The sequence below is a fragment of the uncultured Polaribacter sp. genome (assembly GCF_947500975.1).
Lineage (GTDB): Bacteria > Bacteroidota > Bacteroidia > Flavobacteriales > Flavobacteriaceae > Polaribacter.
Genome location: NZ_CANMUE010000011.1, coordinates 1 through 57,671, shown reverse-complemented (window position 1 = coordinate 57,671; position 57,671 = coordinate 1). Strand labels below are relative to the sequence as shown.

General features: G+C 29.1%; 47 protein-coding genes and 1 riboswitch (1 of these 48 running past the window's edge). Of the genes, 23 read left to right on the top strand and 24 right to left on the bottom strand.

Features of this window, described 5'->3' with window-relative positions; all coding sequences use genetic code 11:
- The 10 genes from Q0733_RS12125 to Q0733_RS12080 form a co-directional block, all read right to left on the bottom strand.
- A protein-coding gene (locus Q0733_RS12125) for a HEPN domain-containing protein (RefSeq protein ID WP_298782515.1) crosses the window boundary here: on the bottom strand, positions 1–1,912 show its 5' portion. 194 nt of this gene lie to the left of the window's left edge; only the first 1,912 of its 2,106 coding nucleotides appear in the window; the start codon lies at positions 1,910–1,912; its stop codon lies off the left edge, out of view.
- Between the two features lie 127 nt (positions 1,913–2,039).
- On the bottom strand, positions 2,040–3,287 hold the full coding sequence (locus Q0733_RS12120) for a GTP-binding protein (protein WP_298782514.1): 1,248 nt from the start codon (positions 3,285–3,287) through the stop codon (positions 2,040–2,042).
- Positions 3,288–3,347: 60 nt separating this feature from the next.
- On the bottom strand, positions 3,348–4,253 hold the full coding sequence (gene cysD / locus Q0733_RS12115) for a sulfate adenylyltransferase subunit CysD (protein WP_298782513.1): 906 nt from the start codon (positions 4,251–4,253) through the stop codon (positions 3,348–3,350).
- A gap of 11 nt (positions 4,254–4,264) precedes the next feature.
- Complete coding sequence (locus Q0733_RS12110) at positions 4,265–4,879, bottom strand: phosphoadenosine phosphosulfate reductase family protein (RefSeq protein WP_298782512.1); 615 nt, start codon at positions 4,877–4,879, stop codon at positions 4,265–4,267.
- Positions 4,879–5,142, bottom strand: coding sequence for a DUF2061 domain-containing protein (locus tag Q0733_RS12105; RefSeq protein WP_298782511.1), 264 nt, complete (start codon positions 5,140–5,142; stop codon positions 4,879–4,881). Before Q0733_RS12105 ends, Q0733_RS12110 begins: the two co-directional genes overlap by 1 nt.
- A 159-nt stretch (positions 5,143–5,301) precedes the next feature.
- Entirely contained in the window at positions 5,302–6,525 is a 1,224-nt protein-coding gene (locus Q0733_RS12100) for an acyloxyacyl hydrolase (RefSeq protein WP_298782510.1), read from the bottom strand.
- An 11-nt stretch (positions 6,526–6,536) separates the two neighbouring features.
- Positions 6,537–6,947 carry an Rrf2 family transcriptional regulator gene (locus Q0733_RS12095; RefSeq protein ID WP_298782509.1) on the bottom strand — a complete coding sequence of 137 codons (411 nt, stop codon included), beginning with the start codon at positions 6,945–6,947 and terminating at the stop codon, positions 6,537–6,539.
- Between the two features lie 27 nt (positions 6,948–6,974).
- Positions 6,975–8,144, bottom strand: a complete 1,170-nt coding sequence (locus Q0733_RS12090; protein WP_298782508.1) for an O-succinylhomoserine sulfhydrylase — start codon at positions 8,142–8,144, stop codon at positions 6,975–6,977.
- 53 nt (positions 8,145–8,197) lie between these two features.
- On the bottom strand, positions 8,198–11,599 hold the full coding sequence (gene thrA / locus Q0733_RS12085) for a bifunctional aspartate kinase/homoserine dehydrogenase I (protein ID WP_298782507.1): 3,402 nt from the start codon (positions 11,597–11,599) through the stop codon (positions 8,198–8,200).
- A gap of 39 nt (positions 11,600–11,638) precedes the next feature.
- Positions 11,639–12,913: an O-acetylhomoserine aminocarboxypropyltransferase/cysteine synthase family protein gene (locus Q0733_RS12080; RefSeq protein ID WP_298782506.1), complete on the bottom strand. Its 1,275-nt coding sequence runs from the start codon at positions 12,911–12,913 to the stop codon at positions 11,639–11,641.
- A 123-nt stretch (positions 12,914–13,036) separates the two neighbouring features.
- Positions 13,037–13,146: riboswitch (SAM riboswitch) on the bottom strand.
- A 313-nt stretch (positions 13,147–13,459) separates the two neighbouring features.
- On the opposite strand from Q0733_RS12080, the gene metK reads away from it, so the two are divergent.
- The 4 genes from metK (at position 13,460) to Q0733_RS12060 (ending at position 19,207) form a co-directional block, all read left to right on the top strand.
- Complete coding sequence (gene metK / locus Q0733_RS12075; RefSeq protein ID WP_298782505.1) at positions 13,460–14,716, top strand: methionine adenosyltransferase; 1,257 nt, start codon at positions 13,460–13,462, stop codon at positions 14,714–14,716.
- A 411-nt stretch (positions 14,717–15,127) separates the two neighbouring features.
- Complete coding sequence (locus tag Q0733_RS12070; protein ID WP_298782504.1) at positions 15,128–17,623, top strand: zinc-dependent metalloprotease; 2,496 nt, start codon at positions 15,128–15,130, stop codon at positions 17,621–17,623.
- 34 nt (positions 17,624–17,657) lie between these two features.
- Entirely contained in the window at positions 17,658–18,158 is a 501-nt protein-coding gene (locus Q0733_RS12065) for a hypothetical protein (protein ID WP_298782503.1), read from the top strand.
- An 89-nt stretch (positions 18,159–18,247) separates the two neighbouring features.
- Positions 18,248–19,207 (top strand): tRNA-dihydrouridine synthase family protein, encoded by a 960-nt coding sequence (locus Q0733_RS12060; protein ID WP_298782502.1) that lies wholly within the window; start codon positions 18,248–18,250, stop codon positions 19,205–19,207.
- Here Q0733_RS12060 and Q0733_RS12055 read toward each other — a convergent pair.
- Both Q0733_RS12055 and Q0733_RS12050 read right to left on the bottom strand, forming a co-directional pair.
- Positions 19,194–20,156, bottom strand: coding sequence for an endonuclease/exonuclease/phosphatase family protein (locus tag Q0733_RS12055; RefSeq protein ID WP_298782501.1), 963 nt, complete (start codon positions 20,154–20,156; stop codon positions 19,194–19,196). The genes Q0733_RS12060 and Q0733_RS12055 overlap by 14 nt on opposite strands.
- The gene (locus tag Q0733_RS12050; protein ID WP_298782500.1) at positions 20,153–21,781 is read right to left on the bottom strand and encodes a mechanosensitive ion channel family protein; all 1,629 of its coding nucleotides are present in this window, start codon (positions 21,779–21,781) and stop codon (positions 20,153–20,155) included. The genes Q0733_RS12055 and Q0733_RS12050 overlap by 4 nt, the downstream gene beginning before the upstream one ends.
- A 105-nt stretch (positions 21,782–21,886) precedes the next feature.
- Here Q0733_RS12050 and Q0733_RS12045 point away from each other — a divergent pair, with 105 nt between their 5' ends.
- Positions 21,887–22,345, top strand: coding sequence for a hypothetical protein (locus Q0733_RS12045; protein WP_298782499.1), 459 nt, complete (start codon positions 21,887–21,889; stop codon positions 22,343–22,345).
- 78 nt (positions 22,346–22,423) lie between these two features.
- Here Q0733_RS12045 and Q0733_RS12040 read toward each other — a convergent pair whose 3' ends face one another.
- The 4 genes from Q0733_RS12040 to fabD all read right to left on the bottom strand — a co-directional run bounded on the left by Q0733_RS12040 (position 22,424) and on the right by fabD (position 31,772).
- On the bottom strand, positions 22,424–22,939 hold the full coding sequence (locus Q0733_RS12040; protein ID WP_298782498.1) for a gamma carbonic anhydrase family protein: 516 nt from the start codon (positions 22,937–22,939) through the stop codon (positions 22,424–22,426).
- Positions 22,940–23,048: 109 nt separating this feature from the next.
- On the bottom strand, positions 23,049–26,411 hold the full coding sequence (locus Q0733_RS12035) for a class I tRNA ligase family protein (protein WP_298782497.1): 3,363 nt from the start codon (positions 26,409–26,411) through the stop codon (positions 23,049–23,051).
- A 218-nt stretch (positions 26,412–26,629) separates the two neighbouring features.
- Entirely contained in the window at positions 26,630–30,655 is a 4,026-nt protein-coding gene (locus Q0733_RS12030; protein WP_298782496.1) for an Ig-like domain-containing protein, read from the bottom strand.
- A 232-nt stretch (positions 30,656–30,887) separates the two neighbouring features.
- Entirely contained in the window at positions 30,888–31,772 is an 885-nt protein-coding gene (gene fabD, locus Q0733_RS12025; RefSeq protein ID WP_298782495.1) for an ACP S-malonyltransferase, read from the bottom strand.
- Between the two features lie 376 nt (positions 31,773–32,148).
- On the opposite strand from fabD, the gene Q0733_RS12020 reads away from it, so the two are divergent.
- From Q0733_RS12020 to Q0733_RS11985, 8 genes are all read left to right on the top strand, one after another.
- The gene (locus Q0733_RS12020) at positions 32,149–32,859 is read left to right on the top strand and encodes a DUF547 domain-containing protein (protein ID WP_298782494.1); all 711 of its coding nucleotides are present in this window, start codon (positions 32,149–32,151) and stop codon (positions 32,857–32,859) included.
- A gap of 39 nt (positions 32,860–32,898) precedes the next feature.
- The gene (locus Q0733_RS12015) at positions 32,899–33,234 is read left to right on the top strand and encodes an arsenosugar biosynthesis-associated peroxidase-like protein (protein ID WP_298782493.1); all 336 of its coding nucleotides are present in this window, start codon (positions 32,899–32,901) and stop codon (positions 33,232–33,234) included.
- 82 nt (positions 33,235–33,316) lie between these two features.
- On the top strand, positions 33,317–34,372 hold the full coding sequence (arsS, locus tag Q0733_RS12010) for an arsenosugar biosynthesis radical SAM (seleno)protein ArsS (RefSeq protein ID WP_298782492.1): 1,056 nt from the start codon (positions 33,317–33,319) through the stop codon (positions 34,370–34,372).
- Between the two features lie 22 nt (positions 34,373–34,394).
- Positions 34,395–35,363 (top strand): arsenosugar biosynthesis arsenite methyltransferase ArsM, encoded by a 969-nt coding sequence (gene arsM, locus Q0733_RS12005; protein WP_298782491.1) that lies wholly within the window; start codon positions 34,395–34,397, stop codon positions 35,361–35,363.
- Positions 35,364–35,456: 93 nt separating this feature from the next.
- The gene (locus tag Q0733_RS12000) at positions 35,457–35,945 is read left to right on the top strand and encodes a rhodanese-like domain-containing protein (RefSeq protein ID WP_298782490.1); all 489 of its coding nucleotides are present in this window, start codon (positions 35,457–35,459) and stop codon (positions 35,943–35,945) included.
- A complete protein-coding gene (locus Q0733_RS11995) occupies positions 35,938–36,540 on the top strand; it encodes a TIGR04282 family arsenosugar biosynthesis glycosyltransferase (protein WP_298782489.1) in 603 nt (200 codons plus the stop codon). Before Q0733_RS12000 ends, Q0733_RS11995 begins: the two co-directional genes overlap by 8 nt.
- Before the next feature lie 5 nt (positions 36,541–36,545).
- The gene (locus tag Q0733_RS11990) at positions 36,546–37,364 is read left to right on the top strand and encodes a purine-nucleoside phosphorylase (protein WP_298782488.1); all 819 of its coding nucleotides are present in this window, start codon (positions 36,546–36,548) and stop codon (positions 37,362–37,364) included.
- Positions 37,365–37,377: 13 nt separating this feature from the next.
- Entirely contained in the window at positions 37,378–38,265 is an 888-nt protein-coding gene (locus tag Q0733_RS11985) for a sterol desaturase family protein (protein WP_298782487.1), read from the top strand.
- Position 38,266: 1 nt separating this feature from the next.
- Here Q0733_RS11985 and Q0733_RS11980 read toward each other — a convergent pair whose 3' ends face one another.
- From Q0733_RS11980 to Q0733_RS11970, 3 genes are read right to left on the bottom strand one after another with little or no spacing between them, the layout of a single operon-like run.
- Entirely contained in the window at positions 38,267–39,001 is a 735-nt protein-coding gene (locus Q0733_RS11980; RefSeq protein ID WP_298782486.1) for a LytTR family DNA-binding domain-containing protein, read from the bottom strand.
- On the bottom strand, positions 39,001–41,154 hold the full coding sequence (locus tag Q0733_RS11975; protein WP_298782485.1) for a histidine kinase: 2,154 nt from the start codon (positions 41,152–41,154) through the stop codon (positions 39,001–39,003). The genes Q0733_RS11980 and Q0733_RS11975 overlap by 1 nt, the downstream gene beginning before the upstream one ends.
- Before the next feature lie 38 nt (positions 41,155–41,192).
- Entirely contained in the window at positions 41,193–41,909 is a 717-nt protein-coding gene (locus Q0733_RS11970; RefSeq protein ID WP_298782484.1) for a carboxypeptidase-like regulatory domain-containing protein, read from the bottom strand.
- A 238-nt stretch (positions 41,910–42,147) separates the two neighbouring features.
- On the opposite strand from Q0733_RS11970, the gene Q0733_RS11965 reads away from it, so the two are divergent.
- A complete protein-coding gene (locus Q0733_RS11965) occupies positions 42,148–43,272 on the top strand; it encodes a vWA domain-containing protein (RefSeq protein ID WP_298782483.1) in 1,125 nt (374 codons plus the stop codon).
- A 50-nt stretch (positions 43,273–43,322) separates the two neighbouring features.
- Here Q0733_RS11965 and Q0733_RS11960 read toward each other — a convergent pair whose 3' ends face one another.
- The 4 genes from Q0733_RS11960 to Q0733_RS11945 all read right to left on the bottom strand — a co-directional run bounded on the left by Q0733_RS11960 (position 43,323) and on the right by Q0733_RS11945 (position 47,144).
- Positions 43,323–44,147 (bottom strand): glucosaminidase domain-containing protein, encoded by an 825-nt coding sequence (locus tag Q0733_RS11960; RefSeq protein WP_367276316.1) that lies wholly within the window; start codon positions 44,145–44,147, stop codon positions 43,323–43,325.
- Between the two features lie 95 nt (positions 44,148–44,242).
- A complete protein-coding gene (locus tag Q0733_RS11955) occupies positions 44,243–45,202 on the bottom strand; it encodes a 1-aminocyclopropane-1-carboxylate deaminase/D-cysteine desulfhydrase (protein WP_298782481.1) in 960 nt (319 codons plus the stop codon).
- A 462-nt stretch (positions 45,203–45,664) separates the two neighbouring features.
- A complete protein-coding gene (locus Q0733_RS11950) occupies positions 45,665–46,429 on the bottom strand; it encodes an alpha/beta fold hydrolase (RefSeq protein WP_298782480.1) in 765 nt (254 codons plus the stop codon).
- Between the two features lies 1 nt (position 46,430).
- The gene (locus tag Q0733_RS11945) at positions 46,431–47,144 is read right to left on the bottom strand and encodes a pyridoxine 5'-phosphate synthase (RefSeq protein ID WP_298782479.1); all 714 of its coding nucleotides are present in this window, start codon (positions 47,142–47,144) and stop codon (positions 46,431–46,433) included.
- A gap of 60 nt (positions 47,145–47,204) precedes the next feature.
- On the opposite strand from Q0733_RS11945, the gene Q0733_RS11940 reads away from it, so the two are divergent.
- The 8 genes from Q0733_RS11940 to murI all read left to right on the top strand — a co-directional run bounded on the left by Q0733_RS11940 (position 47,205) and on the right by murI (position 55,202).
- The gene (locus tag Q0733_RS11940) at positions 47,205–47,864 is read left to right on the top strand and encodes a CBS domain-containing protein (protein WP_298782478.1); all 660 of its coding nucleotides are present in this window, start codon (positions 47,205–47,207) and stop codon (positions 47,862–47,864) included.
- Positions 47,865–47,928: 64 nt separating this feature from the next.
- Positions 47,929–48,828 carry an NAD kinase gene (locus Q0733_RS11935; protein ID WP_298782477.1) on the top strand — a complete coding sequence of 300 codons (900 nt, stop codon included), beginning with the start codon at positions 47,929–47,931 and terminating at the stop codon, positions 48,826–48,828.
- Between the two features lie 105 nt (positions 48,829–48,933).
- The gene (locus Q0733_RS11930) at positions 48,934–49,611 is read left to right on the top strand and encodes a DUF6089 family protein (RefSeq protein WP_298782476.1); all 678 of its coding nucleotides are present in this window, start codon (positions 48,934–48,936) and stop codon (positions 49,609–49,611) included.
- Positions 49,612–49,614: 3 nt separating this feature from the next.
- On the top strand, positions 49,615–50,358 hold the full coding sequence (locus tag Q0733_RS11925; protein ID WP_298782475.1) for an isoprenyl transferase: 744 nt from the start codon (positions 49,615–49,617) through the stop codon (positions 50,356–50,358).
- A complete protein-coding gene (bamA, locus tag Q0733_RS11920; protein WP_298782474.1) occupies positions 50,327–52,897 on the top strand; it encodes an outer membrane protein assembly factor BamA in 2,571 nt (856 codons plus the stop codon). Before Q0733_RS11925 ends, bamA begins: the two co-directional genes overlap by 32 nt.
- A 64-nt stretch (positions 52,898–52,961) precedes the next feature.
- Complete coding sequence (locus Q0733_RS11915) at positions 52,962–53,822, top strand: OmpH family outer membrane protein (protein WP_298782473.1); 861 nt, start codon at positions 52,962–52,964, stop codon at positions 53,820–53,822.
- 12 nt (positions 53,823–53,834) lie between these two features.
- Positions 53,835–54,341 carry an OmpH family outer membrane protein gene (locus Q0733_RS11910; protein WP_298782472.1) on the top strand — a complete coding sequence of 169 codons (507 nt, stop codon included), beginning with the start codon at positions 53,835–53,837 and terminating at the stop codon, positions 54,339–54,341.
- Between the two features lie 66 nt (positions 54,342–54,407).
- Positions 54,408–55,202 (top strand): glutamate racemase, encoded by a 795-nt coding sequence (murI, locus tag Q0733_RS11905; RefSeq protein WP_298782471.1) that lies wholly within the window; start codon positions 54,408–54,410, stop codon positions 55,200–55,202.
- On the opposite strand, the gene Q0733_RS11900 is transcribed toward murI, so the two are convergent.
- A complete protein-coding gene (locus Q0733_RS11900; protein WP_298782470.1) occupies positions 55,199–56,182 on the bottom strand; it encodes a type IX secretion system membrane protein PorP/SprF in 984 nt (327 codons plus the stop codon). The genes murI and Q0733_RS11900 overlap by 4 nt on opposite strands.
- A gap of 186 nt (positions 56,183–56,368) precedes the next feature.
- Between Q0733_RS11900 and Q0733_RS11895 the strand changes: the two genes are divergently transcribed.
- Entirely contained in the window at positions 56,369–57,484 is a 1,116-nt protein-coding gene (locus Q0733_RS11895) for a tyrosine-type recombinase/integrase (protein ID WP_298782469.1), read from the top strand.
- Positions 57,485–57,671: the final 187 nt, after the last annotated feature.

The following is a 57,671-nucleotide window of genomic DNA, read 5'->3' as shown; positions in this document are numbered from 1 at the left end:
GTTTTATAATACCGGCATGAGTATTTGTCTTTTGATTATCTGCTAATAACAACGCTTTTGCTGAATTTACAATAGATTGATATGCGTAATAAATTGCTCCAGAATATACTTTGTTTTCAAACGCTTCTTTTGCATTTTCTATTTTTTCTTCACTTTCAAAGAATAAAGTAGCAATTAAATCGATAACAACACCTGCACATTCTCCAATTCCGATTTCTTTTACATACTTATTTTCTTCTCCCCAATCGATAAAGTCTTCTTGAGTTAAATTAGTAACATCTTGTAAATCGTTTAAGAAATTATAAAAATACTTTTCTCCTTTTTCTTTATAATACTCAACAAACTGCTTTCCGTTACCATTTGCTTCAAAATCATTTAAGATTCTTCTTAACGCCTCAGGGCCTCTTTTACTTGGTACTTTTACAACTTTATCGGCAAAAACTCCATTTCCATCACCTAAATTACCACCACCTAATAAAACTTGTAATGCTGGCGCAATTAATTTTTCTGGAGTTCTTACGGTCATCCCTTGAAAACCAATATTTGCCATATTGTGTTGCCCACAAGCATTCATACAGCCACTAATTTTAATGATAAGGTCTTCGTTTTGCAAGTACTGAGGATATTCTGCAGAAATTACTCTTTCCAATTCTTCAGCAATACCTGTACTACTTGCAATCCCTAAATTACAAGTATCAGTTCCTGGGCATGCTGTAATATCCACCGCTTTGTTGTAACCTGCTTGTACAAACCCTAATTTCTCTAATTCTTGATAGAAAAAAGGAACTAAATCTTCTTTTACAAAAGGAATTACAATATTTTGACGTAATGTTAAACGAATTTCTCCTGCTGCATATTCATCTACTAAATCTGCTAATAAGCGGGCTTTATCTGTGTAAAAATCACCTAATAAAACTTTAATTCCGATAGCAACATAACCGGCTTGCTTTTGAGGGATAATATTTGTCGTTTTCCAAAGACTGAAAGCCTGCTGGTCTTTAATTACTACATCTGGAATATTATTAACTATTACTGGTTTTGATGGCACATAACTATCTGCATCAATTGCAACAGTTTTAAATTCAATTGCTTTTTGCTCTTGCTCAATTAAACCTCTAAACGCTTCTAAACCAATATCTTTTAATAAGAATTTCATTCTTGCCTTTGCTCTACTCTTACGCTCACCGTATCTATCAAAAACCCTTAAAACCCCCTCCATAACTGGAATAATTTTATCTGATGGTAAAAAATCATATAAAACTTCAGCATGACGTGGTTGAGAACCTAAACCTCCTGCAGCCATTACTTTAAAACCACGAACTCCATTTTCTATTTTGGCAATAAAACCTAAATCGTGTAAATATGATAATCCTGTATCTTCATCCGTTGAAGAAAAAGACACTTTAAATTTACGTCCCATTTCTTGACAAATTGGGTTACGTAAAAAGAATTTATACAAGGCATCTGCATAAGGAGATACATCAAAAGGTTCATCAACATCAATTCCTGCAGTTTCAGAAGCTGTTACGTTTCTAACTACGTTACCACAAGCTTCACGTAATGTAACATCATCACGTTCTAATTCTGCCCATAATTCTGGCGTTCTATTCAAATCTACATAATGAATTTGGATATCTTGACGTGTAGTAATGTGTAATCTTCCTCTTGAATATTCGTCAGAAACTTCAGAAATTCTACGTAACTGATTGCTCATCACTTTACCATAAGGCAATTTAATACGAATCATTTGCACGCCCTCTTGACGCTGACCGTAAACACCTCTTGCTAAACGTAAACTTCTAAATTTTTCTTCATCAATTTGTAGATTATGAAACTGCTGAATTTTATTAGCTAATTCAATAATATCTTTTTCTACAACTGGGTTTTCAATTTCTGTTCTAAAACTTTGCATAAACAAGCCCATCCTAACCTTCTTAAAGAGAAGGCATCCTTACTCGGGCAGTAAGAATCTTGTTATTTATTTTATTATAATATTTTCAATCTCTACAACTTTTCCTTTAGGAAATTAAAAAGAGTTTTTATTTTATAAAACCAACACCCACTGTATTGTTTGTTTTTGGGTTGATTAGAATAAATGATCCGTTTGATTTATTTTTCTTATAAGAATCAAACAATAATGGTTTACTCAATTTTAATTGAATGTCTCCAATTTGATTTAAAACTAATTCTGATGGATTTTCTTCTACCCCAGAAAAATCTGTTTTAATAATACTATTCAATTGTGTAATTTTTGCTTGCGCATCATTTACACCATGCTTTATATAATATTTTTGTGATGCTAACAAAGGCTCTTTATCCATCCAACAAATAGTTGCATCTAATTGTTTTGCAATGGTTGGTTCTTCACTAACTTTTACCAACATATCTCCCCTGCTTACATTTACATTATCTTCTAAAGTAATGGTTACAGAACTTCCACTTTTTGCAATTTCATATTCTTTATCGAAGAAATTAATACTCTTAATTTTCGATTTAGTTTGAGAAGGCAATACAGCAACTTCGTCTCCAATTTCAAAATCTCCACCATAAATTTTACCTGCATAACCTCTAAAATCATGATATTCTTCTGTTTTTGGTCTAATAACAGTTTGAACAGGAAAACGGGTTTGAGAAATTTCTTGAATATCTTCAGTATCTAAGCTCTCTAAATGATGCATTAATGTTTCACCTTTATACCAAGGCATATTTTCAGAGGGAGAAACTACATTATCACCCTGTAAAGCTGATACAGGAATAAAAGTTAAATTCTGATTTTTATACTCGCTCTTACTTGCTAAATATTCTATTTCTCCTTTGATAATATTAAATTTTTCTTCAGAAAAACCTACCAAATCCATTTTATTGATAGCAATTACTACGTCTTTAATTCTCAATAAATTATTGATAAAAAAATGACGGTATGTTTGCTCTACAACTCCGTTTCTTGCATCAATTAAAACAATTGATGCTTGTGCTGTAGATGCACCAGTAACCATATTTCTTGTATATTCTATATGACCTGGAGTATCTGCAATAATGAAACTTTTTGATGGCGTAGAAAAATAAATATGTGCTACATCAATTGTAATTCCTTGTTCGCGCTCTGCAACTAAACCATCAGTTGCCAAAGAAAAATCTAAATAGTCAAAACCACGTTGTCTACTTTTTTCTTCTATTGCTTCTAGTTTATCGTCAGTCAATGATTTTGTATCATATAAAATACGTCCAATTAAGGTACTTTTGCCATCATCTACACTACCTGCTGTTGCTATTTTTAGTACTTTCATTTTTTTAATGCTTTATGCTTTAAGCCATATACTTAACGCTTAAAATTTGTTTTACAAATTTTAAAAATAACCCTGTTGTTTTCTTTTTTCCATTGCTGCTTCAGAGCGCTTATCATCAATTCTTGCACCTCTTTCTGAAATAGATGAATCTCTAATTTCTTCAACAACTTTTGCTATATCTACTGCATCAGATAAAACTGCTGCAGTACAACTCATATCTCCTACGGTTCTAAAACGAACCATTCTTTCTACCACTTCTTCTTCTTTATCTCTATACACAACCTCGTCATCTGCAGACCAAATTAACCCATCTCTAAAAAATGTTTTTCTTTTGTGCGCAAAATAGATTGATGGAATTTCAATTTCTTCTTGTTTTATATAAGACCAAACATCTAATTCTGTCCAGTTAGAAATTGGAAAAACACGTACATTTTGTCCTAAATCAATTTTACCATTTAGCATATCAAATACTTCTGGACGTTGATTTTTTTCATCCCATTGACCAAAATCGTCTCTTACAGAAAATATTCTTTCTTTTGCTCTTGCTTTTTCTTCATCTCTTCTTGCACCACCAATACATGCATCAAAACCAAACTCTTCAATAGCGTCTAGCAATGTTTCTGTTTGCAACATATTTCTACTTGCATATCTACCAGTTTCTTCTTTTACAGTGCCGTTATCAATATTGTCTTGAACGTTTCTTACAATTAATTCAACACCCAATTCTTTTGTTAAACGATCTCTAAATTCTATTGTTTCTGGAAAATTATGTCCGGTATCTATATGCATTAAAGGAAAAGGAATTTTTGCCGGATAAAATGCTTTCTGTGCCAAACGCACTAAAGTTATACTGTCTTTTCCTCCAGAAAAAAGCAACACAGGTTTTTCAAATTGTGCAACTACTTCTCTAAAAATATAAATTGCTTCACTTTCTAAAGCATCTACTTGTATTGTTCTTTGATTCATAATCATGTCTTTTAGATATGCAAACCACATTCTCTATTACTTTCTACTTTTGTTGGATCGAAATACGTAAACTCATTTGGCAAGCCTTTTTCAGCTAAATAGGCATCTAATTCCTCATCTGACAAATGATAAAATGGACTTACTTTTACAATTCCGTCTTTGCTTTGAGAAACAACATCTATACTGTTTCTAAATGCAGTTTGACCTTTTCTTAAGTTTGTAAACCAAACATCTGGTTGATGTTCTTTCATTGCTCTTGCAAAAGGTTCTAATTTTACTTGCTCAGTAAAAATTGCATGTTTTGGATCTTCTATTGAAGGAACACCCATCACTACATTTCTATGAGCAGCTGTTTGCTTTGGCGTATATAAGTGAATGTTTAAATTCAGCTTTTCTATAATTTCTTCTGCATGTTTATAGGTTTGTACCGTATTATAACCTGTATCGCACCAAATAACTTTAATATCTGCCTTAACATCTGTTACTGCTTTTAAAATTGCCACTTCATAAGGTCTGAAGTTAGTTGTAATTACAGGTTTTTTTGCAAATGAAATAGCCCAAGCAATAATTTCTGCCGGACTTTTATCTTTTAAATCGTTGTTTATTTTATCTAAATCTAAACTCATTATTTACCCCATTTTATTTTATTCCACACTCTTTCGTGAAAGAAATACAGTATTAATTTTGTTAAAAAATCTACTGATGCTATTGATGCTGCTAATGCAATTTTACCAGATAAAATATATGAAACCACTAATGTATCTATGGTACCAACAACTCTCCAACTTAATGCTTTAACAACACTTCTTACTGGTTTTTCAGAATTTTTATCTTCTTCAAAACTTTGTTTTGCTATTTTTTTACTAAAAATCATTTGATCTGCAATCATAATAATTGAGTACTTTTATTACCCTATTCATCTAATAGGGAATACAAACATACATCATTTATAGTTATAAAGTCGTAATATTTCTTAAAAATTACTTAAACCCTATAGATTTAATAGATTAATAAAAAAATTACTAAAAATTTATTGATAATTCAATGATTAAAAAGTCTTACCTAAGGTAAACTGAATTGGAACCGCTATACCTGCATTTCTAGTAAAAATGTTTCCATTAGAATAATGCATAATCCTTAATTCAAGATTATATTTTCTTTCATTACCAATGAAAACACCAAACCCCATAATGTCTTGAAAAGTTGTTTTGGGACCAGATTTAATATCATCAATATCACTTTTTGTTAAATAAGCTGGTCCAATAATAGAATAATGTGTATAAAAATCAAATCCTTTTTTTCTTAATATATAAAAACGTAAAACTGGAAAAATTGAAAAAGCAAATACATTTTCTTCTCCTAATTCTGATTGAAAATACGTAACACTTGCACCCCAATCTAAAGAAAATATTTTTTTAGTTCTATAAACCAATCGTTGATAGGTTAAAGAAAGAGAATGTTTCGCTTTTACTTCTCCAACCCAAAAAACAGGAATTCCAAAGCTTTCAAAATTGCCTACTTTTAAACTCATTCCCAAAAAACGATTTAACCCAAAACCAATTGCACTTGTTCCATAACTTAGTTGTAAAATATTATCTGGAAAAAAATAATGGTTACTAGCGTACTCATTAGCTGTTTTATCATCTAATTGTTGCAAATGATATTCAAAACCTAAAGAAACTTGTGAAATTGAAGGCTGATTATGCTTACTAGATTTTGGTAAAAATGTTCCGTTTAAAGACAATCTCCATGTATCATTCAATTTATGTTGCATACCAAAACCATACAATAAACTTGCATAATGCGCATCTTCATAAATTACTTTATCATTAATAGAAAAACCAAATCTAGTTAAGTTAGCAATACCAGCTTCTGTGTAAAAAGATGTATTTTGATTAATGTTAAAATCTTTTTTAAGTGATAAAGACCAGGCGTTTATCCAAACACTTCTCTCATAACCAATATTATTTACATTATCATATTTAAACCAAGAAGCAGGCCTCAAGGTTCCAAATTGTAAAGATAAATTATCGGTAAATTTATGCCCCAACAACAACCTTCCTGAAAATATATTTCTACTAAAAGTTCCTGTTTGATACCCATCAATTAAATTATCATTTGAAAATGGATAAAAAATACCTCCAAAATTGACACTATAATAAGATTTTGATAAAAATTTGGTGAGTTTTGTTCTTGGTTTTACTTCTTCTTGACTAAAAAAGCTAAACGAAATTGAAAAAAATAAAAAAAAGGGGATACTTTTTTTCAACATAAATACTATATCTATTTACTCAAATCTGCTAAAGTTGTATGTCTGAAAATTTGTAATGTATTATCTCTTACCTGAATCATTAATTTATGAACTGCACAAGTATTCTCATCCGGGCAATCATCGCATTTTTCATAAAAATTTAAACTAACACAAGGTACCATTGCTATTGGCCCTTCAAGAACCCTCATAACATCAGTCATTGGAATATCTTGCGGGTTTTTCAATAAATAATAACCACCACCTTTTCCTTTTTTAGATCCTAAAAACCCATTTTTACGAAGCGTTAATAAAATACTCTCTAAAAATTTTAAAGAAATATTTTCGGTTTTAGAAATTGTAGCAATTGCTACAGGGCTTTTATCTTCGAGTCTAGCTAAATAAGTAAGTGCTTTAATGCCGTATTTTGTCTTTTTTGAGAGCATAAAACAAAACTACATAAATAAATGTAATTATTTTGCATTCAAAGCTTGTTGAATATCTTCTATAATATCTTCTACATTTTCTAAACCAACTGAAACACGAACTAAACCATCAGTTATTCCAACTTCTAACCTATCTTCTTCTGATAAACGACCATGAGTTGTAGAAGATGGATGTGTAACAATAGTTCTAGTATCTCCTAAATTTGCTGATAATGAACACATCTTTATGTTATTTAAAAACGTTCTTCCTGCTTCAATTCCTCCTTTAATTTCAAAAGCAACAATGTTTCCTCCTAATTTCATTTGCTTTTTAGCAACTTTATATTGTGGGTGAGATTTTAAAAAAGGATATTTTACCAACTCAACATTTTCATTTTCTTCTAAAAACTGAGCAACTTTTAATGCATTTTCAGAGTGTTTTTCTACTCTTATGGCTAAAGTTTCTAGACTTTTTGATAAAACCCAAGCATTAAATGGAGACATTGCTGGACCTGTATTTCTGGCAAATAAATAAATTTCTCTCATCAACTCTTTTTTACCAACAGTTACCCCTCCTAAAACTCTACCTTGACCATCCATTAATTTTGTTGCAGAATGAATCACTAAATCAGCACCAAATTTTATGGGCTGCTGAATGTATGGTGTTGCAAAACAGTTATCTACAATAAATAATAAATTGTGTTTTTTTGCAATTTTACCAATCAATTCTAAATCTAAAATATCTACCGCAGGATTTGTTGGTGTCTCTATATATAAAATTTTGGTGTTTTCTTGTATTAAATTCTCAACCAAATCCACTTCATCAACTTTAAAATAAGAAGTTTCAATATTCCATTTTGGTAAAAATTTGGTAAACATGCTGTGCGTAGAACCAAACACAGACCTACAAGAAACCACATGATCTCCAGCATTTAATAAGGTAGCAAATGTTGTAAAAATGGCCGACATACCTGTTGCAAAAGCGTAACCACTTTCTGCACCTTCCATTGTAACTACTTTATCTACAAATTCTGTTGTGTTTGGGTTTGTGAATCTGCTGTATAAATTACGTTCTTTTTCTTCTGCAAATGATGAGCGCATATCTTCTGCATCATTAAAAACAAAACTTGATGTTAAATATAATGGTGTAGAATGTTCAGAAAATTGAGATCTTTCAGTTTGACTTCTTATGGCTTGTGTTTCGAAATGTTTACTCATTGTTTTTTTTTATATAAAATTCTAAAAATGTTAGAATGTGACAGAAAAATCTGTTAATTATTATGTTTTGCTAATCGTAAAATATCTCCAAAAACACCTCTAGCAGTTACGCTGGCCCCTGCTCCTGCTCCTTGAATTACAATTGGTTGCTCTCCATAGGATTCCGTGTAAATTTCAAAAATTGCATCAGAACCTTTTAATGAACCTAAAGGTGTACTTTTTGGTGTGGAAACTAATTTTACTTCTAAAGTTCCTTTTTCTTTGGATAAATCTCCACTTAATTCACCAATATAACGTAAAACGTGCCCCGGTTTTTGGTTCTCTTTTAATGCTTGATATTCATCATTTAATAAATCTAATTTACCTAAAAACTCATCCGCAGAACCATTTCTTAAATTTTCTGGAATTAAATTTTTAATTTCAACCTCATTAAACTCGTTTTCCAAATCTAATTCTCTTGCCAAAATTAATAATTTTCTAGCAACATCATTTCCACCTAAATCTTCTCTAGGATCTGGCTCTGTAAAACCTTTGTCAATTGCCTCTTGCAATATTTCTGAAAAAGGAGCATTTCCTTCAGAAAAATTGTTAAATAAATAACTTAAACTTCCAGAAAAAACACCTCTAATTTTAGTAATATTCTCTCCAGACTCATGTAACAATCTAATAGTATCAATCAAAGGTAAACCAGCACCAACGTTTGTTTCATACAAATATTGCTTTTTATATTTCTTTAGCTTTGCTCTAACATCTTTATAAAAATCAAATGATAAAGTATTGGCTATTTTGTTACAAGAAACCAAATCGAAACCAGCTTCTATTAAAGGAATATAATTGCTTACAAAATCTACATTTGCAGTATTATCAACAGCAATTAAGTTTTCAAAATGATGCTCTTTTGCAAATGCGATAATATCATCAACAGTAAGGTTTTCTTTTCCATTTTCTAACAAATCGTCTTTCCAATTTTTAGAAACCCCATCTTTATTTAATACTATTTTTTTAGAATTTGCTACTGAAAACACATTCAACTGAATTTTTCTTCTCTCTAAAACGGACTGTGTATTTGCTATAATTTGATCTATTAAAGTTGCGCCAACTAAACCTTTTCCGAAAATAGCAATATTTACTTTTTTTGAAACTCCAAAAACTTGACCATGAATTACGTTTACCGCCTTGTGTAATTCGTTCTTTTTAACCACCAAACTTACATTTTTACCTGTTACTGTATTGTTAAATAAAACAGGTACAATTTGGTTTTTTATCAGTGCATTATACGGGTGATGAAACTCACTTAAATCTTGCCCAATTATTGATATTACAGCAACATTATCTACAATAGAAATGTGGTTTACATCTTGAGAATAAAAATCGTTTTCAAACTCTTTTTCTAAAGCTTCAACAGCTTCTTTCGCTCTATCTGCATCAATAATTAAACCAATTCCTCTTTCAGAAGATCCTTGAGAAATAATACTTATACTGATATTTCTACTGCTTAAAACTCTAAAAATTCTTGCATCTACTCCAACTTTACCCAACAAGCCTCTACCTTCAAAATTTAATAATGCAACATTATCAATTGTAGAAATAGATTTTATTCCTTTTGTAGAAGATTCTGATGTAATTAAAGTTCCTTTATCTTCCTTATTAAACGTATTTAAAATTCGAAGATTTATATTTTTCTCTAATAATGGAATGATAGTTTTTGCGTGTAAAATAGTTGCTCCAAAATTGGCTAATTCATTTGCTTCAGAAAAAGACAACTGTTCAATTTTTTTAGCGTCTGCTACCAAATCTGGATTTGCAGTAAAAATACCACTAACATGGGTGTAATTTTGTAACTCATCCGCATCTAAAAAATTTGCCAATAAAGCTGCTGTATAGTTACTTCCATTTCTTCCTAAAGTTGTAGTTTCTCCTTTTTTATTTGATGCTATAAAACCACTTACTATATTAATTTTATCTTTGTTTTCTTTAAAATAGGCAATTACATTTTCTTTAGAAACATCTGTTATTGGTTGCGCATTTCCAAAAGTTTCATCAGTAATAATTAACGCTCTTGCATCTGTAGCATTTGCAGAAATATTTTCTTTTTTTAGCAAACTTGCTAATAATTTTACAGACAATAATTCACCTTGTGCTAAAACCTCATCTTTAATTTTTTGACTATAATCACCTAATAATGAAACTCCTTCAAAAATGATTTCTAGTTTTGAAAATTCAGCAGAAAAATCTACAGAATTATCAGGTTCTAATTGATATTCTTTAAATTTTTCAAGCTTAGATTTATAATCTTTTTTGGCTGCAGATAGCTTTAAAATAGCTTCTAACTCGTTGGTAGAGTTTCCTCTTGCAGAAGCAACAATTGCAATTTTCTCGTTATCTTTATATTTAGTTAAAATAATTTCTATAACATTTTCTAAACCTTTACCGTTTGCTAAAGATTTTCCTCCAAATTTTAAAACTTTCATTTTCTTCTTTCTATAATCTTTATTAAAAATAGGCTCAATTATTACTTGTAATTGATCGTATTCCATTAAAAAAGCATCATGACCATGCACAGAATTTATTTCATTATAAGTAACATTTTCTTTGGTTACTGCTAACTTTTTATGCGTTTGTTTATTTTCTTCAGCTGTAAAAAACAAATCTGAATCCACTCCAATAATGTGAATATCTGCTTCTATTTCGTCTAAAACATCTATCTTTTTTTCGTCATTATTAGTAACGTCAATTGATTTTAATAATTGATTCATCAACTTATAAGACGATAATTGATACCGCTCTTGCAACTTTTTTCCATGGTGCAACAACCAACTTTCCACATTAAATATCGTAGAATCTTCATTTTTTGTACGATGAAAACGTTCTTTAAAAGATTCTGGTGTTCTGTAACACAACATTGCATGCATACGTGCATCATGCACTGGATTGCTAGAATTTACTAAAAACTGTTCTTGTATTTGACAATTACCAATTAACCAATCTGTAGATTTCCAATCTGTTGCAACTGGTATAAAATGCTTTGCTAATTTGGTATTCAACACCATCATTTCCCAAGCTATCCCTCCTCCTAAAGAGCCTCCAATCAAAGCAAAAAGTTTTTCAATTTTTAATATTGATAATCCTTTTAAAAATATTTTTGCGATATCTCTAGCAATAAAGCTTTTATAATCTTCAATTAAAAAACCATCAAAACCATTACCAGGAATGTTAAAAGCTAAAATTGTGTAAGTATTTGTATCGATTGTTTTACTGGTACCAATGATATCTTTCCACCATCCATTTTCACCTGCAACATCACTATTTCCTGTCAATGCATGATTGACCAACACAACAGGAGCGGTTCCTAATTCTCGTCCAAACAATTGATAACTTAATTGCAGGTTAGAAAATTGAGTTCCACTTTCTGTTGTAAAATCTTTAATACTTATATGCTGTAATTGGTCTTTCATTTTTTAACAATAGAATTAAACCTATTGATTTTTTTTATATTATATTTTAGTAAAAGCTTCTTTTAAATCAGCCTTTAAATCTTCTATATCTTCAATACCTACAGACAATCTAATTAAATCTTGGCTAACACCTGCACTTGCTTGTTGAGCTTCATCTAATTGTTGGTGAGTTGTACTTGAAGGATGAATTATTAACGATTTAGTATCTCCAATATTAGCCAATAAAGAAAATAATTTAGTTTCATTAGAAATTGTTTTTGCAGCTTCAAACCCTCCTTTTGCACCAAAAGTTACAATTCCACTTTGTCCGTTTGGCAAATATTTATCAGCTAAAGATTTATATTTACTACTTTCTAATCCAGGATAATTTACCCAAGCAACTTCCTCTTGTTGTTCTAACCATTTTGCAATTGCCAAAGCATTCTGAGAATGTTGTTTTATTCTTACAGGTAAAGTTTCTAAACCTTGAATTATATTAAATGCATTGGTTGGGCTAATTGCAGCGCCAAAATCACGTAATCCTTCTAAAATTAATTTAAAAGTAAACGCTGCTGCACCTAAAGCTTCATGATATTTTAAACCATGATAACCTGCAGAAGGTTCAGTAAACTCTGGAAATTTGCCATTAGCCCAATTAAATGTTCCAGCATCAATAATTGCACCTCCTAAAGAATTTCCTTGACCTCCAATATATTTTGTAAGCGAATGAATTACAATATTTGCTCCATATTTTATTGGATTTAATAAAGCTGGTGTTGCAACAGTATTATCAACAATAAAAGGAACTTCCGCAGCCTTAGAATGTACAGAAATAGCTTCTAAATCTAATACATCTAATTTAGGGTTACCTAAAGATTCTACAAAAAATGCTCTTGTATTCTCTTGCACGGCGTCTGCAAAATTATCAGGGTTTGAAGCATCTACAAAAGTGGTTGTAATACCTAATCTTGGTAATGTTACACTCAATAAATTATACGTTCCTCCATACAAACTACTTGATGCTACTATATGATCACCAGCTTTTAAAAGTGTTAATAAACCAGTTGCAATTGCTCCTGTTCCAGATGCAAAAGCTACTGCTCCAATTCCACCTTCAATTGCAGCTAATCTATCTTGTAAAATTTGATTTGTTGGGTTGTTTAAACGTGTATAAATAAACCCTAATTCTTTTAAAGAAAAAAGATTTGCAGCATGATCTGCATCATTAAAAACATACGAAGATGTTTGATAAATAGGAACAGCTCTTGTTCCTCCATTTGCTTTTACATCATGCCCAGCATGTAGTGCGTTTGTTGCTAATTTTTGTGTACTCATTTTTCTACTTTTTTTTGAGTTAATAAATAATTAAACCAAAAGTCAAATGCATCAAACAATTGATGTACTTACTAGAAAAATGTTATAAGAAATATAGAATATCCAGAATTGGAAAATTCTTTATTGTTATCTATCCAACTAAAAATAGTTGAGTAGAATTTAGCACCTTCTTTATTTCTAAAGGGTTGCTAAGGTTTCAACGGGTCTAATCCCTACACCTTTCTTGATAACATTTCAATAAGTTATTGAACTTTGTGAATGCAAATATATGTTCAGAAAAATTTAATATCCTAGAAAAAAATGAATTATTTTTTAAAAAACAGAAATTTATTAGTTTTTGGCTTCATAAATTCGGAAATAAATAATTTTAATTAAAAAACAAGTTATTTCTAGAATATTGATGTAATTTTGCAAACACAAACAAGAGGAAAAATTTGAACTGATTGCAACCTCATTAAAAAAAGCTAAAGCAGTAATTTTCTACTCACTTTAGCGACCAAGCAATCATATTTTTTTTCGATTTTAATTTTTATAAGATATTATAATATGTCATATTTATTTACATCAGAAAGTGTTTCTGAAGGACATCCAGACAAAGTTGCAGATCAAATTTCTGATGCTTTAATAGATAATTTTTTAGCTTTTGATAAAACAAGTAAAGTTGCTTGTGAAACCCTAGTTACAACTGGCCAAGTTGTTTTGGCAGGTGAAGTAAAATCTAAAACCTATTTAGACGTTCAAAAAATTGCCCGAGATGTAATCAACAAAATTGGTTACACAAAAGGAGAATATATGTTTGATGGAAATTCTTGCGGTGTTTTATCTGCAATTCATGAACAATCACCAGATATTAACCAAGGAGTTGACAAGTCAAACCCTGAAGAACAAGGCGCAGGAGATCAAGGAATGATGTTTGGTTATGCTACAGATGAAACTGAAAATTATATGCCTTTAGCCTTAGAACTTTCTCATCGTTTATTAAAAGAATTAGCAGAGCTTAGAAGAGAAAATAAAGACATTAATTATTTAAGACCAGATGCAAAAAGTCAAGTTACTATCGAATATTCTGACGATAATATTCCGCAAAGAATTGATGCCATTGTAATTTCTACGCAACATGATGATTTTGATAAATCTGATGCTGTTATGTTGGCTAAAATTAAAAAAGATATTGTAGAAATTTTAATACCAAGGGTAATTGCAAAATTACCAACACATATTCAAAAATTATTTACGAATGATATAACCTACCATATTAACCCAACAGGCGTTTTTGTAATTGGTGGTCCACATGGAGATACTGGATTAACTGGGCGTAAAATTATTGTAGATACATATGGAGGAAAAGGTGCACATGGAGGTGGTGCTTTTTCTGGTAAAGACCCTAGTAAAGTAGATAGATCTGGTGCCTATGCAACAAGGCATATTGCTAAAAATTTAGTAGCTGCTGGGCTTTGTAAAGAAGTTTTAGTCCAAGTTTCTTATGCTATTGGTGTTGCCGAACCAACAAGTATTAATGTAGACACTTATGGAACTGCATCTGTAAATTTAACTGATGGAGAAATCAGTAAAATTGTAGAAACTATTTTTGATATGCGTCCTTATTTTATTGAACAACGTTTAAAATTAAGAACACCAATTTACTCTGAAACTGCTGCTTATGGGCACATGGGAAGAACGCCAGAAGTAAAAATAGTTACGTTTTCAAATCCAATGGGAGAGACTGTTTCTCAAGAAGTAGAAACTTTTACATGGGAAAAATTGGATTATGTAGATAAAGTGAAAAAAGCTTTTAGTTTATAAAAGCTTCTTTTTCACATCATATAAAACGGTATCAAAAAACTTTGATACCGTTTTTTTTAACACAAATATCTCCCTCTCTTTAACTTTTAATTAAGAAACCCTTTTTATAGATTATGTAACTTTAAAAACAATTCATACTAAATTAAGAAGTAAAAGAAGTTACATATTCAAAACTAATAAGTAAAACTGTTTCTCAAGAAGTAGAAATGTTTACATCGGAAAAAATTGGATTATGTTGATAAAGTAAAAAATAGTTTATAAAAACTTCTTTTTTACACCATATAGAACGGTATCAAAAAACTTTAATACTACTTTTTTTTTTAACACAAATACCAACTTCTCTTTAACTTTTAATTAAGAATCCCTTTTTATAGATTATGTAACTTTGAGTACAATTCAAATTAAATTAAAATGACCATAAAAAAAATATTTTCGCAACTTGTTTTAGCTGCTTTTATTTTCGGATTTTCTTTAAATACTAACGCACAAATCTGGAAAAAGAAGAAAAAGAAAGAAGTAAAAAAAGTAGTTTCTAAACCAAAAGCTAAAAAAGGAGATATTCTGCCTTATAGCAAAGTAGTAACCAAAGACCACAAAACTGATGATGGTTTATTTAAAGTACATAAAAAAGATGATACGTATCTTTTTGAAATACCAGATTCTCTTTTAAACAGAGAAATGTTAATGGTAACAAGAATTGCTAAAACTGCAACCGGAATTGGTTTTGGTGGTGGAAAAACAAACACACAAGTATTACGTTGGGTAAAAAAACGCAAACAAATTTTATTACGAGTTGTTTCTCACTCTGTTGTTGCTGATTCAATTCTGCCAATTCATGAAGCTGTTGTTAATTCTAATTTAGAGCCTATTTTATACTCTTTTCCAATAAAAGCATTAAGTAAAGATTCTACGGCTACAGTAATTGATGTTACCTCACTTTTTTCTACAGATATAAAGCCATTAGGCTTCCCTTCTTCTTACAGAAGAAAATATAAAGCTTCTAGAATGGATAAATCACGTTCATTTATAGAGAGAATTAGTAGTTATCCTCAAAATATTGAAACACGTCATGTAAAAACATATTTGGCAGGTAAAGCACCTTCTAATAGCGAAATAGGTTCTATTACAGTAGAAATGAGTAATTCTATGATTTTATTACCAAAAGTATCTATGAAACGTCGTTATTTTGATGAAAGAGTTGGGTGGTTTTCTAGAGGACAAACTGATTATGGGTTAAATGCTCAAAAAAGTAAAACTGTAAAATATTTAGACAGATATCGTTTAGAAGTAAAAGAAGAAGATATTGAAAAATTTAAAAATGGTGAACTAGTAGAACCTAAAAAACAAATTGTTTATTATATAGACAGGGCTACACCAGAAGAATGGGTACCTTATCTTATGCAAGGTGTAAACGATTGGCAAGTAGCTTTTGAAGCTGCTGGTTTTAAAAATGCAATTATTGCTAAAAGAGCTCCAACTAAAGAAGAAGACCCAGAATATAGTCCAGAAGATGTTCGTTATTCTGTAATAAGATATTTAGCATCTCCTATTCCAAATGCAAATGGTCCGCATGTTAGTGATCCAAGATCTGGAGAAATTTTAGAGTCTGATATTAACTGGTATCATAATGTAATGTCTTTATTACATAATTGGTATTTTATACAAACCTCGGCAATCAATCCTGAAGCAAGAGCAAATAACTTTAAGACAGAAACCATGGGAAAATTAATCCAATTTGTTTCTTCACATGAGTTAGGTCATACGCTAGGATTACCACACAACATGGGAAGCTCATCAGCATACCCTGTAGATTCTTTACGCTCTGCAAGTTTCACAAAAAAACATGGTACAGCTCCTTCAATTATGGATTATGCACGTTTTAATTATGTTGCACAGCCAGAAGATGTTGGTGTTACATTAATGCCAAATATTGGAGTTTATGACAAATATGCAATTAATTGGGGATACAGACCAATTTTAGACAAAAGCGCTGAGGAGGAAAAACCAATTTTAGACTCTTGGATACTAAAACATGCAGGAGATCCAATGTATCGATTTGGACACCAACAAGCAGGTAATGTAGTAGATCCAAGTTCTCAAACTGAAGATTTAGGAGACAATGCTATGAAAGCATCTACGTATGGAATTAAAAATTTGAAAAGAATTTTACCTAGATTAGAAAAATGGACTTCTGAAAAAGGTGAGAATTATGAAAATTTATCTACCATGTACAATCAAGTTTTAGGGCAATTTAATAGATACATGGGACATGTAACTGCTAATATTGGTGGTGTTTATGAAGAATTTAAAACTACCGATCAAGAAGGGGCTGTTTATACTCATATAGATAAAGCTACCCAAAAAGAAGCTTTAAAATTTCTTATTGATGAATTATTTAAAACTCCAAATTGGTTATTAGATAAAAATATTTTTTCAAAAACTGAATTTTCGGGTTCTATAGAAAGACTACGTCGTATACAAGACATTACTTTAAGTAAAGTTTTAAAAGCTGGAAGAATGGCAAGAATGATTGAAAACGAAACCCTAAATGGCGCAAAAAACTCGTATACTTTAGTAAACATGATGAGCGATTTAAGAAAAGGTATTTGGAGTGAAATTTACAACGGAAGATCTATTGACACCTATCGTAGAAATTTACAAAGAGTACATTTAGATAATTTAGACTTTTTATTAAATAAAGAAATAAATAAAAAAGGAAAAAATGATGGGTACTATAAAACTAGTAGTATTAACATCAATCAATCTGATGTTAAATCTGTTATTAGAGGAGAATTAAAACGTCTTCAAAAAGATGTAAAAGCTGCTTCTAATAAAGGAAACACATTAACTCGTTATCATTTAAAAGATGTTCTAGATAGAATTAAAACTATTTTAGACCCTAAATAATAAAGTATAAATTTTAGAAGCCTCATCTTAATTGATGAGGTTTTTTTATATTTATAACATGTATCAATTAAAAGAAATAAAGAAAGAGCAACCTTCAAATATTAAGTGTAAATATTTTTCATCAAAAGAAAAACTAAAAGATAATATTGATGTTTTAATGGTTTCTTTTTATGGAGAATATCCAGATGGTTCTTTAGGTAAAAAACACGCAACTTATATTTCAGATAAAGTATTTTCTGGTTTCATTAATTTTGACCCTGAAGCAATAATTTTAGATTTTAGAGAATTAAAGTACTCTTGGGGCAACTCATTGCTAGCTGTTTTTCAAAATATTGCTCAATTTAAAGATGCAGAAAATGAAGAAGGTGAACCTAATTTTCCTGTGATAATTCTTACATCAGAAAAATCTAAAAATGGTTTATTATCATTATTAACACCTGCAACAAGTAATGAGATACCTGACTATTTTTTTGAAGATGAACAAAAAGCTATAAAAAGTGCAGAAGAAAGAGGTGTTTATTGGCTAAATAATTAACAAACTATTATTGATTCCTAAAATCTATTCAAGTTTGTTTTTATTTAATAGTCTAAAAAGTAGCCTATATTTGCACAACTTTATTTTGTATGAATCAAACACTATTATCATCGCCATTACAAGGTTTTACAGATTTTAGATTTAGAAATGCTTTTCATCAATATTTTGGTGGTATTGATACTTTTTATGCGCCATATATTAGGTTGAATAAAAAATTAATCATTAAAAACTCTTATCAAAGAGATTTACTTCCAGAAAATAATTCGACTTTAGAAGTAATTCCTCAAATTATTTCTAATGATGCAGATGAATTTTTATTCGTTTCAAAATACGTGCAAGAATTAGGCTACAAAGAATTGAACTGGAATTTAGGTTGCCCTTACCCAATGGTTACCAAACAAGGAATGGGTTCTGGATTAATTAGCAATGCTGAAAAAATAAATAACATTTTACATAAAGTACATAATGAGTCTGACATTATTGTTTCTATGAAAATGAGAATGGGATATGAGAACCCTGAAGAGATTTTGGAAGTTTTACCCATTTTAGATAGGTATCCTTTAAAAAACATTGCCATTCACGCAAGAATTGGAAAGCAACTTTACAAAGGTGGAACAGATTTAGATGCTTTTCAAAAATGTTTAGATAACACCAAACACAAAATGTACTATAATGGTGATATTACTTCTGTAGCTGCATTTAAAAAACTACAAGAACGTTTTCCGGCTATAGATCATTGGATGATTGGTAGAGGTCTAATTGCCGATCCTTTTTTACCCAGCATGATTAAAAATAACACCACTGAATATCCAAAAAATAGAATTGAAATATTCAGCCAATTTCACAATCAAATTTTTGAACAATATGACGCGGCTCTTTCTGGACCAACTCCTATTAAAATGAAAATGTTAGGTTTTTGGGAATATTTTTCTAAAAGTTTTTCTAATCCAAAAAAAACTTATAAAAAAATTAAGAAAGCAAATAATGTAAAAGCGTATAAAGTAGCTGTAAATGAAATTTTAAAAACAGAAAAAGCTATTTCAATTTAAAATTCATTAAAACGGGTAAATGATCAGAAGCTGTACCAAATTCATTCAACACTTTTCCTGAAACATATTCAATAGAATTTTTGGTGTAAAAAATATAATCTATTCTTTCAAAAGGATCTTTTGTATCAAAAGTATTTGAAATATTAGCTGCATTAAAAGCTGCATTTCCAATAGTATTTATTGCAAACATTTTTTGAATGATTGCACTTTTATTTCTAGCTCTAGAATTAAAATCTCCCAACAAAATTGTTGGATAATCATCTTTATACTTATTAAATATCTGTAAAACCTCTTCAAATTGATGTACTCTTGTAGGTTTATCAAAAGCCTCTAAATGAACATTAATAACCACAATTTCTGTATCATTTAAAACAACCTTTACAACTTGCGCCAAACGTTCAATATAGAAGGCATCTCTATAAAAAGGTGCATCAGCAACTCTTTCTAAAACAATTCTTTGATGTTCTTTTAAAGGGTATTTACTGATTATGGATTGCCCTGAAATTACTTTACCAAAATGCATGCTAAATGGCCAATAAGGAAAAGGCACATAAGTTTCATCCCAATTAACAGCTTCTGCAACATAATTATAACCTAGTTTTGCAATTTCATTTTGCTGATTTACTTTATAGGAACGAGAAGCATTATAATCTATTTCTTGAAATGCAATAATATCTGGATTTGTTTTTTTAGTTTCAGTTAATACTTTCTGTAAATTTTTAGGTTTAGCTACTGGTAAATTATTGGTCATACCGCTTAAGTAACCAATATTGTAGGTTACAATACTAAAAACAGAATCATTATCTATCTTAGAAGGATAAGAATTTGTAACCAATTTTTCATATTCGGATTCTTCTAAATTAGGTGAAGATCCCCAAAAGAAGAAAATAACAAAGGCTATAATCAACAATAATAAAAAGCGAAATAACAATTTTAAGAATCGTTTCATGTAATTTCTTTTGGATTTTCATTAGAAAATTCTGAGACTACTTTTTGAATTGCAGCATCTATTTTTTCTTGACCTGTGTTATACTTTAAATTTAGTGATTTTTTTTCAGGAAATTGCTCGATAGTAACAGTAGTTGATGGAAACGCAAAATCAACACCTAATTCTTTCGCTAATTTTACAATTGCTATATGCAATCTGTGTTTAGAAGACTGTTCTACACCCCAGGCCAAACTTTTAAAATACACGTTTACCATAATTAACAAAGCAGAATCCCCAAAACCTGTAAACTCAACATTATAAGAATCTGATCTGGTTTCTGGATGTGCAATAATTATTTCTCTTACACCTTTAACAAATGCTTCAATTAATTGTGGTGGTGTATCATATCTTAAACCTAAATTGGTATTATATCGTCTAAATAATCTTAAACCTTTATTATTAATTACAATTTCAGACAATTTACTGTTTGGAATTTGATATACTGATGTATCTGCTGCACGTACTCTAGTAGATCTAAAACCAACTTGCTCAACAGTACCAACTACTTCCCCAGCTTCAATCCAATCATCAATATGAAAAGGTTTATCAAGAAAAATCATGATGGTTCCAATCAAGTTTCTAACAGTATCTTGAGACGCCAAAGCAAATGCCAAACCACCTATTGTAGCACCAGCAATTAAAGTAGTAGTATCTATACCAAATAGTCTTAACACGTTAAACAGCCCAACAACCAACACAATTCCTGTTAAAAAATTGTGTAAAATTGGCACTAATTGGTCATCTAATCTACTATGAGTTCTTTCAGTAAATTCTGCATAAATACGCATAACTACTTGCACTAGTTTTAAAAAAACATAAATCCAAAAAATAGTTGTTGCAATATTTATAATTTTAAAAACCCATGTATTAGTATCTAAACCAAATTGTAGAGAAGGAAAAATTTTATCTATAACTGCAAAAGAAGCCAATAACGCTAAAGGGTGTGCTAATTTTTTAATGACTTTATCCACTTCAAAATTTGTATTCTTAGTAAAATACAATTGTAATTTTTGCAAAAAATAAAACCCTATTTTTTTAATGATCAAGAATACTAGTAATGACAAAACCATTAAAATTATTAAACCTATAAATTGCCATAACTCTAGTCCTAAAAATTTTTGATGACCAGAAGAAGGTATTATTTTTTCTAATTTTTCTACATACCAAGGGTAAACGCCTTTATATAGTTTATCTATCTCAGCAACAGTTTCAGAAGAAAAATACCAGTTTCCATTTATCTTCTCAACAGAAACTTGCGGCATTCTTTGAGGAAACAAAACGTATTTATAAAAACTAGAATACCCTATTGTATCATTATAATTTGGGTTGTTTGGTATCTTGTTAAAATCAACAAATAATCCCTTACCATCTAAAACTTTTTTTATTTTAATTGCTTTTTCAATCGCTGCTGATTCCTCTAAACCTAAAATAGTTTTTGCAGCATTTTTAGGCTGATAAGAATCTTGTTGTAAAAAATACAAATGCGTATATATTGTTGCATGAGGGTTACTTAAATCAACCTTTGTAGCATCTTGAGCATTTGTGAAAATTGAAACAAATAAGAATAAAAAAATAATTTTTTTCATGTAGTTAAGTTGTTAAACTAGTGTTAAATAGAAAAGCAAATTTAAACCTTTTGGTTTTTCTATTGTCAAAGAGATGTAATTAAAAAATAACAAATTTAATATATCATGAAAAAAATAGTAAGCATTTTAGTTTTGGTTTTAGCATTTACATTTAGTGCACAAGCTCAAAAAGAAGACAGAAAGGAAAGAAAAGAAAGAGTTAAACTTTCTACCGAACAGCAAGTAGATTTGGCTATTAAAAAAATGACTTTAAGGTTAGACTTATCTGAACAACAACAAGAAGAAGTAAAACCCTTAATAAAGGCACAAATTGAGGAAAGAAAAGCAGCTAAAAAAGTTAGAAAAGAATTAAAAAAAGCTGACAAAAAACCGACTGCTGATGAGATTTATGCAATGAAAAATAAAAAGTTAGACAATCAAATTGCGTTAAAAAACAAAATGAAAAACATCTTAAATAAAGAGCAATTTGAAAAATTTGAAAAAATGAAAATAGGTAGAAAAATGAAAGGGAAAAAGATGTTAAAGAAAAAAAAGAGATTAAAAAAAGAGGAGGAAGAAAATTAGTTTGGTTGATTAGTTTTAGATAAAAACCCGGTTTCAAATAAGAAATCGGGTTTTTTGATTATTAAACAATTTAATAACTTATTCTTTAAACCAACTAGAGTATTTTACGTAATTATTTGCAATTCTATCGATTTCTCCAGAAATTAATTCTTGAGAAATATCTTTTACTTTTTTGGCAGGAACACCTGCATAAATACTTCCACTTTCTATAATGGTATTTTTGGTTACTACTGCTCCAGCAGCAATAATAGAATTAGATTCCACAATACAATCATCCATAATTATTGATCCCATACCTACTAAAACATTATCATGAATTGTACAACCATGCACAATTGCATTATGACCAATAGAAACGTTATTTCCAATATTTGTTGGCGATTTTTGATATGTTGCATGAATCACAGCACCATCTTGAATATTAACTTTATTACCAATTTTTATATAATGTACATCTCCTCTTATTACAGCATTATACCATATACTACATTCTTTACCTAAAGAAACTTCACCAAGAATAGTTGCATTTTCTGCCACAAAACAATCTTCAGGAATTTGTGGATATTTACCATTTACTGGTTTTATAATTTTCATGATATTAATGTTTTAAAAATTATTAAAATAGATGACCATGTTTAGTTTCTCACTAGTAATAAATTCAATTTACTAAAAACTAGATAATACCAATATTAGATTACGTTTGTTAGCCTACTATATTTACAATTTTACCTGGAACAATAATTATTTTTTTAGGCGTTCTACCTTGTAATTGTTCTTGGGTTTTTTCGTTTTCTAAAACTATCTTTTCAATTTCTTCTTTTGATAAATCAAGAGAAAGCTCTAGTGTAAAACGCATTTTACCATTAAATGAAATCGGATAATTTTTAGAACTCTCTATCAAATGTTTTTCATCAAAAATTGGAAAAGCAGCAGTTGATATACTTTCATTATTACCTATTTTACTCCACAATTCTTCTGTAATATGAGGTGCATAAGGCGATAATAAAATTAATAATGGTTCTAAAACTTCTTTCTTATTGCATTTTAAAGTTGTTAACTCGTTTACAGCAATCATAAACGTAGAAACAGATGTGTTAAAAGAGAAATTTTCTATATCTTCTTGTACTTTTTTAATGGTTTTATGTAAAACCTTTAATTCGTCTTTTGTTGCTTTTTCTTCAGAAACAATAACACCATCTTCAGAAACATATAATTTCCATAATTTTTTAAGGAAACTATAAACGCCAGAAATACCAGAGGTTTTCCAAGGTTTTGCTTGTTCTAAAGGACCTAAAAACATTTCGAACAAACGCAATGCATCTGCACCATATTCATCACAAATTGTATCAGGATTTACAACATTGTACTTAGATTTAGACATTTTTTCTACTTCACGAGAAACTTTAAAAGTGCCATCCTCTTCTGTGATGAATTTCGCATTTTTAAATTCTGGAAACCAATTACTAAATGCTACTGTATCCAACTCTTCTGAATTATTCACAAAAGATATATCTGCATGAATTTTATATACATCTATGTCAATTTTGACATAATCTTCTTGTATAGGAAAATACTTTTCTATTATCTCTTTTTTTATTTCTTGAGCTAGGTCTTTAGAATCACCTTTTAAAGTCTCGTATTTATTAGAAGAAATAAAAACTTTTTTCGTAATAACATTTATTCCACCATCATTGTTTCTATTTCTTAAATCCGCATAAATTTCAGGTTTAACTAGGTAAACAAAAGCACTCGTTCCCAAAATCATTCCTTGGTTAATCAGTTTTTTAGCAAACTCATCTACAGGTACGATGCCTTTATCGAACAAGAATTTTTGCCAAAAACGTGCGTATAATAAATGCCCTGTTGCGTGTTCAGAACCTCCAATATATAAATCTACATTTTGCCAATAATCAAGAGATTCTTTGCTTGCAAATTCGCCTTCGTTATTAGAATCCATATATCTGTTAAAATACCAAGAACTACCCGCCCAACCTGGCATTGTATTTAACTCTAACGGGTAAACAGTCTTATTTTTTAACTTATCATTAGAAACAACTTTCTTGGCACGAGAATCCCAAGCCCATTCTGTTGCGTTTCCTAAAGGTGGTTTTCCATCTTCAGTTGGCAAATATTTTTCAACTTCGGGCAATACAATTGGCAAGTGTTCTGCATCAATCATTTGCGGCATTCCGTCTTTATAATATACAGGAAAAGGTTCTCCCCAATAACGCTGTCTACTAAAAACAGCATCACGTAATCTGTAGTTTATTTTTCCGTAGCCAAAACCTCGTTTTTCCATTTCAAAAATGGCTAATTTTAAGGCTTTCTTATATTTTAATCCTGATAAAAAGTCTGAATTTGCAATCTTAGTCCCTTCTTTATCTGTATGCGCAGCTTCAGAAATATCTACACCTTCAAAAATATTAGGTATTGGAATATTAAAATGTTTTGCAAAATCATAATCACGTTGATCTCCACAAGGAACAGCCATTACTGCACCTGTACCATAACCAGCAAGCACGTAATCACCAATCCAAATCTGAATTTTTTCACCAGAAAAAGGATGAATTGCATACGCACCTGTAAAAGCACCAGAAATCGTTTTTACATCCGCCATTCTATCACGTTCAGAACGTTTTGCAGTTGCTTCTATATAAGCTTCAACTTCTGCTTTTTGGGCATCGGTTGTAATTTTAGAAACTAACTCATGTTCTGGAGCCAAAGTCATAAAACTTACCCCATAAATCGTATCTGGTCTTGTTGTAAAAACGTCTATTTTATATTGATTTTCATTTTTTTCAACTTCTTTTTTAGCAGTATCTTTTACTGATACTTTTGGAAATTGAATTGCAAAATTAATTTCAGAAACAACTTTTTCAACATTTTTTAAAACCTCTTCATTTGTAAAACGAATTACATTAAAACCTTCATTATAAAAATATGCTGTTCTTGCTGCTTCATCTTCTTTCGCAGCAAACTCAACAATTAAGTTTTTAGAAACACAAACATAATCTACTAAAAATGCACCAATAGTATACTTTCTTCTAAATTTTGATGCCCCTTTTTTATTCTTTAATTGGTTCCAAAGTGTAGTTTCTGCTTTTGTTGAGTTTTGTCTTAACTCTTTTAAAGCTTCTAATTCTTTGTATGATAATTTTATAGCTGAACTTTCCTTAATTGAACCATTATCAACTTTAAAAGTAACCATTGCTCCTTGACTTCTACCTATCCAATTTGTTTGAGAATCTTTTAAAGGTTGTGGCCAATCAATAGTTTCTAAGCCGTCTAATAAACGTTGTGCGTATGCCGAAATTCGCATAGACCATTGTGTCATTTTTTTACGAACAACAGGGTGTCCTCCTCTTTCTGAAACTCCGTTTACAATTTCGTCATTTGCTAAAACGGTTCCTAATGCCGGACACCAATTTACTTCTGTATCAGACAAAAAAGTTAATCTGTATTGTAATAAAATTTCTTCTTGTTCTGTCTTTGAAAATGCGTTCCATTCATCCGCAGAAAACGATTTTACATCTTCATCACAAACTGCATTAACATTTTGATTTCCTTCTTTCTTAAAAACTTTTTCTAAGGTAGAAATGTCTTCTGCCTTATCTGTATCCTTATTGTACCAAGAATTAAACAACTGAATAAAAATCCACTGAGTCCATTTATAATATTCTGGATTTGATGTTCTTACCTCTCTACTCCAATCAAAAGAAAAACCAATTTGATCTAATTGCCTTCTATAAGTTGTTATATTTTCTTCAGTAGTTTTTGCAGGATGCTGGCCCGTTTGGATGGCGTATTGTTCCGCTGGCAAACCAAAAGAATCATATCCTTGCGGATGCAAAACATTAAAACCTTTGTGGCGTTTATAGCGCGCATAAATATCTGATGCAATATATCCTAAAGGATGCCCAACATGTAAACCTGCTCCACTTGGATAAGGGAACATATCTAACACGTAATATTTTGGCTTTTCAGAATTATTTTCGGCTTTAAATGTTTGGTTTTCTGCCCAATATTTTTGCCAATTCTTTTCTATTTCTTGATGATTGTATTGCATTGATATTTCTTTTAAGAAGCTGCAAATTTACATTTATTCTAGGAAAGAATATATTGGAATTTAAACAAAAAAACAGATCCTAAAAAAGCTAATTAGAAACTTTAGCTATTTTGACTTTATTACAGACTTTTTTTGATACAATTATTACTTTTTAAAAAAATATAAAACAAAAAAGACCGTGATTTCTCACGGTCTTTATAATAACTTGTTTTAAGTATTTATTCTTTTATAATTTTTTGAGTCATAATACCGTTAGGTGTTTCAATTTTTAAAATGTAAACACCAATAACTAAATTGTCTACACTAATAGTATTTGTTTTAGAATGTCTTATTAAGCTACCATTTACATTAAATATCTTTAAATTATTTACAGTATCATTTGAACTTTCTACTGTAAGTGTTGTACGAACAGGGTTTGGATAAACACTAAATACACTATTAAAATCTGATACAGAGTTTGTAGCGCAACTATAATCAGTCATTAAATTTTGCCCACAAACAACAATACTATTACTTCTACTTTGTATATCTAAACCTCCATCAACTTCATCATTGGTTAATGTTCTTCGAACATCACCTTTTGCTAAAGAAAAGTGCATGGTTTTAGTATCATCTATCATATGTTTTATTTGTCTACCATGACCTAGTTCATGTAAAGCAACAGTTTCAAAATCATACTGAGAACCTGAAGCGTTACTAGTTGTATAATTCCAATTTACATTTGGGTTAAAAATTATATCAATTTCTGTAACAACTCTATCTCCTGTAGAAGAACATGAACCCCACCTACTATAACATACTCCTAATTGACTAGCCGACATGGTTGAATCAAACATTACAGTATTTACACCATTACGTGTAGTTTGCGTATCTGTTACTACGGTATTACCTATTTCCCAATTCATACTTGTATTACAAGACCAAGTTTCCATAGCTCTTTCAAATGCTTCTTTTGCTGCTGTGTTTGCTGCAAAATCGGTATTTAGACTAAAAGTATATCCACCATTAGAATTACTATCAATATGCTGTGTTTGTTTATAGCTAGAATTTAATTGCGCATAAGGTACCGTAACAGTATTTGAAGAATATATTTTATTACCACTGCTTGTAGTGGATAATGCAATTTTACCAGTACCAGCATAATAAGGAACATATACCTCTATTTTAGTATCAGACCAGCTTTTTATTTCTGAATTTGGTATGTTTTTATACTCATTTGGGTTACTATTGTTTCTAAACCATAAAGTTTGATTTGTTAAAGTAGTACCGAAATTTGTACCATTTATAGTTAACAACTCTTTTGTTCCTGCATTTATAATTGAAGGAGACATACCACTAATTGACATTGTATTTACAGTTTTACTCGAAACAGAAACACAAGGAGTGGTAGAACTTACCTCTTCATAAGTACTTCCAATACTATTTTCTAATTCTTGATAAAATTCATTTAAATTTTGAAAAGTAATAAATGGATTAGTTACAACTCCAGAATCACAATCATAAGTATATTTTGATATTGTTGAACTTACAGCCTCATATAAAGCTATATTTTTTAAAATTACATTTTTTACATTACTTTTATTTTGATTAGGATCTAAATAGTTAGGAATTCCATCTCCATCAGAATCATCATTTGTTGGATCTCCATCTTGATTTAGGTCTTCATCTTTTGTATCTATTCCATCTCCATCATCATCTGTATCTAAATAGTTTGGAATTTCATCTCCGTCTGTATCATCATTTGTTGGATTTCCATCTGAATCAACATCTTCATTTAAGGTACTAACTCCATCTCCATCATCATCTGTGTCTAAATAGTTAGGAATTCCATCAGCATCTGTATCATCGTTTGTTGGAGTTCCATCTGAATCAATATCCTCTTCTAAGGTACTAACTCCATCTCCATCATCATCAGAATCTAAATAGTTCGGAGTTCCATCTCCATCTGTATCATCATTTGTTAAGTCGTTATCAAAATTAATATCTTCATCAGTATCAGCTACTCCGTCTTGATCTTGATCTTCAACACCAACAACATCTTCTGTCAAATTTATTTCGGCTTGTGTTGTTAATAAACCATCAGAAATAGTATAAATTATTGGATTAATTGTAGTAGTTCCATCAACAAAAGTTGAGTTAATTTCTAAAGAACCGTCGGTATTTAACTTAAAACTTCCAAAAGAAGTTTCGGAAATTTCACCTGCCGAATATATAATTTGATCTATTTTGTATTCAGTAACTGTTAAAACAGAGCCTTCTACATCAGTATCATTTTTTAGAACACCATCTTCTTTTGCAATTGTTGTTACTTGATTACTGATAAAGGTATATTCATCTGACAATGCCACAGGTGCATCGTTAACCGGAAGTATTGTAATTTTTACCTCTGAAGAAACCTCTGAAACGCCATCTGAAACTAAATATGTGATTAAGACTTCTCCATTAAAATCTTGTTGAGGAAGAAAAGAAAAGCTTCCATCAGCATTAACGGTTATAGTTCCTCTTGATATTTCAACTTCTAAACCAACTTCATAATCTACAGCATCAACAGTGATGCCTGTTATCATTAAATCATCTTGATTAGCATCAGTATCATTAGCTAATAATCCGTTTGTTACATCAACATTTAAAACTTCATCTTCATTGCTTGAATAAGCATCTGCATTTGCTATTGGAGCTTCATTAGTTGTTGATACTGTAACTTGCACTTGAGCTGTTCCGCACAATCCGTCACCATCACAAACTTTATATGTAAAAACATCTATCCCTTCAATAAAACTTTCTTGTGGGGTATAGGTTATAGTTTGATCCGTATTAATAGTTACTACCCCTTGTTCTGGATCCATTTCTATTGAATCTATTGTTAATATATCACTATCAATATCCAAATCATTAGCTAAAACGTCTATATTAATTGAAGTTCCTGCTTCAATACTCACAAAATCATCTAAAGTTACGGGCGCATCATTAACTGGGCTTACAGTTATTGTTAATGTTGAGTTGATCATTAAATCTCCATCAGACATTAAATAAGTTACCTCCAAGTTTCCATTAAAATCTTGTTCAGGCTCAAAACTAAAGCTTCCATCAGAATTTACTTGAAGAGCTCCTTGCGATAATTCCGCCAAATTTCCAGCTTCAATATTTTCTCCACCATAATTAATTGAAATAATCATTAAAGGATCTCCTTCAATATCTGAATCATTTACTAACAATCCTTCATCTACTGATATTTCTAGTATTGTATCTTCAATTGTTGAATAACTATCTGCTATTGGTAAAGGTGCATCATTAACTGGAGTTACAGTAATTTCAATATTACTAACATTAGACGCTAAACCTTCTTCATCAGTTACGCTATAATTAATACTTGCATCTCCAGAATAATTATCTAAAGGCGTAAAAACTACATCTCCTGATGTAGTTAAAGTATAAGTACCAATATTAGGAATTACTAAAGGTGTATCTATACCTCCTGTGATACTGCTGTCCATTGAAAACAAAGTAATATTTATTGCGTCTAAAGTTTTATTATCTATATCATTACCCAAAATATTTGTAATTGTTAATTCAGCATCTTCTGGGGTAACATTCCCTAAATCATCATTTGTTATTGGTGAATCTTCTGCATCTAGATAATTAGGAATTCCATCTTCATCAGTATCATCATTTGTATAATCGCCATCATTATTAACATCTTCGTTTAGAGTTAAAATACCATCTCCATCATCATCATTATCTAAATAATTGGGTATAGTATCTCCATCTGTATCATCATTTGTTGGATCTTGATCTACTATTTGCACGTCTTCATCAATGGTATTTATACCATCTCCATCATCATCTAAATCTTCAGTGTTAGGGATACCATCTCCATCTATATCTGAATTTTCTTCTTCTAAAAATTCGATATCACTATTTTTCAGAAAAAAAGAAGCTACTTCTCCAGTATATAAGTCTAAACTTGGAGATACTTCTAGTACATCATCACCAATAATACCTCCTAGTTTTACAATTCTTATGTTTTCAGTATTAGAAGGCAGTCCTTTAAAATTTTTATACACTTCTAAATAATAGGTAGTATAAATTAAAGAGTCTTTACCATAAGAAACATCAACATCTATTATTTTACCTTCTACAATAGCTGAAGCTGATGTAATTTTATCTGTTAGCGGTAATTCTATAAATTGAGCGTTTACAGAACAAATTGTAAACAAGTAAATAAGAAAAAGTATTTTTTTCATAAGTGGGGATTTCTAATTAAAAAATTGATTTATTGACACTTACTACAAATGTAATGTTTTTTTAAAATAACTTTAAACAGGAAAAAACCCCTTTTTTTAGTCTATTTATATTTATTTTTTAATTCTCAAAAACAACATTATCACAGCTACAATTAGTTCTTATTTAAAAATAATACATAAAAAAAACACCATGATTTCTCATAGTGTTTCATATGTTTTTAAAAAAGTAAATTTATTCAAAATTTGCTCCACTAACTGTAACACTTCTATCAATTTTACGCATTAGACCTTGTAGCACTTTACCTGGCCCTACTTCAATAAATTCTGTTCCTCCATCAGCAATCATTGCTTGTATAGATTGTGTCCATTTTACTGGTGCAGTTAATTGAATCATTAAATTTTTCTTTATTTCATCAGGATCTGTAACCGCACTCGCAGTTACATTTTGATACACAGCACAAGTAGGCTTGCTAAATACAGTTGCTTCAATTGCAGCAGCTAATTCTTCTCTTGCAGGCTCCATCATTGGAGAATGAAATGCGCCACCAACAGGCAACAATAAAGCTCTTCTTGCTCCTTTTTCAGTTAAAACTTCACACGCTTTTTCTACAGCAGAAACTTCTCCCGAGATAACTAATTGCCCAGGGCAATTATAATTTGCAGCGACCACAACTCCGTCAATTTCTGCACAAGTTTCTTCAACAATATTATCCTCTAAACCTAAAACCGCCGCCATTGTAGATGGTGCAATTTCACATGCTTTTTGCATTGCCAAAGCACGTTTAGAAACTAATTTCAATCCATCTTCAAAAGACAAAACTCCATTAGCAACTAAAGCAGATAATTCCCCTAAAGAATGGCCAGCGACCATTTCTGGTTTAAAATCATCACCTAAAACTTTTGCCAAAATTACCGAATGTAAAAATATTGCAGGTTGAGTAACCTTGGTTTCTTTCAATTGCTCAGCTGTACCTTCAAACATAATATCTGTAATAGAAAACCCTAAAATCGAATTTGCTTTTTCAAAATATTCTTGTGCCAATGGCGATTTTTCGTATAAATCCAATCCCATTCCTGTAAATTGTGCTCCTTGACCTGGAAAAATATATGCTTTCATAAATTGTATGTAATCGTTTATTTATTCAAAAAATTTAATTGGCGCAAAAATAACTAAATTTATTGGAAGCTAATCCTGCTTTTCGCACTCGCTTTTTTGTAAAAACAAAAAGAGCTCAAACAAATGCTACAATCAGGGCTAACCATTTTAAACAACAAATAGCAATTTAAAACTTAATCAATTTTTACCAATTTTGTTTTATAACATTTAAAGCCCAATAGTTACTTTTCTTTTTAAAATTAGAAACCATAATACTGTTAAGCTTCTTTATAATTTAGAAATTGAAAATTAATTATGATTAAAAAATAAAATTATTGAAATCATTTTGTAAACTATTAAAAAATCCTTCGTCTAAGAAAATATAAATAATTTAAAAATGAAAAAAACACTTATAACATTATTAATTCTTTTAACTTTAAATCAAGTTAGTGCTCAAACATCTATTTTTAATAATTTATTACAAAAGCATGTTTCAGAAAAAGGAATTGTAGATTATAAATCATTAAAAAATGATAAAGTAGAACTAGATTCTTTTATTTCTTATTTAGAAGTTACTTCTGCAAAAAAATCTTGGTCTGCTGCAAAAACAAAAGCTTTTTGGGCTAATGCATATAATGCTTATACGCTAAAAATTGTTTTAGAAAATTATCCATTAAAAAGTATCATAAAAATTAAAAAAGATGGTAAAGATGCTTGGAACATCCCTTTTGCTAAAGTTGGAGGAAAAACATATACTTTAAATCAAATTGAACATGATATTTTAAGAAAAAACTTTAAAGATCCTAAAATTCATGTTGCTGTAAATTGTGCTTCTGGATCTTGCCCACAATTAGGAAACTTTGCTTTTACAGAAGCTAATTACGAAAGTAAAACTGAAGATTTAATGAAGAAATTTATTAATGACCCGAAAAGAAATATAATATCAGAAAAAAAAGTTCAAATTTCTAAGTTATTTGAATGGTATAAAGCGGATTTTACAACAGAAGGTTCTGTCATAGATTATTTGAATAAATACGCTAATGTAGAAATTAAATCGAAAGCTAAAATTAAATATTTAACTTACAATTGGAACTTAAACGGAAAATAATTTTAGTAATTTCGTAATTCAAAATTACAAATTTAAGACATGTCTAAAACATATTATGATGCTGCCGATCTTAGAAAATTTGGCAAAATAACAGAATGGAGCGAAGAACTTGGAAACAAGTTTTTTGACTATTATGGAAAAGTCTTTGAAGAAGGCGCTTTAACTGCTCGTGAAAAGTCTTTAATTGCGTTAGCTGTTGCACACACAGAGCAATGTCCATATTGTATTGATGCTTATACAAAAGACACTTTGCAACGCGGAATTACCAAAGAACAAATGATGGAAGCAATACATGTTGGAGCAGCAATTAAAAGCGGTGCAACTTTGGTACATGGTGTTCAAATGATGAATAAAGTTAATAAATTGGAGATGTAAAATTATAGTAAACAGTTTAAAGTTTCAGCTCGCAAAAAAGTTGCTAAACTTCATACTACAACTGTTAACTGAGAATTAAATTATGGCTACAAAATCATTAAAAGCAAGAAATAACGATATTGCAAATACGTCTCGACAAATGGAAATTCTTTCAAGCGGAATTTTCGCAAATGGAGAGTTACCAACATTTGCTGCTAAGATTAAAGAAAGTGGTCATTTTCCTCTACGTCCTAAAAAATTAGAGATTCTTCAAATAAACTTAGGTTATATGTGTAACCAAGTTTGTGAACATTGTCATGTAGATGCGGGTCCTGATAGAAAAGAAATCATGACATTGGAAACAATGAATGAATGTTTAGAAGTTATCAAAAAAACTGAAGCACATACATTAGATTTAACCGGTGGTGCGCCTGAAATGAATCCTAATTTTAGATGGTTTGTAGAAGAAGCATCAAAAGCCGGAATTAAAGATTTTATTGTTCGTTCTAATTTAACAATTATTAGAGCCAACAAAAAATATTATGATTTACCAGAATTTTTCAAAAAACATAATGTTCATGTAGTATCCTCAATGCCACATTGGACTCGTGGAAAAACTGATAAACAACGTGGTGATGGTGTTTTTGATAAATCTATAAAAGCGCTACAAGAATTAAATGCAGTTGGTTATGGTGTTGAAGGTTCTAATTTAAAGTTAGATTTAGTGTACAATCCTTCTGGAGCATTTTTACCAGGAGATCAAATGGCACTAGAAAATGATTTCAAAAAAGCTTTAAAAACTGATTTTAATATCGATTTTCACAGCCTTTTTGCTATTACAAATTTACCTATTAGTAGGTTTTTAGATTATTTAATAGCATCTGACAATTATGAAGATTACATGCATTCTTTATTAGATGCTTACAATCCTTTAGCTGTTGAAAATGTAATGTGTACAAATACACTTTCTATCAGTTGGGATGGCTGGTTGTATGACTGTGATTTTAATCAAATGCTGAATTTAAAAGTAGCAAGTAAAGTAAAACACATAAAAGATTATAACGAAGAATTATTAGAAGATAGAAGTATAATTATCAATCAACATTGTTACGGATGTACTGCTGGCGCAGGAAGTAGCTGCCAAGGTGTTGTTGCATAATTTATCAATAAAAAAACAAAATATGAGTTATTTAGATACTACACACAATGTATATAAAGAAGCAGCACTAACCCCAGATGTTGGATTATGCTGTACTACAAATCCTATTTGGGAATTGCCAGGGTTAAAAATCCCTAGAATCATGCAAGAAATGAATTATGGATGTGGTTCTACCGTACATGCTAGAGATTTAACAAACAACCCAAAAATGTTGTATGTTGGTGTTGGTGGAGGAATGGAATTACTTCAATTTTCCTACTTTAACAGAACTAAAGGAGGTGTTATTGGATTAGATGTAGTTGATGAAATGTTAGAAGCTTCTCGTAAAAATTTCAAAATAGCTGAAGAACAAAATGATTGGTTTAAAAGTGAATTTGTTGATTTAAGAAAAGGAGATGCAATGAATTTACCTGTAGAAGATAATTCTATTGATGTTGCTGCCCAAAACTGCTTATTCAATATTTTTAAATCTGATGATTTAAAGAAAGCCATAGCAGAAATGTACAGAGTTTTAAAACCTCATGGACGTTTGGTAATGAGTGATCCTACTTGCGAACAACCAATGAATGATGAATTACGAAACGACGATCGTTTACGTGCACTGTGTTTAAGCGGAAGTTTATCTATTGCAGATTATGTAAAAGCATTAACTGATGCTGGTTTTGGAACTATTGAAATTAGAGCAAGAAAACCTTACAGAATTTTAGATCCAAAAAACTATCCAACAGACGAATTAATTTATATAGAATCTATTGAAGTTGCAGCAATAAAAGATCCAATGCCAGCAGATGGACCTTGTATTTTTACAGGAAAAGCTGCTATTTATTATGGCGAAGATGATTATTTTGATGATGGTTTAGGACATACTTTATTAAAAAATCAACCCTTAGCAATTTGTGATAAAACAGCTGCAGCTCTAGAAAGCTTAGGTAGAGATGATATTTTCTTTTCTCCTTCTACTTTTCATTATGATGGTGGCGGATGTTGTTAGAGATATAACGTCATTGTGAGTTTACGAAGAAATTTACTACTAATCAACAGATTACTTCGTCATTCTTCCTCGTAATGACAAAATAATAAATATATGAAAAAAACACTTTTCTTTTTTCTATTAATAAGTTCAGTTTCTTTTGGTCAAAAGAAGCTAGATAAATTATTGAATCAATACAACAAAAACAATGTTCCTTATATTTCTGTTGATTCTTTAGCTACAACAAATGCTATTTTATTAGATGCTAGAGAAACCAAAGAATTTAAAGTTAGTCATTTAGAAAAAGCTATTTGTGTTGGTTTTGACAACTTTAAGATAGATGAAACATTAAAACGACTTCCTAAAAATAAAAATGCAAAAATTGTTGTGTATTGTTCTTTAGGAATTCGATCAGAAATTATTGCTCATAAATTAATACAAGAAGGATATACCAATGTTTTTAATTTATATGGAGGTATTTTTGAATGGAAAAATGCTGACTTTAAAATTATAGACACTTTAGGAAAATCTACAGAAAAAGTTCACACTTTTAATAAAGATTGGAGTAAATGGCTTAAAAAAGGAAAGAAAGTATATGAGTAAAAATTTACTTCTAATTTTTACCAGAAATCCTGAATTAGGAAAAGCAAAAACTCGTTTAGCTAAAACTGTTGGAGATGAAACTGCTTTAGAAATTTATAAGTTTTTATTAAAAAAAACTCGAGATATTTCAGCTAAAGTAGCATCTGACAAAGCTGTTTATTATTCCGTAAAAGTTAGAGAAAATGATATATGGGATCCAAAAATATATCAAAAACACCAACAAATTGGTGAAGATCTTGGCATTAGAATGAGAAACGCTTTTGAAAACGGCTTTAAAGCAAGCTATGATAAAGTGATGATTATTGGTAGTGATTTGTTTGATTTAACATCGGAAATTATTGACGATGCTTTTCATCAATTAGAGAATAATGATGTTGTATTAGGACCTGCAGAAGATGGTGGTTATTATCTTTTAGGAATGAAATCTTTAGAAGAAAAAATTTTCAAAAACAAAGATTGGGGAACCGCTACTGTTAGAGCAAAAACTTTATTAGATTTAAAAGATAAAAAAGTACATTTGTTAAAAGAATTGAATGATGTAGATGTTTTTGAAGACATCAAAGATCACCATGCTTTTCAACAATTTTTAAAATAAGAGTTATGACTAAGCAACAACAATTAAAACAAACAATTGATTTTTTATCTTCAAAAGGAATTACAAATCCTGAAATTGGAATTGTTTTAGGAACTGGTTTAGGAAAACTAGTTGATGAAATTTCTATTAAAAAAGAAGTTGCTTATAAAGACATTCCTAATTTTCCTGTTGCTACTGTAGAGTTTCATTCTGGTAAATTAATTTATGGCGAATTATCTGGTAAAAAAGTAGTTGTTATGGCAGGTCGTTTTCATTTATATGAAGGCTACAATCTTTGGGAAGTTACTTACGGAATTAGAACTATGCATGGTTTAGGAATTAAAAAATTATTAATTTCAAATGCCGCTGGAGCCATAAACTTAAACTACAAAAAAGGTGATTTAATGTTGATTGAAGATCATATTAATTTACAAGGTGGATCTCCTTTAGCTTTTAAAGGAGCAAACAATTTTGGAAATATTTTTGCAGATATGTTAGAACCTTACTCTAAAGAAATCAATCAAAAAATTAAAGAAATTGCAATAAAAAACAATATCGAGTTGCATGAAGGAGTTTATGCAAGTGTTGTTGGCCCTCAACTAGAGACCAGAGCAGAATATAGAATGCTACAAATTTTAGAATCAGATGCAGTTGGTATGAGCACTGTACCAGAAGTAATTGTTGCTAAACAAATGAACCTTCCTTGTGCTGCTATTTCTGTGTTAACAGATGAATGTAATCCAAAAAATTTACAACCTGTTGATATTGCAGAAATTATTGCAATTGCTGGTAAAACAGAACCTAAAATGATTACACTTTTTAAAGAAGTAATTAAGGTGATTTAATTAAATTTGATACGTGAATAAATACCTAGACATTATAAAAAACTCCTATGCTGATTATTGGAATTACATCCAAAAATCAATTTTGATGGATTTGAACTGGGAAAATTATTTTTATGGATTAATTATCATTTCTTTAGTGGTTTGGGGTTTAGAAATTATTTTTCCTTGGCGTAAAAATCAATCAATTATTCGTAAAGATTTTTGGTTAGATACATTTTACATGTTCTTCAATTTCTTTTTATTAAACTTAATTGTATTAATTGCCTTGTCTAATTCAGCAGCACAATTGTTTAATGATGTTTTAGGAATTATCAATTTATCAATAACAGATTTTCAATTATTAGAGTTGAATTTTTATCCATTTTGGCTGCGAATTTTTATCTTTTTTATTGTGATTGATTTTGTACAATGGTGCACTCACAGATTGCTACATCAATTCGAGTTTCTTTGGAATTTCCACAAAGTACATCACTCTGTAAAACAAATGGGGTTTGCGGCGCACTTACGTTACCATTGGATGGAACCTGTAGTTTACAATTCGTTAAAATACATTCCGTTAGCTATAATTGGAGGTTTTACGGCACAAGATATTGCCTATGTACATTTTTTTAATATTACAATTGGACACTTAAATCACGCAAATATTAATTGGGATTATGGTTTTTTAAAATACATTTTTAACAATCCAAAAATGCATATTTGGCACCATGTAAAAGAGTTACCCGAAGGCAGAAAAAATGGTGTAAACTTTGGAATTACTTTAAGTATTTGGGATTATATTTTTAAAACTAATTACATTCCATATTCTGGAAAAGATATTGAATTAGGTTTTAATGGCGATGAACATTTTCCAAAAAGTTTTATTGAGCAAGAGTTATATCCTTTAGGTAAAAAAGATTAGTTTAATTCTTAAAATAAGAGAGTAAATTACTTTTTTGTGAAGCAGAAACCAAAATTTCTTTTCCATTAGAAACAACTACACTTCCACCCTTTCCTTTTTTATATTTTGTAATAGCGTTAACGTTTACTAAATAAGATTTATGAATCCTGGCAAAGGTATATTCGGTTAAAGCCTCTTCAAAATATTTTAAGGTTTTACTCACTAATTTTTTAGAATTTGTAAGATGAATTTCCGTATAATTATCATCAGCTTTACAAAAAATAATATCATTAATGTCTAATACTTCAAAACCATCTTGCTGTGGAATTGTAATTTTACCTAACGCAGAATTTGTTTTTGGTTTTAAAATTTGATACTGTAATTGATTCTCTTTTTCTTTAATTTCAGCAACAATATTTACAGCTTTTATCAACTCGTCAATAGAAATTGGTTTAAGTAAATAATAACTTGCATCATTGTTTAGAGCTTCAATTGCATAATGATCGTAAGCAGTTACAAAAACGGTTTCAAAGGTTCTATTTTCAACTTTTTCTAATAGATCAAAAGCATTTCCAAATGGCATTTCAACATCTAAAAAAACTATATCTAATTCATGTTTTTTAATTAAAAAAAAAGCTTCATCTATATTACTTGCCTCTCCTAACAATGTAACATTCGGGCAATATTTACCAATATAATTGCGAAGAATTTCTCTTCCAATTTGTTCATCTTCTACAATAATTGCTTTTAGCTTCATTACTTTTTCTTTAATAACAATTCAACTTTTGTTCCGCCTCCGTTTTTAAAAGTATCAGAAACATTTACAGAAATTCTTTCTTTATACATATCATTAAGAATTTGAATTCTTTTTTTAATAGTACTCATTCCTTTTGACTTCTGTTTTAATTGATGTGAAGTTTTTAGTTCTTGAGATTTTTTACGCCCAATTCCATCATCAATAATTGTAATTAAAACGGTTTCTAGATCTTTTTTATCAATTGAAATATTTAAACCCCCTAACTCCTTTTTATAACGTAAACCATGCCAAATAGCGTTTTCTATATAAGGTTGCAGTAACATTGGCGGAATTGAAAATTGCTCTAAATCGATATTTTTATCTAGATTAATTTGATAATTAAACTTATCTTTAAAACGATTGTGTTCCAATTTCACATATAATTCTAACAGTTCAATTTCTTTGTTTAGAGAAATAAAATCTTCATCAGAATTTTCTAAAACTGAACGCATTAAAACCGAAAATTCGCTTAAATATCTATTAGCATTTCGCTCATCATTTACAGCAATAAAACTATTGACAGAATTTAAAGCATTAAAAATAAAATGCGGATTCATTTGAGAACGCATGGACTTTAATGCCAACAAATTATTGGCTAATTTTTGCTGTTTATTATTTCGGTACATAAAATAAGCAAGTAAGATTAGCATTAAAATTCCTCCAAAAAGAGAATAAATTATTATACGTTGCTTACGATTACTTTCTTCCGATAATTTTTGATCTATATAAGCTAAACTAATTTTACTCTGTGCTAATTCTTTATCCTTTTCTAAACTTGTAATTCTGTTTTGATTGTCGGAAATTTTCTTAGAAAAACGTTTTACTTGTTGTATTTCTTGTTCTTTTCTTACATACAAAGTGTCTACTAGTGATACATACTCTTTATAGTTTTTTAAGGCTTTTTCATCGTCCCCTAAATTTGCAAATACTTCAGATATTTTCTTTGTAGCGTCTTTTTCAACTACAATATCATTTTTTTTATTAGCATCTTTTTTACTTTTTTCTAAAAAAGGAATCGCATTTTCATAGTCTTGTTTTAAAAGATAAGCATTACCTATTTTATAGTTTATTTTTTGAGAAGTAATAGAATCTTTTTCTTTTGAGTATTTTTTTGATAAATTAATTTCATTTGCTTTAACTAAACTTTGTTTTCTTAATTTAATTTCATCATCATACAACTTGTTAGAATTGTAAAAATCAGCTACCTTTTCTTCTTCTTTTAAAGAGCGAGATCTGTTTTCTTTTTCAGCTAAAATTAAAGAACTTTCAAACTGTTTTGCTGCCTCAATTATGTTTCCTTGAGCTGCTAAAACATCAGCAATTTTAGAATTTAAATCGGTAATTTTAGGTGTTACAAAATTGGTTTTTGCAACTTTTAGTGCCTTTTGGTAATTTAATTTTGAATTTTCTAATTTTTTAGTTGCAAAAGCTATATCGCCTAAACCTTCAAAAACTATTATTTCTTCGTAAACACTTAACCTTTCATTTTTTAAGTTTTGATAAGTTTTTAAACTTTCTTTGTATTTTTTTGATAAAAATTGCGCATTTGCTAATGCAATTTTTGTGCTTTTTTCTTTATTAATTTGATTAGATAATTTGTAATTATAAATTGCTAAATCATACTGTTTCCAATGCAAATAAATATCTGCCAATAACTTATAGGTAGTTGCATTTCTTCTTTTAGACTCCTTTTTTTGCAAAGCTTTTTCAATAAATGATACACTTTTATCTATGTTTTGTTTTTTATAAAATTTTGCAGAATCTAAATATTGCAGATAAAAATCTACTTCTTTATATCTCTTATCTCTACTATTAAATTTGCTTTTTAAAGTTGAAAAACCTCTAACTAAAATTTTAATATCTTCACTTGATTTTAAGGTGTAATATACCGTTTCAAAATCTGGATGAGATATTCTAACCTCATCACCAACCTTGGCTTTAACAATATATTTTCCGTTTATATCTGGAAAAGAGTATAACACTCCATTTACTTCTATCTCTGCATTTTTAATAAGATTATTTGTATTTTCTTCAACCACGGTAATTCTGACTGAAAATTGAATTCCTTCTTTATAAATAATGGTTTCTTGCGCAAAATACGTTTGAAAACTCAAAAAAATAAAAGTGAATAATATGTGTATGTTTTTGATCATTAATTGTTTTTCTTTGACTTAAAAAAATCGCCTATTCTTTTAATAAAATTCGGCTTTTTTTCTACCGCAATCATACCAGAGGTTATCATAACTTCACCAAGTATTTCATCATCTGGTTCTAATAAAATTTCTAATGGTTTTTTTATAGATAAAACATCTATTTCTTGTTTTTTAAAACCTAAATACGAAATAACTAAGATATAAGACTTTCTCTTTTTATTGGGTATTTTTATTGAGAAATTTCCATCAAAATCAGTTTCTACACCAATTGTTGTTCCTTTTAAAAGAATACTTACTCCAGGCAAACCCCCTAAAGTATCTTTAACATTACCACTTATAATAACAAATTTTTCTATTGAATTATTTTCAATAAATACTTTTCCTTTTTGATGAGATATTATCTCTACAGAATCTTTACTTGACTGAGAAAACAAAGGCTGAGAAGTAGCTACTGTAGAAACTAATGCTAAACTAGCCGCAATTTTTGAAAAATATTTTTTTTGAATAGTTGCTATTTCTTTATTTAGTTGTGTTTCTTTAAAACGACCACATAAATTATCAGCATTTAAAACTTTTCTTGAGATATCAGAATTAGTCAATTTCGTAAAATCTATAACTTCTTTACTGCAACTTTTACAAAATCTTCCTTTTTGAGTTTGAGTCATTTCATTCCAATTTTCATGACAAGGTTCGGGAATTTTAATTTGATATTTCATAATAAATAATTTTAATTCTTGGTAAACTTAATAACAAAATATCATTCGAAAAAACGACTAAATCCAATAATAGCCTTAAATAACAATATAAAACCACACTTCACTAATTTTATATTCTTGTTAACTCATTCAAATGTACGGTTCACTCATTCTTGTTTTTTTAAGAATTAAGTTGGGGTTAATATTGAAGTATCAAAACCAAAACTTTTAATCAATATCAATTAAAAAACAAACCATTATGAAATCATTTGTATTAAAAGGAATTACATTAGCTTTATTTGTTATATCAACAACTAATTTTGCTATAAATCAACCAAAAAAAGAAAAAAACCAAACCATAAAAGTGGCTCTTTTATTAGATACTAGTAATAGTATGGATGGTTTAATAAACCAAGCAAAAACTCAGCTATGGGAAATTATAAACGAATTATCTTATGCAAAATATGGTTTAAAAAAACCAAATTTAGAAATTGCTTTGTATGAATATGGAAACTCTAATTTATCTGCAAGAGAAGGATATATAAGACAGGTTTTACAATTTAGTAATGATTTGGATGAAATATCTGAAAAGCTATTTTCTTTAACTACAAATGGTGGAAATGAATTTTGCGGACAAGTAATTCAAACCTCTTTAAATGAACTTTCTTGGGGGAAAAATAAAAACGATTTACGTTTGCTTTTTATTGCTGGAAACGAACCTTTTACCCAAGGAAAAATCGATTATAAAGACGCCATTACAAATGCAAATGAAAAAAATGTTTTAATTAATACAATATTTTGTGGAAATTATACAAACGGAATTTCTGGCATGTGGAAAGATGGTGCCGATTTAGGAGGTGGAGATTATATGACGATTAATCAAGATAAAAAAATGGTACATATTGTTACACCTTTTGATAATGAAATTATTATCTTAAACAAGAAACTAAACGATACTTATATTTATTATGGTAATAATGGACACAGCAAATATCTAAGTCAAAAAGAGCAAGATTCAAATGCTGAAACATTAAATGAAGTTGTAATTGTAAAAAGAACCATTAGTAAAAGTTCTAGACTGTATAACAACTCAAGTTGGGATTTAGTTGATGCTGAAAAAGAACAAAAAGTTGATTACAATAAAATAGAAAAAAAACAACTACCACAACAATTACAAAACAAAACAGCTAAAGAAATTGAAATCTATGTAAAAAAAACAGCAAAAGAGCGTAAAGAAATTCAACAAAAAATTAAAGAACTAGATACTAAAAGAAGAAAGTATATTGCAAAAAAACAAAAAGAAAGCACTAAAAAAGATGCTCTAAATGATGTAATGATAAAAGCAATTAAAAGGCAAGCAAAATTAAAAAACTATGTTTGGTAACATATTTTAGTTGATTTTTAAAAAGCTCATAAAATTAATTTTATGGGCTTTTATTTTATTCTCAAAGTTTGACCAACATAAATATTATTATTCTTTAAATTATTAATCTTTTTTAGTCTATCTAAAGAAATATTATTTTTCCTACTAATAGAATATAAAGTATCACCTTTTATTACTCTGTGAGTATCCGATTTATAATTATTTATAGTATTTTTTGGTTGATTTATCTTTTTATCTTTTTTAACAACCTTGTTTTTCACAAAACTGTTCGCATCTGTTTCAGCCTTTTTTACAACTTTTTTAGTTCGCTTTATCTCTTTTGAACTAACATCATTATTATTAATTTTGTCAAACTTAAACAATTGGTATTTTTCAATAATTCTAATTAATTTATTAGGATATTCTTTATCGGTTGCATAACCAGCTTTTCTTAAACCTTTTGCCCATCTCTTATAATCATTTATTGGGTAAGAAAATAAAAAATCATAACGATTTCTTTTGATTAAAAATGCAGAATGATCAAAAAAGGAATTTTCTACGTATTTGTATTTCCTAAAACATTCTCCTTTGGCATCATCATCATGATAAACACGTTCTCCTCTCCAATTTTTATGACATTTTATTCCAAAATGATTATTAGACTTTGACGCTAATTCACTCCTACCATTTCCAGACTCTAAAATACCTTGTGCCAAAGTTATACTTGCCGGAATTTTATGTGAATTCATTTCATTTACGGCAATTGCAGCATATTTAGAAATATAATTTAAAGTATGTTCATTAAGATTAGAAGAACTCTTTTTAAGGTCTTTAATGTATTTTGACTCATCATCATCTATAGAAGATTTTTTTTCTACAGATTTGGTTTCAATCACTTCGGCTTTAGTTTTTTTTACGTTGCTAATTTTCTTTTTTGAACCACAACTCGCAAAAAAAGCCAATGAAAATAAAATTATAACTAAACGCAACTTCATATAACTTGTATTAACTCTTTATTTGTTTTCTCTAATTTGTTATTAAATCCGTCAATTCCCTGTAAACCACCAGTATGAATAGCCAATACTTTACTGTTTTCGGGGAAATTATCTTTTTCTATTAAATCTAAAATACCGAATAACATTTTACCTGTATAAACAGGATCTAACAAAATATTTGTTTCTTTTTTAAAGCTATTTATAAAACTAATTAAATTGTCATTATATTTTGCATAACCTCCAAAATGATACTCTTTATTTAATGACCAATTGGTATTTCTACTCGTATATTGTTTAATATCTTGAGATAAAAACCCACCTTTTAACGCAGGAAAACCAATAACTTTTTGACGTTTTTTTACTGAATTCACTAAACCGGCAATGGTACCACCAGTTCCTACAGCTGTACAAATATAATCAAAATAAGAATCATCTTTTGTTAAAATTTCTTTACAACCATCTACGGCTAAACCATTGGTACCTCCTTCGGGAATTACATAAAAGTCGCCCCATTTGTTTTTCATTTTTTCAATAAAACCAAAAGATGATTTTTGTCTGTAAATTTCTCTAGAAACAAAATTAAACTTCATTCCATTTTCATGAGCTTCTCTTAAAGTGGCATTTTCTTTTAAAGTTTCTTTAAGGTTTTTACCTAACTCATCTCCTCTAATAACCCCAAAAGTTTTAAAACCAGCTAATTTTCCTGCAACTGCAGTTGCTACAATATGATTAGAATACGCACCTCCAAATGTTAGTAACGATTTTTTTTTAAGCTTTTTAGCTTCCTTTAAATTGTATTTTAGTTTTCTAAATTTATTTCCAGAAACAAAAGGGTGAATTTTATCTTCTCTTTTTATAAATAATTCTACTTTTTTTTCTTCCAAAATTGGCAGAAAAATTTGTTGATTTTCAGAAATTAATTCTTCGTCTAAAAAAAGGTCATTAATAGTATTCAATAGTATCAGTTTTGCTGCAAAAATAGTATATAATTATCTCAAAAACTTCAAAAAACAAGTTTAAAAATAGAAAAATTAACTTGAATAATCTTTAGTAATAATTGCTATAAATTGGATTTTTTAAAACCAACTTATAAATAGTTAAAAGTATAATATACAAATAATTAAACAAACTAATTGATTCTTTTTTGAAAAAAAAAATTGACAATATTTGTACCATGTTTAAAATTAAAGAAAATAAATATTAAATATGGAGCATTATTCAACTACAATTTTACAATAGGAAGAAAAATTATTAAGCGATAATTTTAGGTATAGCTATACTGAGAAAAAATTTTAGTATCATTTCCTTCTATCAAAAATGTATATTTTTTTTAAAATTCTGAAGAAGCTCTTAGAAATGCAGAAAAAATTATAAAAACCTATTAAATTAACAAATAATTTAAGCTGACAGAGTTTTATTTATTTTAAAAACGTACAAACTTCGTCGTAAAATTGCTTTGGATTTTCTGCATGCAACCAATGCCCAGCGTTTTTTATCTCTACAATTTTGTTATCAGAAAAATGAGCATCGATAATTAGTTTTTCTGAAGAAACAATATAATCGGATTTTTCTCCTTTTAAAAACAATGTTTCTTTTTCAAATTTAGAGTTTTTGGGCAAAGGTTTACCTATTTCAAAATTATTTTCGGTTAAAGATTTTAAATTAAATCGATAATCTAAAACCCCTTTTTCTTTCCAATAAACATTTTTTAATAAAAACTGACGAACTCCAAACTCAGGAATATAGGTTGCAATTTGTTTATCAACCAAACTTCTTGAGTTTTGAATTGTAAAATCAACAGAATTTAAACCCGCTAAAATTGCATTATGATGAGGTTGATATGCTTTTGGAGAAATATCAACAATAATTAATTTATCAACCAAATTAGGATAATTTACAGCAAACAACATAGCTGTTTTACCACCCATGGAATGACCAATTAAATAAACTTTATCCAATTGATGGTGTTGAATATAATTGTGCAAATCATCAACTAAAGCTTCATAATTAAACTCATTTGTATGAAAACTACGTCCATGATTTCTTTGATCTATTAAATGAACTTGGTAATTTTCTGCAAATTGATTTCCTAGCGTTTTCCAATTATCACTAGCTCCAAAATAGCCATGTAAAATAAGTAATGGCTGCCCTTGACCTAAAATTTTTGAATGTAGAATTTTCATCTTATTGTAATTTGTGTAAATACATATTTACAACATTTTCTAAACCTAAATACAAGCTTTCAGAAATTAAAGCATGACCAATTGAGACTTCAGCTAAATTGGGAATATTTTCTTTAAAAAATTTAATATTATCTAAACTTAAATCATGCCCTGCATTAATACCTAAACCTAACTTATGAGCCAAAATAGCAGCTTCCGTATAAGATTTTACAGCATTTTTATTTCCTTTTTCAAATTCGGATGCAAAATGTTCTGTGTACAATTCAATTCTGTCTGTACCAGTTTTTGCAGCAGCTTCAATTAGTTTTAAATCTGTATCAATAAAAATAGAAGTTCTAATATTATTTTGTTGAAACTCTTTAATTACATCTTGTAAAAAAGATTGATGCTCAATAGTATTCCAACCAGCATTAGATGTAATTGCATCTAAAGCATCAGGCACTAAAGTAACTTGTGTTGGCTTCGTTTCTAACACTAAATCTATAAAAGATATAATTGGGTTTCCTTCAATATTAAACTCAGTTCTAACCGTATTTTTTAAATCTCTTGCATCTTGATAACGAATATGACGCTCATCTGGCCTTGGGTGAATTGTAATTCCTTCTGCACCAAAATCTTCAATATCATTAGCAACTTTTAATAAATTTGGCACATTACCCCCTCTAGAGTTTCTTAAAGTTGCAATTTTATTAATATTTACGCTTAACTTTGTCATTGTATAAAATTAGACCGCAAAGGTAATTGATTAAATCATTTTATCCTATATTCGTAACGAATGAACATAAACGATTACATACTAAAAGAGATTAAAGCTTTACGTTTAAAAAACAATGTAAAGAGTGCTCAAAAATTATTTAAAAATTACCCAATAACACATTTTCCGGTTATAGAAAATGACAAATTATTAGGGTCTTTTGCAGAAGAAGATATTCAAACAATTGAAAATAATGAAAGTGAATTAGTTAATTATTCACATTTAATGAATTCATTTTTTGCTGATGAAAAAGCAACTGTTTTAGAGCTTTTAAAAATTTTTGCAGATAATGACACCAATATAATACCTGTTTTAAATAAAGATAAAAATTACATAGGTTATTACGATTTACGCGATGTTTTAGATGTTTTTTCCACAAGTCCTTTTATGATTGAAGAAAGTGAAACTTTAATTGTAGAAAAACTAAAAGAAGATTATTCTATGGGTGAAGTTTCTCAAATTGCGGAAGCAACTGGTAGTAAATTACTTGGCTTATATATTTCTAAAAAAAGTGTTGATTTTGTACAAGTTACCTTAAAAATTGCAACCAAAGAAATAAATGAAATCATTCAAACATTTAGACGCTATGATTATAAAATAATATCGACTCATGAAAATGATATTTATTTAGAAGATTTAAAAAATAGATCTGAATATTTGCAAAAATACTTAGAAATGTAATCATCTTAGATGATTAAGAAAAAAGAATTTCGCACACAACATTTTAATAAAAAATGAATAATACATGAAGAAAGTTGCAATTTACGGCCAATCTTATTCTATTTCAGCAGAAAAAGAAATCCAAATTTTATTAAATGTTCTTCAAGAAAATAAAATTGATTCATTTATTGAAAAAAAATTTTATGATTTATTAGTTGATGAAAATATTCTAGATAAAAGTTATGCAACATTTTCAGATTTTTCAGATTTAGATACTACTTTTGATACCATGTTTACCTTAGGAGGAGATGGCACAATTTTAAGAGCAGTAACTTATATTAGAAATTTAGGAATTCCTATTTTAGGCATTAATACTGGAAGGTTAGGCTTTTTAGCAACTATTAACAAAAATAATATAAAAGAAAGTGTGCAGCTTATTTTAAGGGGCGATTATTCTATTCAAGAAAGAACTCTTTTAACTGTAAAAACCAAGCCAGAAACTAAAGAATTCAAAGAACTTAATTTTGCATTAAATGAAGTAACAATCGCTAGAAAAAATACAACATCTATGATAGGTGTTAAAACAAGCTTAGACAACGAATACTTAACAAATTATTGGGCAGACGGCTTAATTATTGCAACGCCAACAGGCTCTACAGGCTACTCTTTAAGTTGTAATGGCCCTGTAATTTCTCCAGATTCAAAAAACTTTGTAATCACTCCAATTGCACCCCATAATTTAAGTGCAAGATCAATGGTAATTTCTGACAAAACTGAAATAAAATTAAGTATCGATTCTAGAGAAAAAGATTTTTTAATCTCTTTAGATTCCAGAATTACAACCGTTCCAAAAAACACTGAAGTCTTTATAAAAAAAGCAACTTTTACTGTTAAAAGTATCATCCCAAAAAATCAATCTTTTTTACAAACTCTTAGAACTAAATTATTATGGGGAGAAGATACTAGAAATGAAACCAATCTTTAAACTGGTTTCAACAATAAATTATAAAAAAAACAGTTATCCAAAAAAGACAAACATTAACTTTAAAAAGCAAATTGATTTCCCTATATTTGCACGCTATTTTTTAATATGAAAAAAAGTATTTTAGTTATCATTTTTTTGAGCTTAACTTCCCTTTTATCAGGGCAAGTATATGAAATTGGACTAACTATAGGTGGCACAAATTATGTTGGAGATATTGGTAGTACAAACTATATAAAACCAAATAAATTTGCCGGAGGTGTATTTTTTAAATACAACTACCATCCAAGATTTGCATTAAAAGCAACTTATAGCTATTTACCAATAACAGCAACAGATTTAGATGCAGATACAGATTTTAGAAGAGATAGAGGTTTAACGTTTTCAAATACTATAAACGAATTGGCATTAGGTTTAGAATATAATTTTTATGAATATGATTTATCTACACCAGGTAAAACATGGACACCTTATATTTTATTAGAAATAGCTGCGTTTAGCTCTTCGTATATTTCATCTGAAACAGCACCTGGTGAATATGTTTACAACAGTAAAGTTGCTTTTAACGTACCTTTTGGTGTTGGTTTTAAATCACAATTATTTAGTAATCTTGCCTTCTCATTAGAAGCTAAGTTTAGATACACTTTTGAAGATGATTTAGATTATACAACATCTACAATATCTGACTTGAATTTTGAAGGCACTGGAAATGATTGGTATATGTTTACAGGTTTTTCATTAATTTATACTTTTGGAAGACCTGCATGTTACACAAAAGGATTTTAATATATGGATAAAAAACTACTCATTGATTTACAAAGAGTTCCTAAACACGTTGCCATTATTATGGATGGTAATGGAAGATGGGCTAAAAGTAAAGGAATGGAAAGGATTTTTGGTCATAAAAACGCATTAACAGCCGTAAGAGAATCTATTGAAACAGCTGCAGAATTGGGCATCGCTGCAATAACCTTATATGCTTTTTCTACAGAAAACTGGAATAGACCAAAAATTGAAGTAGACGCTTTAATGAGTTTACTTGTTAGTTCATTAAAAAAAGAACTACCTACTTTTCAAGAAAATGGTGTAAAAGTAAATGCCATTGGTAATATAGAATCTTTACCTAAAAAAGCAAAAAATACTTTAAATGATGTTATTTTTGACACACAAAATAACAAAACAATTACATTAACACTAGCTTTAAGCTATGGTGCAAGAGAAGAAATTGTTAATGCAATCAAAAACATATCTAAAAAAGTTGTTAATAATGACATCGATTTAGAAAAAATAGATGAAAATACTATAAATAACCATTTATATACATTTAATTTGCCCGACGTTGATTTATTAATAAGAACTAGTGGAGAACAACGCATTAGTAACTTTTTATTATGGCAACTAGCATATGCTGAATTATATTTTACAGATATACTTTGGCCAGATTTTAGACAAGAACATTTCTATGATGCAATCATAGATTATCAGAATAGAGAAAGACGATTTGGAAAAACAAGCGAACAAATTACAAAGTAAATTATCATTAAAATTTACTTTTGCAGCATTAGTGTTATTTACAGTATTTTTTAGTTTAAATGCAAAGGCACAAACTAAAAAAGATACTATTATCAGTCAAAATCTTTCTTTTGAAAAAGGAAAGGAATATATTTTATCGGGTATTTCTGTTACTGGATTAAAAAAATTTAGCGAAGAAACTGTTAGAGTTTTTACTGGCTTAAGAATTGGACAAACTTTAAAATTACCTGGAGACAAACTTACCAGTGCAATAAAAAAGTTATACGAAAGTAAACAATTTAGCAATGTAGATGTTTATTTGGCTAAAGTTGATGGAAATGCTATTTACCTTCAATTTGACGTACAAGAATTGCCACAATTAAACCTAGTTAAAATTAATGGTATTAAAAAATCTAAAGCTAAAGAATTAATTAAAGAAGCCGAACTAAAACCTGGTGAAATGGTTACTGACAATCTTGTTGTAACCACTAAAAATTACTTCACAAAAAAATATACAGATAAAGGATACTTAAAAACAAAAGTAAACTTAAACACTAGAGTTGACACTTCTGATATCAACACTGTAAATATGGACATATTTATAGATCGAGGTTCAAAAATTAAAATTAAAGAAATTATTTTTAATGGCAATAAAGCTTTATCAGACAAAAAACTGAGAAAAGCAATGTCTAATACAAAAAGAAAGTTTTTTGGTCGTTTTTGGAAAGCTTCAAAATATATTGAAGAAGATTTTCAAGAAGATTTAGAGAGCATATTGGATAAATATAGTAGAATTGGTTATAGAGATGCACGTATTTTAAGTGATAAAATTACTTGGAATGATGACAACACGATCAATTTAAATATCGATTTAGAAGAAGGTAGGCAATATAGGTTTGCTGATATTTTATTTGTAGGAAACAAAGAATATTCTGATGATCAATTAAGATCTATGCTAAAAATTGAAAAAGGTGATGTTTATAATGGCGCTGTTTTAAAAGAAAGAGTTAAAGGTGATGGAACACCAACTTCTGATGATATTTCTACAATGTACCAAGACACTGGGTTTTTATTTTCTCAAATTAATGCTGTTGAAACAAAAGTTAATAACGACTCTATTACCGTAGAAATTAGAATTAGAGAAGATGAAAAAGCTAGAATTAGAAAAGTAACAGTTTCTGGAAACGATAAAACAAATGACCATGTAATTTTTAGAGAATTAAGAGTTAAACCAGGAGATTTATTTAGTAGAAGTAATATTATTAGATCTATTAGAGAAATAGGTCAATTAGGGTTCTTTGATCAAAATGTTACTCCAGATGTAATTCCAGATTATCAAAATAAAACTGCAGATATAGATTTCTCAGTTGTTGAAAAAGGTGGTAGCCAAATAGAATTACAAGGTGGTTATGGAGGTGGATCTTTTATAGGTACCTTAGGATTATCTTTTAACAATTTTTCAATTAGAAATTTATTTAATAAAGAAGCTTACAAGCCTTTGCCTATGGGTGATGGTCAAAGTTTAGCTTTGCGTTTACAGTCTAGTAGAACATTTAATACGTATAGCTTTTCTTTTACAGAGCCATGGTTAGGAGGTAAAAAACCAAAATCTTTATCTTTTTCAATTTATTCATCAAATCAATATCAATTCGATTTTCAAACTGGTCAGGTGGATAAAGATCAAAGTTTAGGAATTATTGGAGCCAGTTTAGGGCTAGGCCAACGTTTAAAATGGCCAGATGATTTCTTTCAATTATCACAAGCAATCAGCTATCAAAGTTTTAATTTAAATAATTACGGGTTTGCAGTAGGTACTAGTGTTTTAAGTAATGGTACTCTTAATAACCTTTCATATAGTGCAACATTAAGTAGAAATTCTTCAGGACCAAGCCCTATATTTCCAACATATGGTTCAGAATTTTCTTTAGGGGTAAAAGCGACTTTTCCGTATTCTTTAGTTAACAATAAAGATTATAGTATAGATAGTGGACTAACAACAGCAGAAGAAAGTGCTAAAATAGCTGAAAATTATAAATGGTTAGAATATTATAAAATTACAGCTAAAGGAAAATGGTATACTTCATTTACAGATAAACTGGTATTGATGACCAATGCTGAAATGGGTTTCTTAGGATATTATAACTCAGAAGTAGGTTTATCTCCATTTGAAAGATATTTTGTTGGTGGTGACGGAATTGCCGCATTTCAATTAGACGGTAGAGAGGTAGTTGGTTTAAGAGGATATGAAAACAGTCAATTATCACCTGCTGAAGGAGGATCAATTTATAATAAATTTCAACTAGAATTAAGATATTCTATTACAAATGCACCATCTGCATCTATTTATACGGTTGGTTTTTTAGAAGCTGGTAATTCTTATGACAATTTTAGTACATTTAACCCGTTTGAATTAAAACGTTCAGCTGGTGTTGGAATCAGAATATTTATGCCTGCTTTTGGTATGCTAGGTATTGATTTTGCTCATGGTTTTGACCCTTTACCTGGTAATGTTGATAAATCTGGCTGGCAAACACATTTTATTATCGGAAGACAGTTCTAAGAAAACAGTACATTTGTAATGTCAAAGTTTTTTTGGCACGGTTTTTTCTAAATACATTATACAAATGAAAAAAATATTTTTACCAATCGTTCTTTTACTTAGTGTAACAACTTTTTGGTCGCAAAAAGGTCAAGTAATAGCTTATATAGATATGGAATACATATTAGAAAATGTTCCAGAATATATCCAAGCACAAAACACTTTAGATTCTAAAGTAGCCAAATGGAGAAAAAATCTTGATAAGCAAACTCGTCATATTGAAGTTTTAAAAACTGATTTAGCAAACGAAAAGGCTATCTTAACAAAAGACTTAATTATAGAAAAAGAAGAAGAAATAGCTATAAAACAAGAAGAATTAAGAAGATTAGAATCTTTATATTTTGGTCCAAATGGTGATATGTTTTTGGTAAGAAAGCAATTAGTTAAACCAATACAAGACCAAGTTTATAATGCAATACAAAGTATTGCTGCTAGAAAAAAATACGATTTTGTTTTTGAAAAATCAAGCGATTTAGTAATGCTATATTCAAATAAAAAATACGATATTAGCGAACTTATTTTATCTACCATAGACAGAACAAGATTAATAGATGAAAAAAACAAAAAAAGAGAAGAAAAAAAGAATTCGCCAAAAAAACAATTAACTGACCAACAAAAGAAAGTAATTGAAGATAAAGAAAATGCTATTGCAAATAAAATAGCTGAAAAGGAAGCACAATTAGAAACTGCTAAAGAGCTTAAAGAAAAAGCTAAAGCAAAAAAAATAGCAGAGAAGGAAGCAAAAAAGAAAGCAATTGCTGATAAAAGAGCTGAACTGTTAAAAAAGCGAGAAGAGAAAAGAAAATTATTACGTGAAAAAAAAGAAGCTTTAAAAAAGAAAAAAGAAGAAGAACAAGAAGAAATCAAAAACGAAAATAATAATTAAATTAAAACAAGAATGAAAAATTTTAAAACGTTACTATTAATTGCTGTATTTACTTTAGGTATAGGTGGTGTTGCAAATGCACAAAAGACAGGTCATATCGACTTTGAAAAATTAGTAGCTGAAATGCCACAAACAAAAAAGCTAAAATTAGATATTGAGAAGTTAGGAAAAACATACCAAGATGAAATTGAAGGTATGGGAAAAAAGTTAGAAGCTAAGATTCAAAAATATACTACAGAATCTCAAACTCAAGCAAAAGAAATAAATGACACTAGAGCTAAAGAAGTACAACAAGAAAGAGCTAGATATGAAGGTTTAAGACAAACTGCTTATGAAGAAATGCAAAAAAAGCAAAACAATGGTTTAAAACCAATCATAGAAAAAGCAAGAAAAGCAATTGAAGATGTTGCTGCTGCTAAAGGAATTGTTTATGTATTAGACTCTACTGTTGGGAAAGGTTTATTAGTTAGTAAAGGAGAAGATCTTTATGGTGCTGTTAAAGCAAAGTTAGGATTCTAAAAAAATCTTTTTATAAAATAAAAAAAACCTACTTTTATAAGTAGGTTTTTTTATTTTTACAAAAGTATGAAGTCTAATAATTTTTCTATTGGTATTTTTGATTCGGGAGTTGGTGGCACTTCTATTTGGAAAGAAATAACTACACTTTTACCAAATGAAAATACCATTTACCTTTCTGATAGTAAAAACGCTCCTTATGGTGAAAAAACTAAAGAGAAAATAACTGAACTTTCAATAAAAAATATAGATTTTCTTTTATCAAAAAATTGCAAATTAATTATAGTTGCCTGTAATACTGCAACCACAAATTCTATTAAAAAATTAAGAGAAAAATATAGTGTTCCAATTATTGGTATTGAACCTGCCATAAAACCTGCTGCACTAAAAACTAGTACAAATACAATTGGCATTTTAGCAACAAAAGGCACACTTAATAGCGAGTTATTTGAAAAAACATCCAACACTATTAATAAAGAAATAACTATAAAAGAAACAGTTGGTAAAGGTTTGGTTGAATTAATTGAATCAGGAAAAAAAGACTCTCCAAAAATGAAAGAATTATTAGAGCTTTATATTAAACCAATGCTAATAGAAAATGTTGATTGTTTAGTTTTAGGGTGCACACATTACCCATATTTAATACCGCAAATTAGAGAAATTGTTGGCAAAAATATTCAAATTATCGATTCTGGTGAAGCAGTAGCAAGACAAACACAAAATATTTTAGAGAAACACTTTCTTTTAAATTTGAATAGTAGTAATGGTGTACATGAATTTTACATCAACAAAAGTAAAGAAACTTTAGAGCGCCTTATTAAGGATGATAATAAATCTATAAAAGTTTTAGAGAAAAATTTTTAAAAACTTCCAAAAGTTGCATTAATATTAGGACAAGCTGCTGCTCTTTGTTTTCTAGTCCAAAGATTTAATCCTAAAGAAACTTGATGAAAACCTCCACTTGTTAGAACTATATCATTAGCTTGCTTAGTATAAGCATAAGAAAACATAAAATTCTTATAATTAACTCCTAAAATAGGAGAAATGAATTCAGCGTTTTGAATAGCATTTATATCAAAACTTCTTCTATAAGATAATGCTGCCCATAATTGGGTATTAGAAATATCTTTGTAAGCTTTTATATTAAAATCTGCAATTCTTTCTCCAGTAGCTTCTTTAAGTTGTAACATTAATGAAGGTTCAAATTGAACAAAAAGATCTTTGCCGAAGTAATATCCTGCAGAAAAGATATAATTTCTTAAATCTAAAGGCTCTTGTATGTTTAAATTGTTTTTTGCAGTTAAAAGTAAATTTTTAACTGTAAAATAAGAAGAAAATCCTCTTAAATGATATGCAATACTAAAATCTGCATTATAATAACTTGTGCTTTCTATTATGGTTGATACAGCACTATCTCCTGTAAAAGTTCTTTGATCTGATTGGTTTTGAACAAATGTAAAAGATAATCCAAAAGAAAGTTGATTAAAATAACTTCCATTACTCATAGGTAAATGATATGCATAAGTACCTTGAATTCCTTTTTGAGAGTGAAAACCATTTTTATCATTAAATAAAACTAAACCATAACCAGCATTAGAATCTTCTCCTATTCTTGTATGAAAACTTAATGTTTGCAATTCAGGAGCATCAACTACCCCAACCCATTGTTGCCTTGCTGTTAACCTTAATTTACTAGAATTTCCAATACCTGCTGCTGAAGCATGTACTAAATAAATATTATCAGAAAGATAATCTGTATAGATAGGCAATGTTTCTTGCGCATTACTTTTTAAAGAAAAAAGAAAGAAAAGTAAAAAGATTAGTTTGAGAAATAATACTTTCATGAAAAATTATATTATTTAAGTATTCAAATATATTCTTTTTAAAAGAATAAATACTTTTATTCTTAAAATTTATCACAGTTAAATAACATAAAAAAAATTGTTTTATTGTTTTTAACCTTAAAAATAATAACGAGTTGTTGATTTAATTTTTAATTCTAAATTTATTATATTAGCTAAGTATTTGCTATGAAAACAATTACTCTACTTACTAATAAACATAAAGGTAATAATGTTGTTATGATTAATTTTCTCTTTGATGAGGAAATAAAAAGTTATATAAAATTATTATCTGATGTAAAATGGAGTAGAACTTTAAGGTCTTTCTACATTAATGATTCAACAAATAACAGAAGCTTATTATTAAAACATCTTAGCCTTAAAAAATGGTTTATAGACTATGGCAACTTTAAAAAAGAAGTAAGACCTATTATAAAAAATAGCTATAAGCTAATATTACCGCCCTTAACAGATGAGTTAAATTCTGATTTATTAAAATTCAAAAGATGGCTACAACAAAAAAGACTAAGTAAAAATACTGTAAATACCTATACAGAGGTTACAGCTTTTTTTTTACGTTATGCTTTGCTTAAGAAAACTGAAAACTATTCTATAAAATTAATAGAACAATTTAATTACGATTTTATTTTTAGGGCAAATAAATCTGTTTCTTATCAAAACCAATGTATTAATGGCATTAAAAAATTTTTACTTTTTAATGGTGTTGAAATAGAGCAAATAAATATAGAAAGACCAAAAAAAGAAAAACAATTACCATCTATACTTAGTGTTGATGAAGTTAAAGCTATTTTTAATAATCTTACCAATCTTAAACATAAGACTTTGCTAAGCCTCTTATATTCTGGAGGACTAAGAATTGGAGAAGCATTAAATTTGAAAATTGAAAATATAGATAGTAAAAGAATGCTTATTCATATAAAACAAGCAAAAGGTAAAAAAGATAGGTATACATTGTTATCTCATTCTTTTTTAAAACTTATTAGAGAATATTATTTAGCATATAAACCTACAGTTTTTCTTTTTGAAGGTTTAAATGGAAAACAATATAGTAATTCAAGTGCACAAGCTGTGTTAAAAAAAGCATTAAGAAATACTAAAATAACAAAAAGAGTTACATTACATACATTAAGACATTCATTTGCAACACATTTATTAGAAAACGGAACTGACATTAGGTATATTCAAGAATTGTTAGGCCATAGCAGCCCAAAAACAACAATGATTTATACTCATGTTTCACAAACAAGTCTTAAAAATATTAAAAACCCTTTTGATGAACTTTAGAAAAATACTATATTGTAGAGTGAAATTTTTATTAAAAATAGTAACACAAAACATCAGCATATACTGCCATAATAATTTTATATACTGATAAAAGATAAGCATATAAATAAGTTGTGTACCATATAAAAACAGACTGCAAAGAATGAACTTTTGGAAGAAATTATTTAGTAGTAAAAAAGGTAAGCCT

Bases quoted from the DNA above. Each gene is read 5' to 3' on its own strand.
- Q0733_RS12120 (WP_298782514.1), bottom strand. From the start codon at position 3,287: ATGAAAGTACTAAAAATAGCAACAGCAGGTAGTGTAGATGATGGCAAA.
- cysD (WP_298782513.1), bottom strand. From the start codon at position 4,253: ATGAATCAAAGAACAATACAAGTAGATGCTTTAGAAAGTGAAGCAATT.
- Q0733_RS12110 (WP_298782512.1), bottom strand. From the start codon at position 4,879: ATGAGTTTAGATTTAGATAAAATAAACAACGATTTAAAAGATAAAAGT.
- Q0733_RS12105 (WP_298782511.1), bottom strand. From the start codon at position 5,142: ATGATTGCAGATCAAATGATTTTTAGTAAAAAAATAGCAAAACAAAGT.
- Q0733_RS12100 (WP_298782510.1), bottom strand. From the start codon at position 6,525: ATGTTGAAAAAAAGTATCCCCTTTTTTTTATTTTTTTCAATTTCGTTT.
- Q0733_RS12095 (WP_298782509.1), bottom strand. From the start codon at position 6,947: ATGCTCTCAAAAAAGACAAAATACGGCATTAAAGCACTTACTTATTTA.
- Q0733_RS12090 (WP_298782508.1), bottom strand. From the start codon at position 8,144: ATGAGTAAACATTTCGAAACACAAGCCATAAGAAGTCAAACTGAAAGA.
- thrA (WP_298782507.1), bottom strand. From the start codon at position 11,599: ATGAAAGACCAATTACAGCATATAAGTATTAAAGATTTTACAACAGAA.
- Q0733_RS12080 (WP_298782506.1), bottom strand. From the start codon at position 12,913: ATGAGTACACAAAAATTAGCAACAAACGCACTACATGCTGGGCATGAT.
- metK (WP_298782505.1), top strand. From the start codon at position 13,460: ATGTCATATTTATTTACATCAGAAAGTGTTTCTGAAGGACATCCAGAC.
- Q0733_RS12070 (WP_298782504.1), top strand. From the start codon at position 15,128: ATGACCATAAAAAAAATATTTTCGCAACTTGTTTTAGCTGCTTTTATT.
- Q0733_RS12065 (WP_298782503.1), top strand. From the start codon at position 17,658: ATGAGGTTTTTTTATATTTATAACATGTATCAATTAAAAGAAATAAAG.
- Q0733_RS12060 (WP_298782502.1), top strand. From the start codon at position 18,248: ATGAATCAAACACTATTATCATCGCCATTACAAGGTTTTACAGATTTT.
- Q0733_RS12055 (WP_298782501.1), bottom strand. From the start codon at position 20,156: ATGAAACGATTCTTAAAATTGTTATTTCGCTTTTTATTATTGTTGATT.
- Q0733_RS12050 (WP_298782500.1), bottom strand. From the start codon at position 21,781: ATGAAAAAAATTATTTTTTTATTCTTATTTGTTTCAATTTTCACAAAT.
- Q0733_RS12045 (WP_298782499.1), top strand. From the start codon at position 21,887: ATGAAAAAAATAGTAAGCATTTTAGTTTTGGTTTTAGCATTTACATTT.
- Q0733_RS12040 (WP_298782498.1), bottom strand. From the start codon at position 22,939: ATGAAAATTATAAAACCAGTAAATGGTAAATATCCACAAATTCCTGAA.
- Q0733_RS12035 (WP_298782497.1), bottom strand. From the start codon at position 26,411: ATGCAATACAATCATCAAGAAATAGAAAAGAATTGGCAAAAATATTGG.
- Q0733_RS12030 (WP_298782496.1), bottom strand. From the start codon at position 30,655: ATGAAAAAAATACTTTTTCTTATTTACTTGTTTACAATTTGTTCTGTA.
- fabD (WP_298782495.1), bottom strand. From the start codon at position 31,772: ATGAAAGCATATATTTTTCCAGGTCAAGGAGCACAATTTACAGGAATG.
- Q0733_RS12020 (WP_298782494.1), top strand. From the start codon at position 32,149: ATGAAAAAAACACTTATAACATTATTAATTCTTTTAACTTTAAATCAA.
- Q0733_RS12015 (WP_298782493.1), top strand. From the start codon at position 32,899: ATGTCTAAAACATATTATGATGCTGCCGATCTTAGAAAATTTGGCAAA.
- arsS (WP_298782492.1), top strand. From the start codon at position 33,317: ATGGCTACAAAATCATTAAAAGCAAGAAATAACGATATTGCAAATACG.
- arsM (WP_298782491.1), top strand. From the start codon at position 34,395: ATGAGTTATTTAGATACTACACACAATGTATATAAAGAAGCAGCACTA.
- Q0733_RS12000 (WP_298782490.1), top strand. From the start codon at position 35,457: ATGAAAAAAACACTTTTCTTTTTTCTATTAATAAGTTCAGTTTCTTTT.
- Q0733_RS11995 (WP_298782489.1), top strand. From the start codon at position 35,938: ATGAGTAAAAATTTACTTCTAATTTTTACCAGAAATCCTGAATTAGGA.
- Q0733_RS11990 (WP_298782488.1), top strand. From the start codon at position 36,546: ATGACTAAGCAACAACAATTAAAACAAACAATTGATTTTTTATCTTCA.
- Q0733_RS11980 (WP_298782486.1), bottom strand. From the start codon at position 39,001: ATGAAGCTAAAAGCAATTATTGTAGAAGATGAACAAATTGGAAGAGAA.
- Q0733_RS11970 (WP_298782484.1), bottom strand. From the start codon at position 41,909: ATGAAATATCAAATTAAAATTCCCGAACCTTGTCATGAAAATTGGAAT.
- Q0733_RS11965 (WP_298782483.1), top strand. From the start codon at position 42,148: ATGAAATCATTTGTATTAAAAGGAATTACATTAGCTTTATTTGTTATA.
- Q0733_RS11950 (WP_298782480.1), bottom strand. From the start codon at position 46,429: ATGAAAATTCTACATTCAAAAATTTTAGGTCAAGGGCAGCCATTACTT.
- Q0733_RS11945 (WP_298782479.1), bottom strand. From the start codon at position 47,144: ATGACAAAGTTAAGCGTAAATATTAATAAAATTGCAACTTTAAGAAAC.
- Q0733_RS11940 (WP_298782478.1), top strand. From the start codon at position 47,205: ATGAACATAAACGATTACATACTAAAAGAGATTAAAGCTTTACGTTTA.
- Q0733_RS11935 (WP_298782477.1), top strand. From the start codon at position 47,929: ATGAAGAAAGTTGCAATTTACGGCCAATCTTATTCTATTTCAGCAGAA.
- Q0733_RS11930 (WP_298782476.1), top strand. From the start codon at position 48,934: ATGAAAAAAAGTATTTTAGTTATCATTTTTTTGAGCTTAACTTCCCTT.
- Q0733_RS11925 (WP_298782475.1), top strand. From the start codon at position 49,615: ATGGATAAAAAACTACTCATTGATTTACAAAGAGTTCCTAAACACGTT.
- Q0733_RS11915 (WP_298782473.1), top strand. From the start codon at position 52,962: ATGAAAAAAATATTTTTACCAATCGTTCTTTTACTTAGTGTAACAACT.
- Q0733_RS11910 (WP_298782472.1), top strand. From the start codon at position 53,835: ATGAAAAATTTTAAAACGTTACTATTAATTGCTGTATTTACTTTAGGT.
- murI (WP_298782471.1), top strand. From the start codon at position 54,408: ATGAAGTCTAATAATTTTTCTATTGGTATTTTTGATTCGGGAGTTGGT.
- Q0733_RS11900 (WP_298782470.1), bottom strand. From the start codon at position 56,182: ATGAAAGTATTATTTCTCAAACTAATCTTTTTACTTTTCTTTCTTTTT.
- Q0733_RS11895 (WP_298782469.1), top strand. From the start codon at position 56,369: ATGAAAACAATTACTCTACTTACTAATAAACATAAAGGTAATAATGTT.